Origin of the sequence: Cohnella hashimotonis (assembly GCF_030014955.1) — a bacterium.
Taxonomy (GTDB): Bacteria; Bacillota; Bacilli; order Paenibacillales; family Paenibacillaceae; genus Cohnella; species Cohnella hashimotonis.
Genome location: NZ_JAGRPV010000001.1, coordinates 7690001 through 7747671 on the forward strand (window position 1 = coordinate 7690001; position 57671 = coordinate 7747671).

At 61.2% G+C, this 57671-nt stretch carries 47 protein-coding genes, 1 rRNA gene and 1 pseudogene (2 of these 49 running past the window's edge); 10 read left to right on the forward strand and 39 right to left on the reverse strand.

The features are described from left to right. The 11 genes from KB449_RS30695 to KB449_RS30745 form a co-directional block, all read right to left on the reverse strand. A 16S ribosomal RNA gene (locus tag KB449_RS30695) occupies positions 1 to 606 on the reverse strand (it extends 947 nt beyond the left edge of the window). Between the two features lie 531 nt (positions 607 to 1137). Next, a complete protein-coding gene (gene ltrA / locus KB449_RS30700; protein WP_282907093.1) occupies positions 1138 to 2421 on the reverse strand; it encodes a group II intron reverse transcriptase/maturase in 1284 nt (427 codons plus the stop codon). 747 nt (positions 2422 to 3168) lie between these two features. After that, entirely contained in the window at positions 3169 to 4689 is a 1521-nt protein-coding gene (gene lysS, locus KB449_RS30705) for a lysine--tRNA ligase (protein ID WP_282911992.1), read from the reverse strand. Positions 4690 to 4827: 138 nt separating this feature from the next. After that, complete coding sequence (gene greA, locus KB449_RS30710; RefSeq protein ID WP_090117794.1) at positions 4828 to 5304, reverse strand: transcription elongation factor GreA; 477 nt, start codon at positions 5302 to 5304, stop codon at positions 4828 to 4830. Positions 5305 to 5543: 239 nt separating this feature from the next. After that, positions 5544 to 6563 carry a tRNA dihydrouridine synthase DusB gene (gene dusB / locus KB449_RS30715; RefSeq protein WP_282911993.1) on the reverse strand — a complete coding sequence of 340 codons (1020 nt, stop codon included), beginning with the start codon at positions 6561 to 6563 and terminating at the stop codon, positions 5544 to 5546. 12 nt (positions 6564 to 6575) lie between these two features. Continuing rightward, positions 6576 to 7079, reverse strand: coding sequence for a 2-amino-4-hydroxy-6-hydroxymethyldihydropteridine diphosphokinase (gene folK / locus KB449_RS30720; RefSeq protein WP_434082532.1), 504 nt, complete (start codon positions 7077 to 7079; stop codon positions 6576 to 6578). Between the two features lie 46 nt (positions 7080 to 7125). Continuing rightward, a complete protein-coding gene (gene folB, locus KB449_RS30725; RefSeq protein ID WP_282911994.1) occupies positions 7126 to 7485 on the reverse strand; it encodes a dihydroneopterin aldolase in 360 nt (119 codons plus the stop codon). A gap of 15 nt (positions 7486 to 7500) precedes the next feature. Further along, on the reverse strand, positions 7501 to 8364 hold the full coding sequence (gene folP / locus KB449_RS30730; RefSeq protein WP_282911995.1) for a dihydropteroate synthase: 864 nt from the start codon (positions 8362 to 8364) through the stop codon (positions 7501 to 7503). Next, entirely contained in the window at positions 8361 to 9299 is a 939-nt protein-coding gene (locus KB449_RS30735) for an aminotransferase class IV (RefSeq protein WP_282911996.1), read from the reverse strand. Before KB449_RS30735 ends, folP begins: the two co-directional genes overlap by 4 nt. After that, a complete protein-coding gene (gene pabA, locus KB449_RS30740; RefSeq protein ID WP_282911997.1) occupies positions 9296 to 9874 on the reverse strand; it encodes an aminodeoxychorismate/anthranilate synthase component II in 579 nt (192 codons plus the stop codon). The genes KB449_RS30735 and pabA overlap by 4 nt, the downstream gene beginning before the upstream one ends. Continuing rightward, complete coding sequence (locus KB449_RS30745; RefSeq protein ID WP_282911998.1) at positions 9871 to 11502, reverse strand: anthranilate synthase component I family protein; 1632 nt, start codon at positions 11500 to 11502, stop codon at positions 9871 to 9873. The genes pabA and KB449_RS30745 overlap by 4 nt, the downstream gene beginning before the upstream one ends. 197 nt (positions 11503 to 11699) lie before the next feature. On the opposite strand from KB449_RS30745, the gene KB449_RS30750 reads away from it, so the two are divergent. The 3 genes from KB449_RS30750 to KB449_RS30760 all read left to right on the forward strand — a co-directional run bounded on the left by KB449_RS30750 (position 11700) and on the right by KB449_RS30760 (position 14898). Beyond that, the gene (locus KB449_RS30750) at positions 11700 to 12860 is read left to right on the forward strand and encodes a copper amine oxidase N-terminal domain-containing protein (protein WP_282911999.1); all 1161 of its coding nucleotides are present in this window, start codon (positions 11700 to 11702) and stop codon (positions 12858 to 12860) included. 114 nt (positions 12861 to 12974) lie between these two features. After that, entirely contained in the window at positions 12975 to 14423 is a 1449-nt protein-coding gene (locus tag KB449_RS30755; protein ID WP_282912000.1) for an NAD-dependent epimerase/dehydratase family protein, read from the forward strand. 94 nt (positions 14424 to 14517) lie between these two features. Next, entirely contained in the window at positions 14518 to 14898 is a 381-nt protein-coding gene (locus KB449_RS30760; RefSeq protein WP_282912001.1) for a hypothetical protein, read from the forward strand. 265 nt (positions 14899 to 15163) lie between these two features. Here KB449_RS30760 and cysK read toward each other — a convergent pair whose 3' ends face one another. The 7 genes from cysK to nadA form a co-directional block, all read right to left on the reverse strand. Further along, entirely contained in the window at positions 15164 to 16102 is a 939-nt protein-coding gene (gene cysK / locus KB449_RS30765) for a cysteine synthase A (RefSeq protein WP_090117803.1), read from the reverse strand. 136 nt (positions 16103 to 16238) lie between these two features. After that, a complete protein-coding gene (locus tag KB449_RS30770) occupies positions 16239 to 17207 on the reverse strand; it encodes a peptidylprolyl isomerase (RefSeq protein WP_282912002.1) in 969 nt (322 codons plus the stop codon). A gap of 24 nt (positions 17208 to 17231) precedes the next feature. Continuing rightward, positions 17232 to 18110, reverse strand: a complete 879-nt coding sequence (gene hslO / locus KB449_RS30775; protein WP_282912003.1) for an Hsp33 family molecular chaperone HslO — start codon at positions 18108 to 18110, stop codon at positions 17232 to 17234. An 80-nt stretch (positions 18111 to 18190) separates the two neighbouring features. Continuing rightward, positions 18191 to 18955: a type III pantothenate kinase gene (locus KB449_RS30780; protein ID WP_282912004.1), complete on the reverse strand. Its 765-nt coding sequence runs from the start codon at positions 18953 to 18955 to the stop codon at positions 18191 to 18193. Further along, positions 18952 to 19851 carry a carboxylating nicotinate-nucleotide diphosphorylase gene (nadC, locus tag KB449_RS30785; protein WP_282912005.1) on the reverse strand — a complete coding sequence of 300 codons (900 nt, stop codon included), beginning with the start codon at positions 19849 to 19851 and terminating at the stop codon, positions 18952 to 18954. The genes KB449_RS30780 and nadC overlap by 4 nt, the downstream gene beginning before the upstream one ends. After that, the gene (gene nadB / locus KB449_RS30790; RefSeq protein ID WP_282912006.1) at positions 19844 to 21457 is read right to left on the reverse strand and encodes an L-aspartate oxidase; all 1614 of its coding nucleotides are present in this window, start codon (positions 21455 to 21457) and stop codon (positions 19844 to 19846) included. The genes nadC and nadB overlap by 8 nt, the downstream gene beginning before the upstream one ends. Before the next feature lie 43 nt (positions 21458 to 21500). Further along, positions 21501 to 22439 (reverse strand): quinolinate synthase NadA, encoded by a 939-nt coding sequence (nadA, locus tag KB449_RS30795; protein WP_090117808.1) that lies wholly within the window; start codon positions 22437 to 22439, stop codon positions 21501 to 21503. A gap of 94 nt (positions 22440 to 22533) precedes the next feature. Here nadA and KB449_RS36740 point away from each other — a divergent pair. The 5 genes and pseudogenes from KB449_RS36740 to KB449_RS30815 form a co-directional block, all read left to right on the forward strand. Beyond that, positions 22534 to 22773, forward strand: a pseudogene (locus KB449_RS36740) (hypothetical protein); the annotation flags it as partial. A gap of 42 nt (positions 22774 to 22815) precedes the next feature. Continuing rightward, the gene (locus KB449_RS30800; RefSeq protein ID WP_282912007.1) at positions 22816 to 23355 is read left to right on the forward strand and encodes a hypothetical protein; all 540 of its coding nucleotides are present in this window, start codon (positions 22816 to 22818) and stop codon (positions 23353 to 23355) included. After that, positions 23289 to 24905 carry a methyl-accepting chemotaxis protein gene (locus tag KB449_RS30805; RefSeq protein WP_282912008.1) on the forward strand — a complete coding sequence of 539 codons (1617 nt, stop codon included), beginning with the start codon at positions 23289 to 23291 and terminating at the stop codon, positions 24903 to 24905. Before KB449_RS30800 ends, KB449_RS30805 begins: the two co-directional genes overlap by 67 nt. 117 nt (positions 24906 to 25022) lie before the next feature. Further along, the gene (locus tag KB449_RS30810; protein ID WP_282912009.1) at positions 25023 to 25568 is read left to right on the forward strand and encodes an RNA polymerase sigma factor; all 546 of its coding nucleotides are present in this window, start codon (positions 25023 to 25025) and stop codon (positions 25566 to 25568) included. After that, positions 25561 to 26727 (forward strand): hypothetical protein, encoded by a 1167-nt coding sequence (locus KB449_RS30815; RefSeq protein WP_282912010.1) that lies wholly within the window; start codon positions 25561 to 25563, stop codon positions 26725 to 26727. Before KB449_RS30810 ends, KB449_RS30815 begins: the two co-directional genes overlap by 8 nt. A gap of 100 nt (positions 26728 to 26827) precedes the next feature. Here the strand turns inward: KB449_RS30815 and ftsH are convergent, their stop codons facing one another. From ftsH to KB449_RS30855, 8 genes are all read right to left on the reverse strand, one after another. Further along, on the reverse strand, positions 26828 to 28846 hold the full coding sequence (ftsH, locus tag KB449_RS30820; protein WP_282912011.1) for an ATP-dependent zinc metalloprotease FtsH: 2019 nt from the start codon (positions 28844 to 28846) through the stop codon (positions 26828 to 26830). Positions 28847 to 28950: 104 nt separating this feature from the next. Continuing rightward, positions 28951 to 29493, reverse strand: a complete 543-nt coding sequence (hpt, locus tag KB449_RS30825; protein WP_282912012.1) for a hypoxanthine phosphoribosyltransferase — start codon at positions 29491 to 29493, stop codon at positions 28951 to 28953. A 23-nt stretch (positions 29494 to 29516) separates the two neighbouring features. Continuing rightward, positions 29517 to 30959 (reverse strand): tRNA lysidine(34) synthetase TilS, encoded by a 1443-nt coding sequence (gene tilS, locus KB449_RS30830; protein WP_282912013.1) that lies wholly within the window; start codon positions 30957 to 30959, stop codon positions 29517 to 29519. Between the two features lie 23 nt (positions 30960 to 30982). Continuing rightward, positions 30983 to 31906 carry a protein kinase domain-containing protein gene (locus tag KB449_RS30835; RefSeq protein WP_282912014.1) on the reverse strand — a complete coding sequence of 308 codons (924 nt, stop codon included), beginning with the start codon at positions 31904 to 31906 and terminating at the stop codon, positions 30983 to 30985. Further along, the gene (locus KB449_RS30840) at positions 31890 to 32642 is read right to left on the reverse strand and encodes a vWA domain-containing protein (protein WP_282912015.1); all 753 of its coding nucleotides are present in this window, start codon (positions 32640 to 32642) and stop codon (positions 31890 to 31892) included. The genes KB449_RS30835 and KB449_RS30840 overlap by 17 nt, the downstream gene beginning before the upstream one ends. A 339-nt stretch (positions 32643 to 32981) precedes the next feature. Then, on the reverse strand, positions 32982 to 33716 hold the full coding sequence (locus KB449_RS30845; RefSeq protein ID WP_282912016.1) for a hypothetical protein: 735 nt from the start codon (positions 33714 to 33716) through the stop codon (positions 32982 to 32984). Between the two features lie 12 nt (positions 33717 to 33728). Further along, entirely contained in the window at positions 33729 to 36428 is a 2700-nt protein-coding gene (locus KB449_RS30850) for an Ig-like domain-containing protein (protein WP_282912017.1), read from the reverse strand. Between the two features lie 263 nt (positions 36429 to 36691). After that, the gene (locus tag KB449_RS30855) at positions 36692 to 37567 is read right to left on the reverse strand and encodes an SDR family oxidoreductase (protein WP_282912018.1); all 876 of its coding nucleotides are present in this window, start codon (positions 37565 to 37567) and stop codon (positions 36692 to 36694) included. A 119-nt stretch (positions 37568 to 37686) separates the two neighbouring features. Here KB449_RS30855 and KB449_RS30860 point away from each other — a divergent pair, with 119 nt between their 5' ends. Further along, complete coding sequence (locus KB449_RS30860) at positions 37687 to 38859, forward strand: helix-turn-helix transcriptional regulator (protein WP_282912019.1); 1173 nt, start codon at positions 37687 to 37689, stop codon at positions 38857 to 38859. Between the two features lie 203 nt (positions 38860 to 39062). On the opposite strand, the gene KB449_RS30865 is transcribed toward KB449_RS30860, so the two are convergent. Together KB449_RS30865 and spoIIE are read right to left on the reverse strand one after the other, a co-directional pair. Further along, on the reverse strand, positions 39063 to 39656 hold the full coding sequence (locus KB449_RS30865) for a hypothetical protein (protein ID WP_282912020.1): 594 nt from the start codon (positions 39654 to 39656) through the stop codon (positions 39063 to 39065). A 40-nt stretch (positions 39657 to 39696) separates the two neighbouring features. Then, on the reverse strand, positions 39697 to 42303 hold the full coding sequence (gene spoIIE, locus KB449_RS30870) for a stage II sporulation protein E (protein WP_282912021.1): 2607 nt from the start codon (positions 42301 to 42303) through the stop codon (positions 39697 to 39699). A 377-nt stretch (positions 42304 to 42680) separates the two neighbouring features. On the opposite strand from spoIIE, the gene KB449_RS30875 reads away from it, so the two are divergent. Then, positions 42681 to 43361: a peptidylprolyl isomerase gene (locus KB449_RS30875; RefSeq protein WP_282912022.1), complete on the forward strand. Its 681-nt coding sequence runs from the start codon at positions 42681 to 42683 to the stop codon at positions 43359 to 43361. Positions 43362 to 43600: 239 nt separating this feature from the next. Here the strand turns inward: KB449_RS30875 and KB449_RS30880 are convergent, their stop codons facing one another. From KB449_RS30880 to KB449_RS30930, 11 genes are all read right to left on the reverse strand, one after another. Then, entirely contained in the window at positions 43601 to 44059 is a 459-nt protein-coding gene (locus KB449_RS30880; protein ID WP_090117826.1) for a S1 domain-containing RNA-binding protein, read from the reverse strand. A gap of 143 nt (positions 44060 to 44202) precedes the next feature. Continuing rightward, on the reverse strand, positions 44203 to 44520 hold the full coding sequence (locus KB449_RS30885) for a septum formation initiator family protein (protein ID WP_282912023.1): 318 nt from the start codon (positions 44518 to 44520) through the stop codon (positions 44203 to 44205). Positions 44521 to 44639: 119 nt separating this feature from the next. Continuing rightward, positions 44640 to 45263 carry a spore cortex biosynthesis protein YabQ gene (yabQ, locus tag KB449_RS30890; protein ID WP_282912024.1) on the reverse strand — a complete coding sequence of 208 codons (624 nt, stop codon included), beginning with the start codon at positions 45261 to 45263 and terminating at the stop codon, positions 44640 to 44642. Next, positions 45260 to 45541, reverse strand: a complete 282-nt coding sequence (yabP, locus tag KB449_RS30895) for a sporulation protein YabP (RefSeq protein ID WP_282912025.1) — start codon at positions 45539 to 45541, stop codon at positions 45260 to 45262. Before yabP ends, yabQ begins: the two co-directional genes overlap by 4 nt. Positions 45542 to 45662: 121 nt before the next feature. Beyond that, positions 45663 to 45944 (reverse strand): RNA-binding S4 domain-containing protein, encoded by a 282-nt coding sequence (locus tag KB449_RS30900; protein WP_282912026.1) that lies wholly within the window; start codon positions 45942 to 45944, stop codon positions 45663 to 45665. 3 nt (positions 45945 to 45947) lie between these two features. Then, positions 45948 to 46220 carry an HU family DNA-binding protein gene (locus KB449_RS30905; RefSeq protein ID WP_090117831.1) on the reverse strand — a complete coding sequence of 91 codons (273 nt, stop codon included), beginning with the start codon at positions 46218 to 46220 and terminating at the stop codon, positions 45948 to 45950. A 190-nt stretch (positions 46221 to 46410) separates the two neighbouring features. Then, positions 46411 to 47895 carry a bifunctional methyltransferase/pyrophosphohydrolase YabN gene (yabN, locus tag KB449_RS30910; RefSeq protein ID WP_282912027.1) on the reverse strand — a complete coding sequence of 495 codons (1485 nt, stop codon included), beginning with the start codon at positions 47893 to 47895 and terminating at the stop codon, positions 46411 to 46413. A gap of 1089 nt (positions 47896 to 48984) precedes the next feature. Next, entirely contained in the window at positions 48985 to 50673 is a 1689-nt protein-coding gene (locus KB449_RS30915) for an oligosaccharide flippase family protein (protein ID WP_282912028.1), read from the reverse strand. Positions 50674 to 51077: 404 nt separating this feature from the next. Beyond that, entirely contained in the window at positions 51078 to 53198 is a 2121-nt protein-coding gene (locus KB449_RS30920) for an alpha-galactosidase (RefSeq protein ID WP_282912029.1), read from the reverse strand. A 167-nt stretch (positions 53199 to 53365) separates the two neighbouring features. Next, a complete protein-coding gene (locus KB449_RS30925) occupies positions 53366 to 55720 on the reverse strand; it encodes an MGH1-like glycoside hydrolase domain-containing protein (protein ID WP_282912030.1) in 2355 nt (784 codons plus the stop codon). A 472-nt stretch (positions 55721 to 56192) separates the two neighbouring features. Next, a protein-coding gene (locus tag KB449_RS30930) for a spermidine synthase family protein (RefSeq protein WP_282912031.1) crosses the window boundary here: on the reverse strand, positions 56193 to 57671 show its 3' portion. 945 nt of this gene lie beyond the right edge of the window; only the last 1479 of its 2424 coding nucleotides appear in the window; its start codon lies off the right edge, out of view; it ends in the stop codon at positions 56193 to 56195.

Consider the following 57671-nt stretch of genomic DNA (forward strand, 5'->3'; position numbering starts at 1 on the left):
CTTAAAAGACCGCCTGCGCGCGCTTTACGCCCAATAATTCCGGACAACGCTTGCCCCCTACGTATTACCGCGGCTGCTGGCACGTAGTTAGCCGGGGCTTTCTTCTCAGGTACCGTCATCGAATGTGCAGTTAACACATCCTTATTCTTCCCTGGCAACAGAGCTTTACGACCCGAAAGCCTTCCTCACTCACGCGGCGTTGCTCCATCAGGCTTGCGCCCATTGTGGAAGATTCCCTACTGCTGCCTCCCGTAGGAGTCTGGGCCGTGTCTCAGTCCCAGTGTGGCCGTTCACCCTCTCAGGTCGGCTACGCATCGTCGCCTTGGTGAGCCGTTACCCCACCAACTAGCTAATGCGCCGCAGGCCCATCCCAAAGCCACAGCTTGCACCGTGTTTCTCAGCCAGATCATGCGACCCGGCTGCCTATCCGGTCTTAGCATTCGTTTCCGAATGTTATCCCGGTCTTCAGGGCAGGTTGCCTACGTGTTACTCACCCGTCCGCCGCTAATCTCATCAGGAGCAAGCTCCATCAAAGATCCGCTCGACTTGCATGTATTAGGCACGCCGCCAGCGTTCGTCCTGAGCCAGGATCAAACTCTCCATAAAGGGTAGTTCAATATAGCTCATTTCATTGCTGGTATAACTTTTGCTTCCACCCCGAAAGGCTTCAGCGTCCGTTTGTTTTAACGCTCGATGTTCAGTTTTCAAGGAGCAATCTTGTCTTCGCTCTCGGCCTCTTGCTCGGCGGCCTCTCAGCGGCGACTTGAATAATATATCACAGGCGCCCAGACGAATGCAACACCTTTTTCAAAAGAATTTTAAAAACCTGAAAATCGTGTCTACATCGCTTGTAGTAGGCGGTTCGTCACTTGCAATGCATCCCTCTGATCAGGCTTTCCTCTATATAGAAGGTTCCTGCAGAATCAGGCCCCGCGACGTTCAAAACGACCATTCCCTGTCCGAAGGGGATATCGTTCAAACGGGATGCATACACACATACGCTGCATACGCTGACTCGCTCCCATACCGACGCATTATTCCCATATGCGCCACATATAATCGAGTAGGCCCATGCGCAATTGCATGGGCCTCTCACAGATCCGGACATGCGGGTCGACGCATCCGGCTCCTCCGTGCTTATCCCCGTTGGGGACGCAGTTCTTGGCTTCGCTCAAGCAAACTGCATAGTCCGATTTCGGCAAACCATTCGTTTGGCATTGCGTATTGGGCATAGGTGGAATGCGAGCTCCGCCAGGCCGTCATTCGGAGTCCGGGCATATCTTTATTGTCCCATCCCCGTCTCCTCATTTCCCGGTGGAGTTTGCGAATTTTCTTCCAACTCCTTAGTTGCACGGCCCGTATTCGTCTTCGAATCCAGGCATCCAGTCCTCGGAATCGGCTCAACACATCTCCCGTCCCAAAGTAGTTCCCCCATCCCCGCAAGTATGGGTTTAGTCGCTTCTTCACGATCTGCTCGACCTTCACCGTCTGGTTTCTTCGCGTGATCTCCTTCACCCGTTCTTTGAATCGCTTCATCGCTTTTTCCGACGGCACCATCCGTTTTCCCGGCTTGAACGCATGACCCAGGAATACGAATGTTTCCTTGTAGCTGTTTACGATTTTCGTTTTCTCCGGGTGTATGATAAGTCCCATCTCGCGTTCCAGCAGTCCCACGACCGAATTCAGTACACGCTCAGCGCCTTTTGCCGTTTTGCAACAGATGACGAAGTCGTCTGCATATCGCGTCATTCGGTGTCCGCGCGCCGTCATCGCTTCGTCCAGCGGATGCAGATAGATGTTCGCTAAAAGCGGACTAATCACCCCGCCCTGCGGCGTCCCCGTCTCGTTCAGGTGGAAGCTGCCGCCTTCCATGATCCCGGCCTTCAGGAAGCTCTCCAGCAACCGCAGTACACTGCCGTCCACGATGGTCTCTCTCACCTTTTCAATGAGCTTCTCATGCGGGATGGTGTCAAAGTATGACTTCAGGTCGGCGTCGATCACGTACCGGTAGCCTGCTTCCAGATCCTTGCGGATGTTGGCCAGCGCCATATGCGCGCTTCTTCCCGGCCGGAATCCATAGCTGCAGTCCTTGAACTGCGCTTCGAATAGGGGTTCTATGATACGCCTTGCCGCCGCTTGCACGACTCGGTCTTCCACGGTAGGAATGCCCAGCGGTCTTTGCGTCCCGTCAGCTTTCGGGATATACACGCGTTTTACCGGCTTAGACCGGTAAGTCTTGTTTCGCAGCGCCAGCTGAAGCCCCTCTAGATTAGGCTCCAGCTTCGATTCGTATGCCTTTACGGTCACGCGATCGATCCCTGCCGCTCCGCGGTTTCGCTTGACCTCCCGGAACGCTTCCTCCAGGTTTGGCTTCGCCCAAATCTTGTCGATGAGGCTGTACCATTTGCGTTTGCTTGGCACTTCAGCTCCTACGTGTGCGTGTTTGTCTTGCCTTGGTCCCTCCATGCTCGTTCTCCTTCCCTTCCCGTTCCTCGGCTCGTAGCCTTGCGGCAATCTCCGTGTCCCGGTCGGTACTCGCCCCAGACGGCTTCTCCTTTTGTTCATTCCCCGGATCTACGCACATCTTAGCTCCCCGGCTCCTGCCTGGCGCATGGTTTCCCTCATTCACGCTTCTTTCACGGTTCCGGGCTTCACACGTGTCCCCGCCTTTTGAGTCGGGGCACGCATCGGCGACCTGACGCCGATTCACCTACCTTTGCGGCCTTTCCGGCAGGCTTTCTCGCTACTATCCCTTCTTCTGACTGCCCACCGTCCGTACCTTCCTTCTTGATCCTCACGATCTTGAACTCTGATACCGCTACAAAAAAAAAAACTTTCTGCGCGGAGACGATGGGCTCTCCTTGGGTCACGTCAACCGGCTTTCCCCCGAATCCAGTCCTCTTAACTTACGGAGCCTATGGATGGTATAGGACTACCCTTCTTTTGCAGGGTTATCCGGCTCCGTCAGCCAACTTGGTGTATGCCGCCTGTTCCGGGTTTTGCCTTGGCATCCTCCGCACCGTCCCTTGCGGGCCCCGGCACTACGCCTCTGCTATGTACTTCCGCCACCTCGCGGCGTACGCGGGACTTTCACCCGTTAGTCGGTTGCGCTGCCAAGCGCACAAAAAGCCAGTCGCCTCAAGGCGACCGGCCCTCCAACTATTCCGATTACTCACCGCGCATATGCGGGAAGAGCAGCACGTCGCGGATGGACGGCGCGTCGGTCAGCAGCATGATCAAACGATCGATGCCGATGCCAAGACCGCCGGTAGGCGGCAAACCGTACTCAAGCGCGCGGATGAAGTCCTCGTCGAGATCCTGCGCCTCGTCGTTGCCCGCTTCCTTCTCCACCAGCTGCGCTTCGAAGCGTTGGCGCTGGTCGATCGGATCGTTCAGCTCGGTAAAGGCGTTGGCATGCTCGCGGGCAACGATGAACAGCTCGAAGCGATCCGTGAAGCGCGGATCTTCTGCGTTCTTCTTCGCCAGCGGGGAAATGGCCACCGGGTGCCCCGTCACGAATGTAGGCTGAATAAGCGTATGCTCGACAAACGTCTCGAAGAAGGCGTTCACGATATGGCCGAACGTCATATGAGGCTCCACCGGCACCTTGTGCTCCTTCGCCAGGCGGTGCGCTTCCTCGTCGCTCATATCGGCCGTAAAGTCGATGCCTACGGCCTTCTGGATGAGCGAGGTCATCGACTCCCTGCGCCAAGGCGCGGACAGATTGACCTCCTGCCCTTGATAGACGATCTGCGTCGTGCCCAGCACCTCTTCGGCCAGATGGACGACCAGGTCCTCCGTCAGCTTCATGATGTCCTTGTAATCCGCATATGCTTCATACAGCTCGAGCATCGTGAATTCCGGATTGTGACGCGTCGACATGCCTTCGTTGCGATAGACTCGGCCGATCTCGTATACCTTCTCCAAACCGCCGACGATGAGCCGCTTCAGGTGAAGCTCGATCGCGATCCGCATATACAGCTGCATGTCCAGGGCATTATGGTGCGTAATAAACGGCTTGGCTGCGGCGCCTCCGGCAATGGCGTGCAGCGTCGGCGTCTCGACTTCAAGGTAGCCGCGTCCGTCCAGATAACGCCGCATCGACTGGATGATGCGCGAGCGCGTGATAAACGTCTTTTGCACGTCGGGGCTGACGATGAGGTCTACGTAACGCTGGCGATAGCGCGTCTCTACGTCCTTGAGGCCATGGAACTTGTCCGGAAGCGGCAGCAGCGACTTGGTCAGCACGGTCAGCTCCGATGCCTTGATCGAAGTCTCGCCGGTACGCGTCTTGAATACGGTGCCTTTGATACCGATGACGTCGCCGATATCGAGGATGCCGAACGCCTTGTACTGGTCTTCCGGCACAGAATCCTGACGTACGTAGATCTGAATCTTGCCGGTCAGGTCCTGAATATGCGCAAAGGAAGCCTTGCCCATCGAACGCTTCTGCATGATGCGTCCCGCCAGGCTGACTTCTTCGGCGAGCTCGTCCAGCTCTTCGGTCGACTTGGCGTCGAGGCGCGCCAGGATGTCGCCCGCGGCAGCCGTACGGTCGAACTTCGTGCCGAACGGATCGATGCCCAGCTTGCGAAGCTCGTCCAGCTTGTTCCGGCGGATCTGCAGCATCTCGCTGAGTTCGGCGGCGGTGGGTTCGGCATTTGCATGTTGTTCTAAATCTTGACTCATGATGTACACCCTTTCCTAACTGAATATCCGTCAGAACGCGGGCCACCCCGCTTTCGTCAAAAAAGCTTCCGCTGCCGGAAGCTTTTTCGCGCTCACAGATGGCCTTTTGTCTTGCTTGGCACAGGGCCCCGCAGCAGATTACCTTTTGATATCTACGATCTTGTATTGAATAATGCCCGCGGGTACGCTGACTTCGACGGTCGTGCCCTTCGACTTGCCGATGATCGCGCGTCCGACAGGGCTCTCGTTGGAGATCTTGTTCTTCAGCGGGTCGGACTCGGCCGTGCCGACGATCGTATATTCAAGCGTCTCGTTAAATTCGAGGTCTTCGACGACGACGGTGGAGCCGATGCTCACGGTGTTGAGATCGATCTCGTCGTTGTTGATGATGCGAGCGTTGCGCAACATCTTCTCGAGCGTGATGATGCGGCCTTCAATGAATGCCTGTTCGTTCTTGGCATCTTCGTATTCCGAGTTTTCGCTGATGTCGCCGTAACCGATTGCAACCTTGATCCGCTCGGCCACCTCGCGGCGCTTGACGGACTTCAGGTTCTCCAGTTCCTCTTCGAGCTTCTTGAGCCCATCCGGGGTCAGAAGCACTTCTTTTTCGCTCATCTCACCGATCTCCTGTCGAAGATATGATATCCATGCCGGGCATGAAGGCTTGCTTGCGGAGGCTTCGCCGCGAACCGCGCGGCGGGACGCGCACCTTGAATACAGTTATATGGCGAATTGCCGCCGACATGACTGGGAATGTCCCGGCCAGCCGCGGCAATCTCGACCGTCTTGCGAATATTGCTTAGAATTATATTTCAACCCCTATTAAATGTCAATTAACAGGAATCGACGCGAAATCAATGCACGACGACGGGCCCGTCCTCGGTCTGCAAGGCGGCGTCGAGGTCGGCCAGCGACTCCACGTATTCGTCGAGCTTGCGCGCGACGTCGGCGCGGCGCGTCATTTCCATGATCTCGTTTTTGACGCGCGCGGCATCCGGCAGCCCCTTGAGATACCAGGCCAGATGCTTCCGCATCTCGCGTACCGCTTGCCCCTCGCCTTTGAGGTTGATCAAGCGGTCCATGTGCAGCATAGCGATGCGCATCTTCTCCGCGGGATTCGGGTCCGGGAGCTTCTCTCCCGTGGTCAGATAGTGGACCGTGCGATACAGCATCCACGGATTACCCAGCGCGCCGCGGCCGATCATGACGCCGTCGACGCCCGTATGCGCGAGCATGCGCTCCGCGTCTTCAGGCGAGAAAACGTCCCCGTTCCCGATGACCGGGATGGAAACGGCCTCTTTGACGTCCTTTATGATATCCCAGTTCGCGTGACCCGTATACAATTGTTCCCTGGTGCGTCCATGCACGCTGACGGCCGCGCCGCCGGCGCGCTCGACGGCCCGGGCGTTTTCTACCGCGTAAATATGCTCGTCATCCCAGCCGATCCGCATCTTGACCGTCACTGGCTTCTCGGCCGCGTCCACCGCATACGAAACCATCTCGTAAATCTTGGCCGGATCGAGCAGCCACCTTGCGCCTGCGTCGCACTTCGTGACTTTTGGCACGGGACAACCCATATTGATGTCGATAATGTCGGCGTTCGTATTCTTATCGACGAACTTGACCGCCTCGACGAGCGATTCGCGATCGCCGCCGAAGATCTGCAGGCTGAGCGGCTTCTCCCGCTCGTCCACGAACAGCATCTCGAGCGTTCGCCGATTGCCGTGCAGAATCGCCTTGTCGCTGACCATCTCCGCGCACACGAGGCCGCAGCCGAACTCCTTGGCGATCAGCCGAAAAGCTGGGTTGCAAACGCCCGCCATCGGCGCCAGCACCACGTTGTTATTCATCTCCACATTGCCGATCTTCAGCAAGTGATATCCCTCCTAGAGGCCGCGCGGCTCCAACCCGGAAGCCAGACGGCGAATGCCTTCCCTCTCAAGCGTATCCGGCCCGAGCTGCGCTTCCCAAGGGAAGGCCTCGCCGGGCGCCCACACGTCCCGGAGCGGCGCAAGCACGAACGCCCGCTCCCCCATGCGGGGGTGCGGGAGCGTCAGCTCGTCCGAATCGAACGTCTCATTCTCGTACGACAGCAGATCCAGATCGATGACCCGCGGTCCCCACCGAAACTCGCGGACCCGGCCCATCTCAAGTTCGAGCGCGAGCAGCGCTCGCAGCAGCTCGAGAGGCGGCAGGCTCGTGAATAGCGCCGCCGCCATATTCAAAAAATTCGGCTGGTCCGTATAGCCGACCGGATCGGTCTCGTACACGCCGGACACGCGCTCCACCCGGATGCCGGGCGTCTCGTTCAAACGACGCAGCGCCTCCGCGAGAGACCGCTCCCGGTCGCCAAGATTGGCGCCGAGCGCCACATATGCCAGCTTCATCATCGTTCAGTCCTTCTTATACCCGCGGGCGGCATGCCCGCCGCTTCGGTCATCTGGCACGCGTGAGCTCCACCGTAACGCCGTCGAACGTGATGTCGAAGGGCGGATTCGGCTTCGTCACGCCTACCGTGACTTCATGGATTATAGTATACGTACCGAGTACCGCCGTTGCAATGCTCGCCGCCAGCTTTTCGATCAGCTTTACTGGCGGGCCTTCCACGATTTTCTTGACCAGGGCATGGACCTCCGCGTAGTTCACCGTATCGGCGACGTCGTCGCTCTCGGCCGCGCGGCTCAGATCGAGCTTCATATCCAGGTCCACGTAGTACTTCTGGCCGAGCTTGTTCTCCTCGGGAAATACGCCGTGATATCCGAAAAAAACCATGCGCTTCAGCTTCATCGTATCCATTCGTTCGTCGCTCCTTTACGCTGTCGGTTCGTCTGATCTGGCTTGACGGTATACGATCGCGTCTGTCATTACCGCCACCCGCTTCATGTCGCGCACGTCGTGTACGCGCACGATCTGGCAGCCTTGCGCGATGCCGAGCGACGTCGTCGCGCCCGTACCTTCGACGACATCGTCTGCGGGAAGCTCGAGCGTACGTCGAATGAATGTTTTGCGCGAAGTTGCCAGCAGCACGGGATAGCCTAATGCGTTCAACTCGCCGAGCCGGCCCATCAGCTCCAGGTTATCATCGTAATCTTTGGCGAAGCCGATGCCGGGATCCAGCCAGATGCGATCGTCCGAAATGCCGGCCGCTTGGGCCAACGCCACGCTCTCCCGTAAATCGGCCAGCACGTCAGGCACGAATTCGCGGTAATCCCGCTGTTTGCGGTTATGCATTAAGATGATCGGCGCGTTGGCGTTCGCCGCCACTTGTGCCATTCGAGGGTCGTGCTTCAGGCCCCAGATATCGTTTAAAAGGTGGGCGCCGGCCCGAAGCGCGAGCTCGGCCGTGTCGGCTCTGTACGTGTCGACGCTAATCGGCAGCGGGACTGCCCTGCGGACCGCCTCGATGACCGGCAGAATCCGCCGTTGCTCTTCTTCCGCCGTCACGGGATCGTGTCCGGGACGCGTGGACTCTCCGCCGATATCGATCAAGTCCGCGCCTTCTTCGGCCATCTCGACCGCGCGGCGAACCGCCGTCTCGACCGAATCGAACCGGCCGCCGTCGGAGAACGAGTCGGGCGTCACGTTCAGAATGCCCATGATCAACGTCCGTTCGCCGAGCGAGAGCTCGAGACCGTCGTCAAACCGGTAGTGTCTATGATAAAAGACAGGATTCATGCTTCATCGCCTTTCTCCGCTGCCGCCCGGTAGGCGGTCATCAGCCTCCGGGTCCACGGGCCCGGGGCGCCCGCCGCATCAATGGCATCTGCATCGGCGCGATTCGACGCGAAACCGTCGCTGCCGCCCGGTCCGCGTGCCGGCTGCCCGTCCGGTTCCTGCACCGCGACGACTGGCACGATCTCCTGGATCGAGTTGGTCACGAAGCATTCGTCCGCCCGCAGCAGATCGTTCCATGCGTACTTGCCTTCATGGCAAATAAGACCCGCTTGACTGGCCTGCTCTAACACGTAAGCCCGAGTCACGCCCGCGAGCGGCCCCGTTTCGAGAGACGGCGTATAAAGCGCCCCGTCCCTCACCCAGAATACATTGCTCACCAGACCTTCTACGACCTCGTCCCGCTCGTTCAGGAACAATCCTTCGGTGCTCGCCGAGGCGCCGCCGGCCCGAAGCTCCCGCTTCGCCGCGATATTGTTCATATAGTGGAACGACTTGAGCCGGAGCTCCCCGTTCTCGGGACGCGTCCGCCGAAGGCGCAGAAGCCGCAGCGTCTTGCCGGGCCTTGTTGAGGGATCGTCCGCGGCGAGCGGTTTGGCGTAGACGATCTCACGCGGCGCTTCGTATTCGCCCGCGGGAAGGCCGACTTCGCCGCTGCCGGCGGACACCGACCAGCGGATATAAGCGTCGGCGAGGCCGTTCGCCTCGAGCAACAGCGCAACGCCTGCCGCCATTGCATCGGGGTCCGGCCCATACGAGATACCCATCGCTGCGCAAGCTTCGGCAAGCCGCTCCGCATGCCTGCGAAGCAGCCATGGCCGGCCGCCGTAGGTGCGGAACGTCTCGAACAGGCCCATCCCATACAGGAAGCCGTGATCGTAGACTGAGATCACGGCTTCCCGGCTATCCGTCAATTGTCCGTCCAGCAGCAGCTTCATTGCCGCAAGCCCGACTTGTAGTTCAAGAAATTTTGCAGCAGCGTGCGTCCATGGTCCGTCATGATCGACTCGGGGTGGAACTGCACGCCCTCGACGACGTATTCCCTGTGGCGCAGCCCCATGATCTCGCCGTCCGTCTCAGCACTGATCTCCAGGCAGTCGGGCAGCGTATCGCGCTTCACGATGAGCGAGTGGTAGCGCGTCGCCGTGAACGGCGAAGGCACGCCTTCGAAAATCGTGCGACCGTCGTGGGACATCTCGCTTGTCTTGCCGTGCATGAGCTGCGGCGCGCGTACGACGTCGCCGCCGAAGGCCTGTCCGATCGCCTGATGCCCGAGGCAGACGCCGAAGATCGGAATCTCTCCTTTGAAGCGATCGATCAGGGACAGGCTGATGCCCGCCTCGTTCGGCGTGCAAGGTCCCGGCGAGATCAGGATGTGATCGGGCTTAAGCGCCGCGATGCCGTCCAGGTCGATCTCGTCGTTGCGCTTGACGACGATGTCTTGTCCCAGCTCGCCCAGATACTGCACCAGGTTATAAGTAAACGAATCGTAATTGTCGATGACCAGAATCATGTCCAGTCCCCCTTCGCGTCGGCTCCCGTCCCGTCCGGGCTGAGCCGTTCCCCATATTGTACAGCCTTCCAGAGCGCCTTGGCCTTGTTCAGGCATTCGTAGAACTCCCGCTCGGGATCGGAATCGATGACGATGCCGGCGCCGGCCTGGATATGGATGAGGCCGTCCTTCGCCACCATCGTACGGATAATTATATTAAATTCCATATTCCCCGCGTAGTCAATCCATCCGATCGAGCCTGTATAAGCGCCTCTGCGCACGGGTTCAAGCTCCTCGATGATTTCCATCGTGCGGATCTTGGGCGCGCCCGTGATCGTGCCTCCGGGAAACGAGGCAGCCAGCACGTCGAGGCTGTCCTTGCCGGGCGCGATCCGTCCTTCGACCTGCGACACGAGATGCATCACGTGCGAATAGCGCTCGATCGTAAGCAGCTCCGGCACGTGTACCGAGCCGTAGGCGGAGATGCGCCCGAGATCGTTGCGCGCCAGATCGACGAGCATGATATGCTCCGCGCGCTCCTTCACGCTCGAGAGCAGCTCGTCCGCCATTGCGGCGTCCTCCTCCGGCGTGCGACCGCGCCTGCGCGTGCCCGCGATGGGCCGCATGCTGACGCGCTCTCCCTGTCGCTTGACCAGCAGCTCCGGCGACGCCGACACGAGGCTGAAGCCGGGCAGCCGCAGCAAGCCCATGTAAGGCGATGGATTAATGAGGCGCAGCCATTCATAGAGCGCTTCGGGGCTCGCCGTCACCGGCATCGTCTGCCGGAGGGACAGGTTCACCTGGAAGACGTCGCCTTGACCGATGTACTGCTGGATGCGGCGAACCGCCTGCTCGAACGCTTCTTTGGAAAAGGAGGTGCGCAGCCCCTTCGCGAACGTCTCAACGTCGAGCGCCAGGCCCTCCTCCGCGAGCATTCCGCGCGCCGACACCAGCGCCGACGCGGCCTCGGGTGCTGCGGATGCCGCAACGAACCCGTCCCAGTCCGCCTTCATCCGCGCCGCATGCGCGCGTGCGCGGGCATACGCGGCCGCAACCGCCGGTTCGCTCTTGGCATCGCCCGGATCCGCATGAACGGCGAGGTATAGCTCGCCCGCCTCGTGATCGACGATCCATAGCTCGTCGATCAGCAAAAACGCGTAATCCGGCAGGCCCAGCTCGTCCGCCGCCGTCTGCGGAAGCCGCTCCAGCGCGCGTGCGACGTCATAGCTCCAATAGCCGACGGTGCCGCCCGTGAACATCGGCAGCCCCGTGTCCGACGGCGTGCGATATCGGCCCATGACCTCGCGCACGACCGAGATCGGGTCTCCGCTCAGCCGCTCTGCCTCCTCTCTTGCGCCCTCGCCGCCGCGACGCCTAAGCTCGGCTTGGTCGCCCCGTCCGACCAGCACCGCGCTAGGCCGGATGCCGAGAAACGTATACCGGCCGCCTTTGCCGCTTTCCAGCACGAAGGCTTCCTCGCCCGCCGCCTCCCAGGCGCCGCGCCAGAGCGGTACGCGATCTTCGCCTGCTGCCAACGCATGCTTCTCTATGTAAGGCAGACGATTATACCCGCGGCCGGCCGCCGCATCGGCATCCGTCAACTCTTCAATCCACGACCGCCATTTTTCCAACGATATTCGCGCTTCCAACTCCGCATATCCCCCTCGGAAGCTTTTTCGCCGACAATCTAACCGCGCCGCTCCCTATTCTTCACTAAAGTATACAAACAATCGCATGCCGAGGATAGAGCGTTCGCCCTTCCGCGCGAGAAACTTTATTAACCTCCGAATCGTCTCTAAATATGGGTATTGAAGGATGCAACGCTAAAAAAGGAGATGATCATGACATGCATAAGAGAAATAAAGTCCGGATGTTCGGGCTCGCCCTGCTGCTGGCAGCCGGAACCGCGGCGACGTCCGGCGGATCCGCGGCCCAAGCCGCAACCCCTAAGCCCATTAAACTCGTTGTCAACGGCAACGAGATCTCGGCCGGAACGGCGGCGCCTTATCTCGACGCCAGCGGCAGCGTCTTCGTTCCGCTTCGTATGGTCTCGCAGCTGCTCAAGTCTTATGTGGACTGGGACGGCGCCAAGAAGCTCGTGTCCGTTTACGCGCCCAACCGTACGGTAAAGCTGACGCTCGGCAGCAAGACTGCGCAGCTTAACGACAAATCCATCGCGCTGAACGCGCCGGCTCTCATGAAGAACAATACGGTATACGTGCCCGTCCGCTTCGTCGCGCAGTCGCTGGGCGCCACCGTGAAGTGGCAGAGCGCGCAGCGCGCGGTAACGATCGATGACGGCGATCCGTACGCCGTCGGATACGCGATTACGATGACGCCGTCGATGTTCTGGCTCGACAGGAAGACCGGCGACCTATATCAGTCCGATCCGTCCAACAGCCCGGCCGTGAAGACCGGCAGGCTCGATTTTGAACAGCAAGAGTATTTGAGCCTGTCCGTCGACAAGCTCGGTACCGGCGGATTCGTCGTCACGGTGTCCGATAATTATGGCGAACCGCATATCAACGTCAACTACACGACAGCCTACGTCAAAAACAAGAAGCTAGCCGACCAAGCCTCGGTCCATTACTGGCAGCGCATGACGCCGAACGTGACCAGCAAGGGCAACCAGCCGGTGCTGACCGACGGCAAAACGTTGCGGATTCTTAAAGCGGACGGGAGCACGGACAAGACCTACGACCTGACGAAGCTCGGCGGGCTGGACGAAGTTTACGGCGTGGAGGGCATCGGCGCAAACTACCTGCTCATCCGGCCGAACACGACAGGCTTGCTCACGCTGGTCGACCCGGAGACGGGCAAAAAGAAAGAGCTGTACGAGCTGCTCGACCCGGCGGATCAGGAATATGCCAAGCTGAACGACGTCCCCTACCACGGCGACACGTTCACGGTAGAAGGCGAGCATGACGGCGTTATCGATCTCGACTACACCAGCGTCAAGAACGGCCAACATCAGAAGCTTTCGGTTAAAATCACAGACTGGCTGTAAAAAACGTAAGTAGGTTGCCTGCTACGCCAAAATGCCCCGCCCCGGCGGGGTTTGTTACTTTGCGGACGATAACGGGTATGTGTCGGCAGACGGATACGAAGGAGCGCAGTCACCATGAGCAAACGGGAAGACGGCTTGGAAAAAAGACCCGTCGTGGCCTTGACCGGCGCGAGCGGCTATATCGGCCGCAACCTGCTCGAACGCTTGACGTCGTTCGCCGATGTCATCGCGTTATCCAGAGGCGGCGGGGAAGAGCGGGAAGCCGAGCCACATACGAGCTGGCGCTCGTGCGACCTGTTTTCCCTGATCGACGCGGAACGGGGATTGGCGGGAGCGGACTATGCGATTTACCTGGTCCACTCCATGCTCCCGTCGGCCAAGCTGACGCAAGCCCGATTCGAGGATATGGACGTGCTGCTCGCGGACCACTTTGCCAGAGCCGCCAGCAAAAATGGCGTGCGCCAGATCGTTTACCTGAGCGGCATTATCCCGGCGAACGTCCCTCCCGAAGCGTTGTCCCGCCATTTGCGGAGTCGGCTGGAGGTAGAAAAGGTGCTCGCTTCGTACGGCGTGCCGGTGACGACGCTGCGGGCCGGCCTGATCGTCGGGCCCGAAGGTTCTTCTTTTCCGATTCTGCTGAAGCTGGTTCGCCGCCTGCCCGTCATGATCCTCCCCAAGTGGACGCGCACGCATACGCACGCGATCGCCCTCCCCGAGGTGCTGGACGCCTTAACGGCGACGATCGGACGGACCGGCCTGTACCGGCGCGCGATCGACATCGGCGGACCCGACGTCATGACCTACAAGGAGATGCTCGGCCAAACGGCGGAAACACTGGGGAAGAAACGTTTATTCATTCCCTTTCCCGCCTTTTCCGTTTACTTGTCCCGCCTATGGCTTGCGCTCATTACCGGAACGCCCAAAGAGATGGCTTACCCTTTGATCGAGAGTCTGGTTCATACTATGGTTGCAAGAGACGAAGGGCGGGCGAGCGGGATTGGAGAAGGCGTTATCACGTTTCGCGAGGCGGCGAATGACGCAATACGGGAAGAGGAGCAAAGAAAGCTTGACCGCGAACGCGCCGCTGGAGGGAAGGAGCGGAAGCCGGGAAAGGCGGCAAGCGCCGCCAAGTCGGACGTCCGTTCCGTGCAGCGCGTCAGACTGCCCGAGGGGATGGATGCCGACGCTGCTTCGAAGTCGTACCTTAGCTGGCTGAATCGGGCGGCCGGACCGCTGATCCGGGTGGTGCACGATAAGAAGGATATTTATCGGATTCACATCGCCGGCCGCAAAGCGCCTCTGCTTGAGCTTACGTACTCCGAAGAGCGCAGTTCGCCGACCCGGGCGTTGTATTATATTACAGGCGGTTCCTTTTCAAGCCGAAAAGAGACGCACCGCGGACGACTGGAGTTTCTGCAGGTGCCGGACTCCGACGAATGCATCATCGCCATCCACGATTACTTGCCGGCGCTGCCATGGTTCCTCTACAAGTACACGCAGGCCAAGATTCATTTGTGGGTCATGTATGCGTTCAGGCGTTATTTGAGGAAACGAATTCGGTAGGCGCTCGCCCGACCGCATAGCCGCCCTCGTTCGCGCCTATACTACGGTGGATCAACGCCGGTGTAGACGTTGCCGGCCAAAGGGGGACGACGCGATGGCAGAACGGGCGGTGCTCGCCTACTTCAACACCCCGGACCAAGCCAGACAGGCGCTGGAGGGGCTGAAGTCCTTGCGCCTGATCGAGCATGCAATCGACCGGTTTGACGGGTATCCGGGCGCCGGCATGGAGCATCTCGATCAGCTGGGCAACACGATCGCCGGGACGTTCCGCGGACTCGGATTCATCACGCTTGGCGGAGACTTTGACAATCCCGATGCCGCCGTGCTGGCCGCAGCCAGCGTCAGCGCCAGCGGGATGAGCTCGGGCGGGCCCGACAACCGGGTTACGGGACGCGATATTCTGCTGACGGCCATCGTCGAAGAAGAGGACTACGACCGGGCGGTCGCCATTTGCCAGGAAGCGGGCGCTCTATAAGCGGAAACGGGGGGCTACGAGCCCTCCGTTTTTACTTGAGCCAGCTAATAACGATGCCACGCATCGCTAACCATCGCACTCCCGCAGCATCGGGCAAATAACGATGTCCGAGATCGCTATCCCGACGCATTCTCGCATCTCCAGCCAAATAACGATGTCGCACGTCGCTATGCCGCCAACATTCATATCCCGTTCCTGCCGCCGACCGGAAAACGCCAAAATCCGGCCGCCCCAAAAAGGACGGCCGGATCGTCGGCCAACTCTATTAGTTGTCGAAGTTGAACAACGGCGTGCTCAGGTAGCGTTCGCCGTTGGACGGAACGACTGCGACGACGCGCTTGCCGGCACCGAGTTCCTTCGCGACTTGCAGCGCTGCGAAAATCGCCGCGCCGGAGGAAATGCCGCACAGGATGCCTTCCTTCTTGGCAGCGGTGCGTGCCCATTCGAAGGCGTCTTCGTTCTCGACGGCGATGATCTGGTCGTAGATCTCGCGGTCCAGAATCTCAGGCACGAAGTTGGCGCCGATGCCCTGGATCTTGTGCGGACCCGCCTTGCCGCTCGACAGCAGCGGAGATGCCGCCGGTTCGACAGCGACGATCTTGACGCCCGGGAAGTTGTCCTTCAGCACCTTGCCGGCGCCGGAGATCGTGCCGCCCGTGCCGATGCCCGCCACGAACGCGTCCAGCTTGCCGTCGAGCGAGTTGATCGCTTCGACAATCTCGGGACCCGTCGTCTCGAGGTGAATCTTGAGGTTCGCTTTGTTCTTGAACTGATCGGCGAGGAAATAGTCCGGGTTCTCCTTAAGGAGCTCTTCGGCCTTCTTGACGGCGCCGTTCATGCCTTCGGAACCCGGGGTCAGCACCAGCTCGGCGCCATAGGCGCGAAGCAGATTGCGACGCTCAAGGCTCATCGTCTCAGGCATGACGATAACCGCGCGGTAGCCCTTCGCAGCAGCGACGAGCGCGAGACCGATACCAGTGTTGCCGCTGGTCGCTTCGACGATCGTGCCGCCCGGCTTCAGCTTGCCTTCTTTTTCGGCTTCCTCAACGATGCTGATGGCGATCCGATCCTTGACGCTAGCGCCCGGATTCTGATATTCGACCTTGACGTAAACCTCCGCGCTGCCTTCAGGTACGATGCGGTTCAGACGGACAAGCGGCGTATCCCCGATCAGGTCCGTGATATTCTGCACGATTTTTGCCATGGCGAATGATTCCTCCTCGAATAATGGCGGACGGCGTCGTCCATTTTTCTATTTCCGACAATTTCAGTAGGTTTTTATCTTTTCTCATCTTATCAACGTTGCACAAGATTGTCAATAGAAGGATAATGCCCTTCAGTTAATATTGGAGCGCCCCGTCAAGCACTTTGGCGTCATACTTGTCCAGCAGCGTCTGCTCGACCTCGGACAGCGGCGGCGACACCGACAGCGCGTATTCGCGCTTCGCCGCTTCCCGATTCGCCTGCCCATCCTGCTCGCCCGAGCCTCGCCGGCCCTCGACGAGCACGACCTCGTAGCCTGCGTCCGTGCGAATCGGCCCTGCCGCTTCCCCGATCTCGAGCTTCGCAGCCGCGGCCAACAGCTCGGGCGCCACAAACGGATCGTCGGTCTCGACCCAACCGAGACTGCCTCCGTCGGCAGCGGTATCCGCATCCTGCGAGTTCGCGGCCGCCAGCTCCGCGAAGTCCTCTCCTTGCGCGAGCAAGTCGACCAGATGCGCTGCGTCCTTCTGCCGCTCCACGACGATGTGGGAGAGCTTCAGCTCCTCCTTCGGCGCGAATTCCTCCGGATGGTCGCTCATGTACTGATCCACTTCCGCATCCGTCACCTCGACGCCGCGAATCGCGAGTGCTTCAAGTTGCAATTTATAAAGAAGATCCTCGCGCACGTCGTCGGGCGTCATGCCAAGCTGCTGCCGCCGGGCATCATAGAAGTCTTCCAGGCTCTGGTAGCCCTCGCTTGCCTTGCGAAGTTCCCGGTCCAGCGATGCCTCCGTGATCGAGATGCCCGCGGACTGCGCCTCCTTCTGGACGGCCAGGCGGAGCATCATCATCCGCAATGTCTGCTCCCCATACGAACCTAATAACGCGTTGAGCAGCTGCTGGCGGGTGATGCGCGTTTCTCCTACGATTGCCACGGTGTCGCCCGCTCCTCCCGGAGCGCCCGACATCGAACCGGATGGGATCGGCTCGGTGCCGGACGGCTCCGCCGTAAGCGCCGGCTTGGCCGTACATCCGGCCTCGGCAGCAAGCGCCCACGTCAGGGCAAGCAGAACGATCGGCTTCCCCAGCCGCTTCGTCTGCCACATGGCCGTATCCCTCCCTTTGCTATATTAAGAAGTCGCGCGTTCCAGAATCCCGCGGAGCTGCTCGCCGTCGAACGAATAGGATTCATTGCAAAAATGACACTCGACCTGCGCCTGGCCGTCCTCGTCGATCAGCTTGCGCAAGTCGGTCTCGCCCATGCTGATGAGCGTGCGCTCAACGCGCTCGCGCGAACAGTTGCAAACGAACTTGGGCTCGATCGTATCGTGAATCGTCAGATCGTCGCCGACGAGGAACTTCAAGATTCCCTCGGCGGTCTCGCCTTGATCGAGCAGCGCGGTGACATGTGGCATCGCCGAGACGGCCTGCTCGAGGCGCGACAACTGCTCGTCGGTAATATTAGGAAGCACCTGAATGACGAAGCCGCCCGCATGGAGCACGGTGTTGTCGGTATCGACGAGAACGCCCAGCCCGACGGCGGACGGCGTCTGCTCCGATGCCGCGAAGTAATACGTGAAGTCCTCGGCCAGCTCGCCCGAGATGAGCGGCACGCTGCCGCGGTACGGCTCCTTCAGGCCAAGATCCTTGGTCACGTTAAGAAAACCCGTCTTGCCTACCGCGCCCGATACGTCCAGTTTGCCCAGACTGTTGCTGGGCAGATGCGTATGCGGATAGTCGACATAGCCTTTAACTTCGCCGACGGCGTTGGCGTCGGCCACGATCTGACCGATCGGTCCGTCGCCCTTCACTTGTACGGTGAGCTTCTCGTCTCCCTTGAGCATGAAGCCCATCATAGCCGCCGCAGTCGCGGTCCTTCCGAGCGCGGCCGAAGCCGTCGGAAATGTATCGTGCCTGCGTTGGAGCTCGCGCACGAGCTCGGTCGTTTTCGCGCCAAAGACACGAACGGCGCCGCCCCATGCGGTGCCTCTGATCAGTTCGTCCGTCACTTCATCCGCTCCTTTGCCTAAGTTGTTCGATGCCGGCTCGTCCGTCCGCCGGAGCGGGCGGAACCGGCCGGCCGGGATTTCTATAGATTGCGTTCGTAAATGATTCTTAATCCTTCCAGCGTCAGCATTGAATCGACCGATTCGATCGTCTCCGACTCGCTGGCGATCAGCTCCGCGAGACCGCCCGTCGCAATGACGCGCGGCGTGCAGCGCTGCTCGGCGCAGATCCGCTTCACGATGCCGTCCACCTGGCCGGCGTAGCCGTAGATCGCGCCGGACTGGATGGCCGCGACCGTGTTGCGGCCGACGACCGCCTTCGGCTTGGCCAGCTCGACGCGCGGCAGTCTGGCTGCACGCTGGTACAGCGCCTCGGCCGAGATGCCGATGCCCGGCACGATGACTCCGCCGAGATAAGCGCCCGACGGGTCGATATAATCGAAGGTCGTCGCCGTGCCGAAATCTACGACGACCAGCGGCGCTCCATAGTGCTCGATGCCCGCGACCGCGTTGACGATCCGGTCGGCGCCGACCTCCTTCGGATTTTCGTACCGGATGTTGAGGCCCGTCTTGATGCCCGGTCCGACGACCAGCGCCTCGCGGCCCACATACTTGGGGAACAGCCGCTCGAGCGTAGGCATGAGCGGCGGTACGACGCACGAGACGATCACGCCGTCGATCTCGGCCGCCAGGATGCCCGCGATGCTGAACAGGTTGGTCAGCATGATCCCGTACTCGTCGACCGTCGCCGAGCGGTTCGTGCTGAGCCGCCAATGATGGAGAAGCTCCGAGCCCTCGTACAGGCCGAGCACGATGTTGGTGTTCCCGACGTCGACGACCAGAATCAAGAGACTTCCCCCTTCTTGACTTCGTTCAGATCCAGGCTGATGTCCAGCGCGTTGAACGAGTGCGTCAGCGCGCCTACGCTGATCACGTCAACGCCGGACGCAGCCACTTCGCGCACCCGCTCCGGACGAATGCCGCCGGACGCTTCCAGTACGATATGGGGCGCGATGCCCCGCAGCTCGGCGGCGGCCGCCTTCATTTGCTCGGGCGACATATTGTCGAACATAACGACGTTCGCGCCTGCGCGCGCGGCTTCGACCGCCTGCTCCAGCGACTCGGCTTCGACCTCGATCATCATCGTGTGCGGGATGCGCGACTTCGCCGACGCGACGGCCGCAGAGATGCCGCCTGCCGCTTTAATATGATTATCCTTGATCATGACCGCATCGTACAAGCCGAAGCGGTGATTGTTTGCGCCGCCGATGCGCACGGCATATTTCTCCAGCGTGCGGTGGCCCGGCGTCGTCTTGCGCGTGTCGGCGATCCGCGCCGGATAGCCCTGGGCCGCGTCCACGTAGACGCGGGTCTTGGTGGCGATGCCGGACAGACGCTGCAGCAGGTTCAGCGCGAGACGCTCGCCGGTCAGGATGCTGTGCGTAGCGCCCTCGACGACCGCGAGCACGGTGCCGCGCTCGACGCGGTCTCCGTCATGCGCCCGCGATTCGACCGCGAGCGAAGGGTCGATCACGCCGAAGACGAGGCGCATGAGCGGCATGCCCGCAAGCACGCCCGCTTCCTTGGCGTGAATAATTCCCTTCGACCGGTGGCCCGCCGGCACCGTCGACATCGTGCTCACGTCCCCGCTGCCGATATCCTCGGCCAGCCAAGCCCTAAGCTGCGCCTTCACGGCATCGACCGCGGGTCCCGCGATCTCCCAGTCCTTTTCCGATTCAAACATCGCCTATGAACTCCTCTCCGATGCCCCGTTCCCTGTGCATCAGCGTATGCTTGCGCCAGAACAGATCGTCCTTGTCCGGGAAGTCCTCCCGGTAATGCGCGCCGCGGCTCTCTTCGCGCATAAGGGCCGCCTCCATCATCAATGTCGCGCAGGTGAGCAGGTTCGCGTATTCGAACTCCTCGCGCGCCGACATCTCTGTCTGGTACAGCGGCGCCTGACGGCGCAGCTCTTCGAGCCCCTTGGCCAAGCCGTGGGCCTCCCGCCTGAGACCGGCGAAGCGCACCATCAGCTTCTGAAGCTTAAGGCGGCGCTCTGCCATCTTGCCCGCCGGCGTGCCGATCCGCTCAGACGCATATCCGGTACGCGCTTCGACCGTAAGCGGCGGCAGCGAGCCGATCCGATCGACGATACGGCGGCCGAACACGATCGCTTCGGACAACGAGTTGCTCGCCAGCCGGTTCGCGCCGTGCACGCCCGTCGACGATACTTCGCCGCAGGCGAACAGCCTGGGGATGCTCGATTCGCCGTTCATATCCGTACGGACGCCGCCCATCATATAATGGGCAGCAGGCGCCACCGGAATCCAGTCCGTCGTCATGTCGAGGCCGTAATTCAGGCAAAACTCGTAAATATTCGGAAACCGGTGCTTGATCAGATCCGGCGTCTCGTGGGTAATATCGATGTAAACGTAAGTCGACTTGGTCAGTTCCATCTCGCTCACGATGGCCCGCGCCACGATATCGCGCGGTGCCAGCTCGAGCTGCGGATGGTACTTGTCCATGAAGCGCTCGCCCCGGATATTGCGGAGAACGGCGCCTTCGCCGCGTACCGCTTCCGAGATCAGGAAGCGCGGCGCGCCCGGATAGCACAGCGATGTCGGGTGAAATTGGTTGAACTCCATGTCGCGGATGACCGCGCCGGCGCGATAAGCCATCGCGATACCGTCGCCCGTCGCGACCTCGGGATTCGTTGTGTAGCGGTACAGCTGCCCGGTGCCTCCCGAACAGAGGACGGTCGCCGCGCCGCGCACGATCACGCGCGAGCCGTCCGGCTTCTGCACGAGCGCGCCGACGCACTCGCCCTCCTCGGTCAGCAGATCGAGCACGAAGTGGTCGTCCCACACTTCGATATTGGGCACGCTTTGCACCTTGTCCGCCAGCGCGCGCACGATCTCGTAGCCCGTAGCGTCGCCGTTGGCGTGCAGAATGCGGCGCTGGCTATGCGCGCCTTCCTTGGTCAGGGCGAGGTGTCCGTCCTCCTCGTCGAAGTGCGTGCCGTATTGGATCAGCGCCTGGACGCAATCCGGTCCCTCGTGCACGAGTACGTCTACCGCCTCGGGATCGCATAGCCCGGCGCCCGCGATCAACGTGTCCTGGCGGTGAAATTCCGGCGAATCGTCCTCCGAGATGACGGCCGCGATGCCGCCCTGGGCGTAGCGGGTGTTGCTGTCGAACAGCGACTTTTTCGTGATCATGAGGACGCGGCGGTCCTTGGCAGCCTGAAGAGCGGTGAAGAGGCCCGCGATCCCGGCTCCGATAATGATCATATCCGTCTGTACGGTCTCAAGCTCCGCCGGATCGAAATCGACGATATATCGTGGTATCATGGCCCTCTGCGACTCCCTGCCTGAAGTTATTGGTCTCTCTCGATTACTTGACGAGCAGCATGCGCTCGAGCGACAGGCGCGCCTTGTCGGCGACGTCTTGCGGCACATGGATCTGCGGCTGCATCGTTTCAAGCGCCTTGACGACCTTCTTCAGGTTGTTGACCTTCATATTCGGGCAGACGAGGAACTTGCTCGCAAAATGGAACGTCTTGTCCGGGCTGTCCACCCGCAGCTGGTACCCCGTGCCGTCCTCGGTGCCGACGATGAACTCCTTGTGGCTCGATTCGCGGCAATACTTCAGGATACCGGTCGTGCTGCCGACGAAGTCGGCCAGCTCGACGACCTCGGGGCGGCATTCCGGATGAACGACGAACTGCGCGTTCGGATACTTCGCCCGCATCTCGTACACATCTTTGACGGTCAGCATGTCGTGCGTGTTGCAATAGCCTTCCCAGATAATCATCTTCTTGTCCGTATGCTGCTGCACATAGTGGCCCAGGTTCTTGTCCGGGCACCAGATGACCTCGTCGCCTTCGACCGAATTGACGACCTTGACCGCGTTGGCGGACGTGCAGCAGATGTCGGTCTCGGCCTTTACGTCCGCGGACGAGTTGATATAGGTCACGACCTTGGCATTTGGATGCTTGGCCTTCAGCTCCCGCAGGCCGATCGGATTGACCATGTCCGCCATCGGGCAGCCCGCGCGCTCGTCGGGGACGAGCACGGTCTTGTGCGGCGCGAGGATCTTGGCGCTCTCGCCCATGAAGTGCACGCCGCAAAACACGATGACGTCCGCGTCCGTCTGCGCGGCCTTCTGGGCGAGCAGGAACGAGTCTCCGCGGAAGTCGGCCACCTCTTGAATCTCGTCGCGCTGGTAATAGTGAGCCAGAATGATGGCATTGCGTTCCTTCTTCAGCTGCGCCAGGCGCTCGCGCAGCTCGCGGTTCTGCTCCGCTTTGCGTTCAAGGGCTAAAGCTTCCATGGTGAGTCTCCTCCTGCGGCGTTGACGCCTGGTATCATTAATTGTGAAAATAAGCACAAATTAGGCCGCTTAACAAAAACGGGTTGCCAAAAACGCAACCGACGTCGGTGAGTCAACAATAAATTTACACTTGCCAGGGGGTACTGTCAATGAATGTTCACAGATTTCCGCAAGAAGTTTTCCGTGTATTTATCGGGTCTCCCGAGGCTCGGAAACAATCGGGAACACGCGTTCCTCCGCGCATTCCAGACGGCCGACCGCAATAAATTCCAGCGCATCGCAAATTAGTCGTCATGAAACCGCATTCATCGATCGGCGCCGTCTATTAGAATGAGGAGTGGCTTCAAACATTTCCCAATAAGGCAGGCGTTCGACATTGACCTCCTCTCCCGCATCCCCCGCTCCACTGCACCGGAAGGACCGCCGCAGACGTTCGCTGCGCACGAAATGGATGCTCCTCATTTCCATTGCCGTATTTATCTCGCTGACCGCCTGCACGCTGATGCTGTTCGCTACGGTGAGGAGCTCGCTGCAACGTTCCTTTGCCGATGCCAATGCGGTACAGGTCGAGAGCGCGACGCGCGAAATGCGGATGCTGACCGAGCAATACGAAAAATCGCTTGAACAGCTCTCCATGTCGATCGGGACGTTGGCCGCGAGCGCGGGTCGTCCCGACGAACCTATTGGGCAGCTGCTGCGGGAGACGCAGGCCAAGGATCCGGCTCTGCAAAGTGTCTTCTTCATCCGCGCCTCCGACGGGCATACGCTGAGTTCTTCGAGCGCGAGTCCCCCGGCTGACGATCGGCAATCTTCGATATACCGGCTCGCTGCGCAAGAGAAATCCACCGCATGGACGAGCGTCCACCTGGACCAGCCGCCGGCAAGATGGCTGTCACCGTCGTCACGCCTGTCATGAAGGATTCGGAGCTGTACGGCGCCGCGGGCTACGATATCGATCTTGCGGGACTCGGCGCGCTGCGGGAGTCGAACGAGACGTTCGGCAAAAACAAGCTGATCCTTTTCGATGACCGCGGCCTCGTCGTCACCTCCTTCATGAAGGGGATGGAAGGAAAAAATATCGATCCGAACGCGAGCGGACGGACGGAAGGCGCGGACGACGCGCTCGAGGATATAAGCGATATGAAAAAAACGTTCGCATGGGTCGAGGATGTAGCGGCCGGCAAACGGGAGGATATCGCGTTCAAATGGAAGGGCGTACGGTATACCGGCACGGTCTCTTACGTTTATTCGATGAACTGGAGCGTCGTCTCGTTCATCGAACGAAGCGCGCTTGACCGGAGTTTGCAAGGATTTATACGGATTAGCGCGGTCGCCCTTGTCATCGGGCTCGCCATCGGCGCCCTGGCCGCCCTCTATATTGCGATTCGGCTGCTGCGCACGATTCATACCCTTCGCAAAACGATCGCCAAGACGGCGGACGGGGATCTGATCGCGCAGTTCGATTATGCGGCAAACGACGAGCTCGGCGACTTGGCGTCGAACTACAACGAAATGCTGCATCGCGTCCGATCGCTAATCGGGAAGGTGAATGTCGGCGTGACCTCCGTCGAAGAGACGGCGCACGGCGTTATGGTCATTTCGGGGGAAAACGGCAGAACCAGCCGGGAAGCCGCCCGGTCGACCGAGGAGATCGCGGCAGGCGCGGCGGGCACGACGCTGGAGCTGGAGAAAAGCTCCGAAGCCGTACGTCTGCTAACTCGGGAAATCGGCACGCTGACGGTTCAATCCGCCGATATCGAACGCGAGCTCGCGACCTCCGAGGTTCAGGTCCGGGAGGGGGACGCTAGCGCCGCGCATTTGGAAGCTTCGTTCGAGGAGCTCGAGCAAGCGTTTGGCCGGGTGGCCGGCATGGTCGACGATCTGTGCGCGCAATCGCAATCGATCTCGTCCGTCACCCGGGCGATCTCCGATATTGCAGAGCAGACGAATGTCCTGGCCGTGAACGCCGCGATCGAAGCCGCGAGAGCGGGCCCGCATGGCCGAGGCTTCGCGGTCATCGCGGACGAGGTCAGAAGGCTGGCGCTGCAAGCCCGTCAGTCCGCGAAGCAGATCGAGCGGACGATCGCCGGCGTTCTGGAGCAGACTGGTAGCCTCGCGGAGGTCGTGAACCGCACCAACGAAGTTAACGGCATTCAGAAGGACGCGGTGTCGCACGTTAGCCGCGCGATGAAGCAAATCCAAGCTTCTATCGCCCGGATGCTCGCGCACGTTGCCCATGAGCGCTCCACGATTACCGCAATCGATTCGCAAAAAGGTGTCGTCGTCTCTTCTATCGGTACGATCCTGTCCGTCTCCGAGCAGACGGCAGCCTCCTCGCAGGAGATCGCCTCCTCGGTTCAAGCGCAAGCGGCTGCTGCGGCAGAGGTGTCCGAGCACGCAGCACGCCTCGTCGAGCTGGTCTCCGTGCTGAAGGAGGATGTATCGAGGTTTAAGACGGAATTGTAGTAAGCGCGATAGATGGAATCGGGATCGGGATGCACAAGAGCGCCCCGGTTCCTTTTTTTGTCTAAAACGGAACCTCCTGCGCGTTTGCGGTGTCTAATCGGTGGAGGTGTTGCGAGCTTGGAAGAAACCCACTGGTCCTACGCTGAAAATATAGATGCCGATGGGCTTCGCGAGTTGATGCTGCAATACGGATCCGAGGTGTGGAACCTGGCCTTTGTCCTCACCAAACGCAGGGATCTCGCGGACGACGTATCCCAGGACGTATTCCTTGCCGCCTACCGGAAGATCGATACGTTCCGCGGCGCTTCCTCCGTTCGAACGTGGCTGCTGTCGATCGCGCGAAATACGGCGATCAATCGTTTGCGTTCGGCCTTTCTGCGCCGCGTCACGCTAATGGATCGCATAGACGACCGAGCGCATGATGCCGGTCCATCCGCCGAATCCGAAGTGCTGCGCCGTTCATTATCCAACGAGATATGGGCAGACGTCATGCGGCTTCCTCTTAAACTGCGCGAAACGCTCGTGCTGCAGGCGCGATACGAACTTACGGTTAGGGAGATCGCGCTGCTCCTCGACCTGTCGGAGGGCACCGTCAAGTCCAGGCTGTCGCGCGCGAGGGAACGCATGATCAGGCTTAGAGAGGAGGCATCTGATCGTGAATGAGGATCGCCGGCCGTCGTGGTACGAGCAATTAAAGGTGGACGCATCTCGCACGGAAGGTTTTACGGAAACTCATATGTCCGCAATCGAACAGATGGCACTTAGCGGAAAGATGGACAAAAAGCATGGCCGGTCGCACCTAAACCGCCGTCGCCTTTACGCTGCAACAATAGTCGGCGTATCTGTAGCGATGGTCGTTGGAGCAGTTCTACTAAGCCATAGGGGAGACGATCTCGTTCGAACGCTGAGTCCGGTAACCTTTACTTCAACTTTGACGGCTGTTGCCCCCGTGCCGAATGTGGCTCCACGGCCAATCCGGATTCAACGCTTGTCGGGATTGCTAAGCGCACAGCTGCCGTTTAAGCTGCAAGATGTGGTCGGTATTCGTTTGGAAGACAACCAGCACCGGCTGCAGCCCTTCGAGGTGCCGAAAGATCGGCTGAACGTTATTTTGCAAAATCTGAACACGCTGGACATTGCCGCTGCATCGATCAGTCCGGAGCCGGAGATATCCTGGGTAAGCAATGCCTATACAATGACAATCGATACAGCTGAAGGCGCCTTTGTCATGGCTTACGATCCAAGCAGCAACACGTACGGGACCCCGGATACGCTGTTGTTGGCAGACGATCAGGTGTGGATGCTCATGCAAAGGTATATCAATCCAGGCGGCGAATGGGCAGCGTACGACAGGCTTAGCGCACAAGCAAGTACTGAGCAAGCCATAGTGCAAGAGGATCGGATCACGGACCGGATATACGAGCGAAGCCGTTTTAACATCGACGGTCTCGACTATCTCGGCTGGGCGCAAAAGTTCCTTGCACTCTCCTCCGGCACGCTTTTCTATGACGGGGCTCTTGGAACGAAAGGATTCATACAATCTTTGTCACCGCAGTCTTTAACACTTACCGGCTATCAGTACGCCTATCCGAGTATAATAAAGCTATCCGCTTCGATTGTGTTTACAACGGACGATCAAGCTTATGCGACGCCGGATGAAATTAAAGTCGGCCTCACGCAAAACGAAGTCATCGCCAAGCTTGGCCTTCCCAATGCCCGTACGGAAACAGCCTGGCGTTATCGCGTTGACGATGGCCTTGGCTTCCAACTGCTGTTCGAAGACGGTAAGGTGCGTTTCATCTCGCTGATCAAGCCTGACTAGCGGCCTTTAGGGTCAACGCAGGCGCCCGCCCGACGCACAAGCAAAAACCCGCGATCCAGCTGCACCGAGCAGCGGAATCGCGGGTTTGTTTGTATAAAAGTTACTTCGGCTCGTTGTCCTCGTCGTTCCGTTGATCCGGATTCGGAGGGGTCTGATTGGCGTTCGTCTCTTCGTCGCGCGGGGTGATGCGGACGCGGACGTTGCCGCCAAGCGTGTCGATCGTCGGTTCAACGCCGGTCGGCTCGCTGCCCGAATCGCCGCCGTCGCCTTCGGATGCGGCGTTGATGTCGCCCTTTTCGATGAGCGCTTTGATCTGCTCCAATTCGAGCGTCTCTTGCGAGAGCAGCGTATTGGCAAGCAGGTGCACTTCGGCGCTCTTCTCGGTGAGCAGCTTCTTGGCGCGATCGTAGCAGGTCTGGATGATCATCTGCATCTCTTGGTCGATCTCGTACGCGATCGCATCCGAGTAGTTCTGCTCGTGACCGATATCGCGGCCCAGGAACACTTGGCCCTGCGTCGCGCCGAACTGCATCGGCCCGAGCTTGTCGCTCATGCCGTACTCCATGATCATGCTGCGCACGATGCCCGTCGCTTGCTTGAAGTCGCTGTAGGCGCCTGTGCCGATCTCGCCGATGAACAGCTCTTCGGCGACGCGGCCCGCGAGCAGGCCCGTGACCTTATCCAGCAGCTCTTGCTTCGTGACCAGCATGCGATCTTCCTTCGGCAGCATGATGACATAGCCGCCCGCGCGCCCGCGCGGAATGATCGTCACCTTGTGCACCATGTCGGCATGCTCCAGGAAGAAGCCGACGATCGTGTGCCCGGACTCGTGATAAGCGACGATCCGCTTCTCGCGATCGCTGATGACGCGGCTCTTCTTCTCCGTACCGACGATAACGCGATCGATCGCTTCGTCGACTTCTTGCATCGCGATGTCCTTCTTGTTCTTGCGCGCGGCAAGAAGCGCCGCTTCGTTCAGCAGGTTCTCCAGGTCGGCGCCGGTGAAGCCGGTCGTCCGCTTGGCGATCGTGCCCAGCCTGACGTCCTTGTTCAGCGGCTTGTTGCGCGCATGAACCTTGAGTACCGCCTCGCGGCCCTTGACGTCCGGACGGTCGACCGTAATCTGACGGTCGAAGCGGCCCGGGCGCAGCAGCGCAGGGTCGAGAATGTCGGGACGGTTGGTCGCGGCAACGATGATGATGCCTTCGTTCGCACCGAAACCGTCCATTTCCACGAGCAACTGGTTAAGGGTCTGCTCGCGCTCGTCGTGTCCGCCGCCGAGGCCTGCGCCCCGCTGACGGCCGACCGCGTCGATCTCATCGATGAAGATGATACAAGGCGCGTTCTTCTTCGCATTTTCGAACAGGTCGCGGACGCGGGATGCGCCGACGCCGACGAACATTTCGACGAAGTCAGAGCCCGAGATGCTGAAGAACGGCACGCCGGCTTCGCCCGCTACGGCGCGAGCCAGCAGCGTCTTACCGGTACCCGGAGGGCCGACGAGCAGAACGCCCTTCGGAATGCGGGCGCCGAGCGCCGCGAACTTGCGGGGATCCTTCAGGAATTCGACGACCTCGACGAGCTCCTGCTTCTCTTCGTCCGCACCCGCTACGTCCTCGAACGTCACGCGCTTTTTCTCTTCATTATAGAGACGGGCCTTGCTCTTGCCGAAATTCATCACCTTGCCGCCGCCGCCCTGCGCCTGATTGATCAGGAAGAAGAACAGGATGAACATAATGACGAACGGTATGATGGAGGTGAGGAACGTCAGCCAGAAGCTCTCGCCCTGCATCGCCTTGTTCTTAAGTTCGAATCCCTGCGCCACCGCGGCGTCGTTGATCGCGTTGGCGTCGCGCTCGGTCTGAATCCGAGTCGAGAATGCATCGCTTTTGTGTCCTTCAGGCGCCATGTCCTTCTTGAAATGGCCGGTCAGCAGATAGGTGCCGCGGTTGACCTGCATCTCGATGTCCTGAATGGTCTTCGACTGGATCGCAGTCATGAGCTGGTTGTAGGTGAGCGGCTCGGTCGTCGTATTCTTGCCGATAAAGAACTGAACGATGCCGACGGTCACCAAAAATATAAGCAAATAAAATCCCGTATTCCGGATAAACCGATTCATCCCTGACCTCCTCCCGACACGCTTTCATCATTTTACCATAGCCTGTCTTGGTATCTCAATAAAACGCGCGGCTGCGCGGAAAAACCACCGGAAGGCTGCAGTACTCAGCGGTTCGAGTAAATTTCTTCTTTTAAAATGCCTACGTATGGAAGATTACGGTAATGCTCGGCATAGTCGAGACCGTAACCGACGACAAAAGCATCGGGAATGCTGAACCCGGTATAATCGGCGTTCAGGTCGACGGTGCGGCGCCCCGGCTTGTCGAATAGCGCGACGACCCGAACGGACTTCGCATTGCGGCGCTCAAGCACGTCGATGAGATAGCTGAGCGTGAGGCCGCTGTCTATAATGTCCTCAACGATCAGGATATCGCGTCCCTCGACCGAGTTGTCCAGATCCTTGACGATGCGGACTTCGCCGCTGGAGCGGGTCGAGTTGCCGTAGCTCGATACGGCCATGAAGTCCAGCTCGATCGGAATCGTGATGTTCTTGGACAGATCGGCCATAAAAATAAAGGCGCCCTTCAACACGCAGATTACCAGCGGGTTGCGCCCCTCGTAATCGCGGCTGACGGCGGCTCCCAGTTCACGTACCTTCAGTTGGATCTGCTCTTCCGAGTAAAGTACTTCTTGAATGTCATTCTGCAACGATGGGACCTCCCGGGCCGATATTAAACGGTATGATGGCTTGACTCCGAACATGTCACGCGGATGGCCGCTCCTGCTCCCGAGTTCGGTACGGCGTGCCGCGAGCGCCTGAGGCCCGGTATCCAGAGAATGCGACCGGCGCCGTCGACGAGCAGCGGCTTCAGGTGACGCAGGCTGCGGGGAACCTTGGCGTCGACGAGTATATCTTGCACCTTCTTGGAGCCGTTTAGTCCCAAGGGCTCCATCCGATCTCCCGGCCTCCGGCTGCGCACCGCAAGCGGCATCGCAAGCTCCGCCTCGTCAAAAAAGGCCTCCCAGCGGGAGCCCGGCGAAGGGTCGCAGATTCCGGCCTCCCGGCTTATCCGGAAAACAAGGCCACACTCCGGCACCGCCACCTCGAGCCGTTCGGAACGCGCAGGGAGTTCCGCGAGGGTATAGGCATAGCCGGCTTGCGCGTCCGGCACGGGTCCTATGTACGCATAGCCATACTCCCGAAGCAGCACAAGTCCGCCCCCGATGTCGAAGCGGGCGACGTCCGGCCGTTCGGCCGTCAGTATAGCCACGATTTCTTCCACCTGCTCGAATCGAGCCTGGGCATGCGGTCCTGCAAGACCATTTAATATTAGTTTAATCATTCTGCGTTGTAAAGCAAGGTGAAGCCCCCGAACGAGTCTCACGTCGAGCCGCCATCCCCCGCCCGATTGGCCGGCCCCCGCAGCCAGCGCGCGACGGGCTTCGGCTTCCATATATTCGTCGTCCGCCGATGCAAGCTCGGCAAGTCGGGCCAACCCGGCGCGCAGGTCCGGATTGTACCGTTCGAGATAGGGAAGCGCTTCGAGCCGAACCGCGTTCCGGACATAATGCGTCTTGGCATTGCTGCTGTCCGTCGCAAATGGCACGCCGTTCCGCTCGTTGTATGCAAGCAGCTCGCTTTTGGTTATACGCAGCAGAGGGCGTATGAGTTCCAACTCTTGCTCGGGACGTCGAATGGGAATTCCTGACAGCCCGGTCACGCCGCTCCCCCGCAGTATCCGCATGAGTACTGTCTCCGCCTGATCGTCCGCATGATGGGCGACCGCGATCGTCCTGGCGCCATGCCGGCGCGCGGCCTCGCGCAGGAACGCGTACCGCCGCACCCGTGAGGCGGCCTGCGAATTCATGCCCGTCGCTTCGATATAAGCGGGCATATCGATCTCGGCGAGCTCGAACGGGATTCCCCAGGCGGCAGCGGTCTCGCGCACGAGAGCGGCTTCGGCGTCGGACTCGGTCCCGCGAAACCCATGATTGACATGCGCCGCGATGACGAGCCACCCGTCCCGGACAGCCGAAGCTTGCAGCAAATGGAGCATCGCCATCGAGTCCGGTCCGCCGGAGACGCCCGCCAGGACGCGGGCGCCGGGACCGATGCCGAACGTCTCACTCAGCAATTGCGCGATCCGTACGGCCAACTCGTCTTGCGCCTCCACTCGTACTTCCCCCAATTCCCGTTCTATTGAAGCAGCCAGAATGCGGCCGCGGATACGCAAAGGAGCAAAGAGGCTGCAAACAAGCCCGCCATCCATCCAGGCACCTTGCCGCGGCTGCTGCGGACGGCTTCTTCCGCCGCAGCGCGCATGCGATTGCGCCAATGTTCGGACGCCTCACGGGCATCCTTGAACTTGCCGTGCAGCGCCAGTTCCATCCAGCTCTCCATCTTCTTGAGCTCGGCATGGCTGCGGACCAGCGCCATCAGCTCGCGCGGATGCCGGTTCTGCGGCAGCAGCATCTTGGTCATATGCAGCAGGCGCTTGCCGTCGAGCGCGTGTATCCATAGCACGGCAACGGAGAATACGTCATAGGACGGATCCGCCGTCCGGCTGCCTGCCGACCAGTAGCCGCGGTCGTACACTTCCGTGAACTGGCGTACCGAACGTCCCATCGCAGTCATGCCGCCATAATCGACGAGCGACACCCGTCCGTAATCGGTGACGAGAATATTATCGCTTTTGACGTCACCGAACACCCAGCCCGCAACGTGCAGCTCCGCGAGTCGATTCAGCAGACGGTACCCGACGACGCCGTACCAGGCGCCGCCATGCTCGGCCAGGTAGGTCTTAACGGGCACCCCCGGCACGTACTGCATGACATAAAACGGCAGCAGCCTTCCCTGCCACTCCGCATCGTCCACGTCCAGCAGAAAAGGCGGACGCTTCCGCTCCCGCTGGTCCAGCGAGGCGAGCACGTTCGCTTCTGCCTGAAGGTCTTCGAGCTGCATGCCGATCTTCAGCGCGTAAGTCCGCAGTCCGCTGACTGCCATATAGACTTGACCGTTCGCCCCGATCCCGAGCATGCGCTCCAGCCGGTATGAACGTCCGTTCCACTTGCCGCGCAGTACCGTTCCGGCCGGCACGCGCGCGTCAGACGACGTAATCACTCCGCATCCCGTCCGTATCGTCGCGCCTCGCAGGCGCGGTGTGCTGCGGTTCTGTTTCCAGTTTACCACAAGTTTCCCGGAAAAACTCCACCACGCGCAAAAGCGCCGGCCCCGTCGGCGTCGTTCCCTTCATGCTGATGCGTCCGAAAATCTGGCCGATTCGGTCGGCGCGGTCCGTCCAGTCCAGGTCCAGGAGGCAAGCCTCATGCGAGCGCTCCCCGGGAAAATGGAAAACCGCGACCGCGCTCTCGCCGCGTCTGGCCTGGAGGCTCAGCGCCAAGTCCCGCACGGCCTCCTCGACGGCCCGCATTTTCGGCTTCATGCTCGCGCTAGCGTCGATCAGGAGCGCCACGCGCAGCTCCGCCGTTTCGCCCAGGTCCTCCATGACGCGCACGATCTCCGCCCGCTTGTCCGGCGGCAGCTCCGCCGCGGATTCGACGCCGAAAATCTGACGCAGCTCCCGGTTGACCTCGCCGCGAATCGTGCCCTGAACCGTCTGCCGCGTCATCATCTGCACCGTGCGGGACAGCAGCGCCGGCGATACGATCCGGCTCATGCCGCCGCCCGCCCGCGCGATCTCCGCGATCTCGAGCGCCCCCTGCTCGCCGATGCCTCCTTCGTCCACGATGCCGACGACATTGACGGAGATGCCCTCCGCCTGCGCGACCGACGCCGCGATGGCCGGGCTGTCCCCGACATTCGAGCAGCCGTCCGTGATCAGCAGAATTTGTCTCATGCGCCTCACTCCTTCTATCGCTATCATTCTTCTATTCGCAGTGTCGCCAAATAACGCGAGATTTAACCCGTGCCGGCACATACACCTCTGCTTGCTCCCATACGATGCCGGTGACGCTTGGGTACGCTAGGCCATAAGGTACCTTTGTGCCGCGATTGCTGCGTTGGATGGGGCTTCGCGGGTCCATAAGGAACCTTCGTGCTGTTGTCTGCCTGGAACCCGCGCGATCTGCCGCATTCTTATTGGCTGACCGGATTGTGCCCGGCAAAAGCGCGAAACAAAAAAGAGAGACCCCCGATAGGATCTCTCTTCGTACACACTGTGCCTGGCCTTATGAAACTATCGCCTGCCGATCCGGTCAATCTGGCGCACGTCGGCGAGCAGCGGCTCGATGCGCTTCGCGGCGGTCTCCGAACGCGCGCGCAGGTCCTGCACCTTGGTCATCAGGTCGAGCTGGATGAACTGGACCCGCTTCTTGGCGGCGCCGATGAACACCTGATCGGCCGGGATCGTCGGAGCCATGGCATTCAGTTTGTCCAGAATGACCTGCGCCTGCTGCCGCGTCTCCTGTTCCATCGCCCGGCCCTGCGCGGCGGCGTTGGAAAGACCCGAGAGCGCCAGCTCCGCCGCCTTTTGATAGGTGTCCAGAATATCGTCATAGGCCGCGGCGGCCTTGGGATCGCGCGCAATCTCCAGGATGACCACCGGATTGCGGATGCCTGAGAGTGGATCGGCCGGGAATTGCGCGACTGCATCGAGCAGCTGTCCGGCATCTCTCAGATAGGCATCGACGTTCATGCGCACGTTTTCGATTTCTTGTTCGATGGGCTCCATCTTGCCCACTGCGTACAGGATCTGAGCGAGATATTGCGCGTGCACTTTGTGATAGTCGAAAAAATGATTGGCGTTCGGACTCTCGGCGATCAGATTGACCAGTTGCTTGAGCAGAAAGTTGCCGCCCTCGCGCGCCGCGAACAGCTTATATTCGTCATAGACGGCTTTCGCCGAACGCAGGAGCGACTTTTCCTCCAGCACCTTTTCCTCGTTGCGCTTGATCTTGAGTGCGTCTCCCATCGCGGGCCCGCCTTATCTGGAGCCCGCTGTCACGAGCGACGAGCTGCCCGTGCCGGCGTCTTCCTTGTCGTCCTGGACGACCGGGGCCGGATTGAGCAGGGCATAGATCTGCGCCGCCGCCTCATCCTTGTCGGTGAGGATCTGGACCGCAAGCCGCTTCATCTCGACCTCGGCTTCGAGCAGCGAGTTGCGCAGCTCCTTCTCGCGGACCGACTCGGTCTGCAGGTTGCGGGAGTAGCTGTCGAGCGCCTCGCCTTGACCGAGCAGCGCTTCGACGACGATGCCGTCCGTCCGCAGCACGTGGCGGCCCGCGGCCAGGATGATGCCCGGTACCGAGATCGAAGTTCCCGTCGAGTCGTCGAGGTAAACCGAAGTATAGTCCTTTTTAACGCGGAGGTAGTTCGACGACGGGATGACGTTGCCGTCCTCGTCCTTGAACGGCTGCTCCTCCACGAACCGATGGTGCTTATCCTGGTAGTCGAAAATATTGGCAAGCTGATAAATGATGGCGTTGCGTACTTCCGTGCGTTTGTCCGGCACGATCACCTCTTCGAGCAGCGCGTCGAGCTGCGGCAGCGTGACTTCGCGGTACACCTTCTCCTCCTTGCCGTTGACCATGTCGATCGTGAAGTAGCCGATGCGCACGTCCACGAGATGGAGCAGCGTGATGAACTCCTGGTTCATCTGGCGGAAAACGAAGTTGAGCGTGCGGCTGACGTTGATATTCTCGATCTCGCGGACGATCGTCGACTCCTCGCTCGTCGTGCTTTTATCCTCGTAAGTCGTGTTGATCTGAACGTCACGGCGTGCCGATGCCTTGGCCACGTGCTTCTGCGTGTTGTTGGAGACGTTCTTCGCGAACTGCTCCCGCGCCGCGTTGGATCCCCCGCTCATGCTGGCGCTCACCTTGGCGCTGCCCCAGCCCCAGCTGGCTCCCGCTTCGGCCGCTACCTTATATTCGTTGCTCTCTTCGTAGTTTTTCTGATCCGCCTGCTCCTTCGCGATCGACTGCTCGAACTCCTCGGAGATGTCGTCCGTCACGGAGTCGAGAATCGTCGCCGCGCTCTTCATCGTCGTCTCGCTCTGGGCGTAGGAGCGAATGCTGATCTTGCTCTTCTCGCCCGGCAGCAGGGAAAACGTCTTGATCGTACGGCCCGCGCCGTAGTTGGCCAAGTAGGAAGACAGCCGGTACGATTCGACGAGGATGATGCGCTTGAGCCGCGAGTTGACCTCCGGCGTGATCGTGACGTTCACGGCGATCGTCGTCTCGACAAGGTTGCCCGCATTGTCGTAGGCACGAGCGGTGATCGTATGCTTGCCGCCTTCGTTCAACGTGAGCGTGCCCTTCCAGGTCGACCAGTCTCCCGGCGACTTTTCCGCGGCGCGCACGCCGACCGGGCTCAGGTCCAGCGCCAGCTCGACGTAGGCGATCCCTCCGGCGTCCGCCGCCGAGCCCGTCACCTGGATGACGGCCCCTTGCGAATACGGACCCGACACCTGCGCGTTGTTGGCCGGCGTGGCGATGCTCACGGTCGGCGGCGAGGCGTCGACCAGCAGCGTGATGCTGTGCGTGCCCGTGTTGCCCGCCGCATCGAAGGCTTTGGCGACGATCGTATGGCTGCCGCCGGTGAGCGTAATTGTCTTCTTCCAGTTCGCGTAGCCGTTCGCGCTCTCGGCCAGCTGCGCGGCCGTGCCGTCGACGGACAGCTCGACGCGGGCGACGCCCCGGTTGTCCCCGGCCGTGCCTTCCACCGTGACGTTCACCGCGGCTCCGCCCTTGCTGCTAAGCAGCGCGCCGGCGGACGGCGTGACGATCTTCACGGTCGGCACGACCGTGTCCGGTTCGGCAGCCAGCTGGACCGTGACGTTGATCTTGCTCGACGTCGTGAGCAGCGAGGCCGAATGCTTCGCCTTGGCCGTGATCGCCACCGGCCCAGCCGTCTTCAGCACGGTCGTAAAGGACCATTCGCTGCCCGACAGCGTCGCCGCCTGGAACGCGCCGGTGCCGATCTGCACCTGCACGTACGAGATGACGCCGGCGCCGCTTATGACCGATGCCGTGCCGCGAATCACTACCTCTGCGCCCGTATACGGGCCGGTGACCGTCGCGTTCGCGGCCGGCGACGAGATGCTCACCGACAGCTCGACCGGATCCGTCTCAGGATACGGATCCGGATCCCCCGGCAGCGGCTCGCGCGGCAGCATCGAAGGCGCATATCCGTCAGTCTCCGCAGCGACGCCGCCTTCGGTCGATTTCAGCAGGCTCGCACGGGCGGACGGCGCCGCGTCCAACGCCGGCTCAGTCACTGGCGCAGCCTGCGTGAATACGTAAGAAAGAGCGCCGGTCATCGTCTTGGTGACGTTAAACTTGCGGCCCTCCGCCTCCTGACGCTCGATCTCCTCGGGCGTGAGATTGGCGAAGCGGGTCGTCATCCGCTCCCCCGAATTCTGCTTCGCGAGGAGCAGCTCGGCGGAAGAAAGCTCGGGCGCCGCGGCTGAAGCCAGGGTCGCCGTCCGAAGCCCTTCCCTCTGCAAGCCGTTATGCGCCGCCGTCGGCAGAAAGTAGCCGTCGTGCAGTTGCAGGTCGATGAAGTTGCGCCCGCTGTACGCCGTCGGTTCCGGAACGTTGTAGCTCAGCACCGGCGCGACCCCGTTCGGTTGAAGCTTGATCATCGGTTCCTGGCCGGCTTTCGAGGGATTTTCGTTTGCCATTCCATTATTCATCTCCGTTTCGCTAATTAAGGTAAAACGGCCGGGGTACCGTCCGTATTCCATCCTAATTTTGCCAATACGTTCCGTAACAAGCTAGTGTCGCCAGTCATGTGACCGTCATGAGACAAGAGTCTCGTCCGCGTCCCGGAAGTCCCCTCGGGACCTGTCGAAGGGAAGCCGCGTTTGTCGGGAAAACGGAAAACCCCCGCGTTCCGGCCAACGATCGCTCGTCGTACCGATTCGCAAGGGTCTTGTCTCCTAAATTAAAAGCCCTGTTCCGCCGCATAGTTGCCCCAATGCGGGCGGCGTCCGTCCACATCGACGATGCCATATTCGTCGGACAAGCCCCAGGACGTGAAGATGCCGCCGGTCTTGGCGAAGAGCTCCGGGTCGGCGGCGAGCGCTGCAATGCCTTTCGCCGCGTAATAAGGCGTCTCGGACTGCAGGAAATGCGGATCTTGCGCCGCGCCGTCGCGCCAGTTGGCCTCCGTGACGCCGAAGTGATCGAGCATTTCCTCCGAACGAAGGAAGCCGGGCGTGACCGCAAGCGCCGTGACGCCATGCGGCTTGAGATCGACGGCCATCCCTTGCGCCAGATGGATGGCCGAGATCTTGGTCAAACTGTAATAAAGGCTGCCGCGGTACCTGTAGTCCCAGCCGTCGGTAATCTCCATCATGAGTCCCCGCTTCCCGGCGACCAGCAGCGGGGCGGCGTACCGCGCGGTGATCAGATGCGACCAGACCGCTCTTTTTTGCATGGCCAGTCCCTTCTCCAGATCGTGCTCCCAAAAAGGAACGCCCCACTGCGTGAGCGATTCCCCGCCCCAGATGTCGTTGATCGCGATGTCGAGCCTGCCGCTCTGCTCGTCCGCAATCCGCTCGAAGAGCGCGCGAACCTGCGCCTCATCCGTATGATCGGTCCGAACCGCGATGCCGCGTCCGCCGGCACGACCGACCATTTCCGCCGTCTCGTCGACGGTCTCCTTCCGCCCGATGTCGGACAAGCTGCCGCGCACGCTCCGGCCCGTGCAATATACTGTCGCTCCCTCGGCGCCAAGCGTCACGGCGATGGCTCTCCCCAATCCCCGCGTCGCCCCCGCAACGACCGCTATCTGTCCTTCCAGCCTTTTCTCGCTCATCCGGATCAACCTCCTATTTGCTCGCGTTCGTTCACATTGTAGCGGGGAATTCAAGACATCCTTTGTCATATATAACTGTTAAAATGACAAAGAACCCTCACGCGAAGGAGAAGATGAGGATGAGAGCCGACAGGCTGCTTTATATTTTGCAATGCCTTCAGACGCAGCGGCTTGTGAGCGCGCGCGAGCTGGCGGCGAAGCTGGAGATATCCGAGCGTACCGTCCATCGGGATATGGAGGCGCTCGCCCAGGCGGGATTTCCCGTTTATGCGGAGCGAGGGCCGCGCGGAGGCTGGATGCTGCCGGAAGGCTATCGGACGCGGCTGACGGGCCTGACTTCAGACGAGATCGCAGGACTGGCGGTGCTTCAATCGTCAAGCGCGGTGAGCGACCTGAACCTGTCCGTGCCGACGGATAATGCGATCGCGAAACTGGCCGCGGCTTTGGCCGGGCCGGCACGCGACGAAGCGGCCTATGTACGCAAGCATCTGCACGTGGACGGCGCGGGCTGGCATGACGCCAGAGAACCCGCGCCTTATCTGGGACTCGTGCAGCAGGCGGTATGGGAGAGACGCAAAATGCGCATTCGTTATCCGTCCGGGGAACAGGCGGACGGCGCCGTAAGCGTGGTGATGCCGTGGGGGCTTGTCGCCAAGCGGCATACCTGGTACTTCGCGGCGGTCAAAGATCATCGTGAGCCGGAGGAGAGACCGGCTGCGGGGAGCGATGCTGCTGGGGACGATGCTGTTAGAGCCGATGCCGCTAAAAGAGCGTTCGCGGCAACGGAAGGTTCCGAGGCCGATTCGACGGGAAAGAACGCAGCGAACGACGTCATGAACCGCGACTCTGACGGTCGCGCATCGCCGGAGATAGCCGAACCCCGCACCTACCGCGTCTCCAGGCTCGCTGCAGTCGAGCTGCTGGAGGAGCGGTTCGAGGTGCCGGACGGCTTCGATCTGGCGCTGTGGTGGGAGCGGTCGATGGCGCAGTTCCGCCGCGAGCTGCCTGTCTATCCGGTGCGTCTACTCGTGCGCGAGGAGGCCTGGGCCCGATTCTCGCGGGAAATCTATGTGCGCGTCAAAACTTGCGCCGATGCCGCGGACGGGTGGAAAACGGCCGATGCCGATTTTCACACGCTCGACTCCGCCCTCGGCATTCTCCTCGGGTACGGCGCTTCGATCCGGGTACTGTCGCCCCGGGCGCTCGCCCGCTCGGTTTTCTCCGAAGCAAAAGCCCTCCTGGCGCTGTACGAGGGGCCGGATTCGGCTCCCCAGGACCAGGGCCATATATAAGTCATCTGACGCGGCGCGAGGCCGCTGCTGTTCATCATCACCGATTGCTTGTTATCGTAGAGCCAGAAAACTTGACTCACCTCCGTGCGCGATCGCCGGCATGGCATGCGCTGATTCGTATATCTATAGGAACCCCTGTCGGGGAACAAGGTAAACGCTTAGGCGGGCGATGAGCGTCGTGCTGCCCGCGAATGATTGCGACGTCAGCATGTCGGATTGAGTGCCGCCTCATCGATTCCTGCCTCTGGCGGTCCGGTCGTGCTCACTTCCGCTTGCTGCCGATCCACGTCCCGGCGCCGGCGGTTCGGGAGCAGTCGTCCCTGCACGGACGCCCCTGCCCGCAATCGCGCGAGCTGGCGGATATCGGACATTTTGCGATTGCGGAGCTCCTTCATGCGGTGAGCGTCCATCGGATAGGAGAGATCTCGACGCGCCTTCCTGGGCGCTATTTTCGCCTGAATGCCATCCTTGACGTCCTCCGCTTCGGCCCCCCGGTTCGCCGTCCCCTCAGTCGCCGCCCGGATCGGCAGGACCAGACGCAGGTCGGCCCTTGGCTGCCGGTCTGCCAGACTGCGCTTGGGCTGCATCGGCAGCGCCTGCCCTGCGATCGAGGACGAAAGCCCTGGCGACGGGCGCACCGCTGCGGCCTCCAGCCGCCGTACGGCCAGGTAGACTTGCTCCGCGATCGCTTCGATCCGCTCGTCGGTCAGCGTGCGGGTATCTCTGCCGAGCATCGTCCGGTCTCCGAGCCTCACCTTATTACCCCCGCCAAGCTTGCTCTGAATCCGCAGCACCATTCGAATCGCTCCCTCTTTTAATTTTGAAAATAACATCGCCTTAGCTCACCGTCCTTGGCCGCTCGACCCTGGATGCGCCCGTCCACCTGAAGGACGCCCACTCGGGCTGATGCTTGCTGATGCGGGTGACGACGACCGTCATATCGTCCTTGACGCCGCCGCCCGGATGCTGCCGGAGGGCGATGTCGAGCAGCTCGTCAGCGAGCTCCTGCGGATCCTCGGTCTCGATCTCCTGCAGCACCCGCTTCATCCATAGCTCCTTGTTCATCGCATGCACGGCGTGCCCCGGCGAATCGAGGATGCCGTCCGTCATCATGACCAGCGTATCGCCCGGCTGCAGCTGGACCCGCAGTACGTCGATCTCGATCTCCTGCAGAATTCCGATCGGCAAATTGCCCGCGGCGAGGGGAATGACCTCACGGCCGCGCTTGATAAAGCTTGGCGTAGAGCCGATCTTGAGCATCGTCGCGCCGGCGCTGTACAGATCGATGAGCGCCAGGTCCACGGTCGCGAACGACTCCTCGGGCGAGCGCAGCATAAGCACCGAGTTGACGGACTTGATCGCAAGCCGCTCGTCGATCCCCGACTGGAGCAGCTGCTCGAGCATCGACAGCGCCGCGCTGCTCTCCATGCGGGCCCGCGCGCCGTTGCCCATGCCGTCGCTGAGCGCGACGGCATACTTGCCGCTGCCGAGCTCGATCGCGCTGAAGCTGTCGCCCGAGAGCACATCGCCGTCCTTGGCCGCGCCTGCCATGGCGGTCTCCACCTCGAATGCCTTGGCCGAGGCGAAGGACACCGTCGTGAGCCGGTCCGGGCGGTCGGAGGTGCGCTCGGTACGGACGGACACGGTCTCTCCGAGAATGTCCGACAGGAGCGGCGCGATCACCTTCCGGCTCTCGTCGAAGCCGGGCTTGAACGCATGGACGATCTCGATCTCGATCTGCCCCTCCTCGAGGCTCACGATATCGATGTGCTGAATGGCGAGGCCCAGCTTGTCGAGTTCCTCGCGGATCTGCTCCTCCTGGTGGCTCTGCTCCCGCGCCTCTCGCCGGATTTCCCTCACCAGGTCGTCCATCACCTGGGAGACGCCCGACAGCTGCTCGGCGACGAGCATTCTGCTGTCCTGCAGCTGCGTCCGCCAATGCAGATCGTGACGGTACAGCTCATATTGGCGCTTGAGCACGTCGAGGACTTGCGGAACTCTGACGCACTGCTTGTGCAGCGGCTTAGGAATGTCGGCCGGCGAGAGATTCGGTCGTTCCTCTACGGCGGACATCAGATCGGTCATCAGCTTGTAGGTCTGGAAAAACTGCTCGTCCCAGCATGCGCCGCGCTTGTGGCAGGTCGCGCAGTTGTGCTCGTGGACGGCGTTGATGAAGTGTTCGAAGTCCTGGTTCTGCCTGGCCGTCTCTCCCGCCTGCGTCATCTGCGTGAAGCTGCGGGACAGCTGGCGGAACACCTCGGAGAAGCGCTCGACCCGCGCAGCCGTCAGATCGCGAACTTTTTGCGCGTATTCTTGCTGGTTGCGTGCATAATTGGAGGTGCCCGGCACATATTGTGCTATAGAGTCCGTCCAATACTTGGGCGTGAAGGCGATCAGGACGGAAGCGGCGAGCGAAGCCCAGATCGACGCCATTGTCTCGGCCGAGCTGCCCGTGTACAGCGCGAGCACTGTCGTGCCGAGCAGGAGGCCGAACACGGCGGCCGCCTTGCCGCCTTCGCGAAGCAGGCCTGCCAGCAAGCCGCCGAAGGCGAGCAGGCTGATCTGCGGCACGGATCCGAGATCCGACAGGCTGAGGATGATCCCCGCGACGACGCCTGCGGACGTCCCTAGCGCCGGTCCCGCCGAGAGCGCGAACAGCAGGACGATATATCGCGTGAACACGGCGACCAAGGCGACGCCGTAGATCGTCCAGCCCGTAAGCCCCGTCATGACTGAGGCGAGCAGGATCATGAGGCCGATCCACTCTTCATGCCGCAGCCTGGCTGCCTTCGAAGTCTTGGCCAGCAGCGGCATCGCATGCACGAAGAGCAGCGTGAGCACCAGGGACAGTCCGGCCTCGACGCCGGTCAGAAGATAAGGCAGCCAGCCTCCGTCGTCCTGCATGACGGTGCCGAACAGTCCGACCAGCAGACAGGATGCGAGAACGACGATCGGCGCGTGGGACAGGTCGGCGCGTTCATACGCCTCCAAGCCGCGATACAATAGATAGATGACGCCGATCTGCGCAGCGATCGCAGCCGGCTCCGGGACCTGCGCCCAGAAGCTCCCCGCGATCAGCCCAATCGCCGCCCACCAGGCATGCTCCCTGCGCATATAAAGCGTGACGCCGTAGTAAGCCGCCGCAAAAGGCGCAATCCCTTCCAGCATGGAGGCGCGGCCGAGCAGGAATCCGAGAAGCGCGACCGCCAGCAGCCACAAACCCTTTTTCCTTTCCAGCGACGTCCCCCATATACTTCGCTCCTTCACGGCGCCCGAGTGGCCGACCGCGGCCAAAGCGCCTCCTCCCGTCATTGCCGGCCCGTCCTTTCTGCCGAACCACTGCTTTCCTTTGCTTTTCCCACTTGCTTTGCGCTTGTTCGATGCTGCCGCGCCCGCGTCTTGCCCGGACCGGGGAACGAACGGAATGACGGATGGCTTGTCCATGTCTGGCACCTGCTTTCCTATGTTCGATCGCGTGAATGTTTTTAATTATAGAAGGGCGCAATCAGGAAGTTTGTCAGACCGCGTTGGCGAACGAAAAGTTTTTTCCGACAGATCCCACGTCTGAAAAAGGCGCTTGGCGCGGTTCCGATTTATGGCGGCACGATGCGGTTTATCTTGTCTTCGTCCGCTTTGCGTCTTCTGCAAAACGTTTAAAACCGCCGCTATCCGACGGCATATCGGAGCCGCTATGCTGACGGCATTCGAGGACGGTTTGACGTACGGACGCGAATCGCGGACGACCTGCGGCGACATGGAATTACTTTCTGGCGATATGCTATGATACGGGGGTGAAAACAGGACAAGGGGGCTTACGAATAATGAATACGAAAAGAACGCGAACCGTCGGCATACTGCTGCTCATCGCTGCCGTGCTGATGCTCATCGCGGGCTGCGGCAATCGCAACAATCAAACGGGGGGCGCATCCGCACCCGCATCCGAGTCGGCGGCGCCTTCATTTGATCCTTCCTCGGATAACGACCCGGTCGTCACGATCGAAATGGACAGCGGAGACAAGATCGTCATCGAGCTGTATCCCAAAGTCGCGCCGAATACCGTCAACAACTTTATCTCTTTGGTTAAAAAAGGCTTCTACGACGGCACGGTCTTCCATCGTGTCATCCCCGGCTTCATGATTCAGGGGGGCGATCCGGAAGGTACGGGCTCGGGCGGACCCGGCTATACGATTAAAGGCGAGTTCACGGCAAACAACGTGGACAACCAGCTGCTCCATACCCGCGGCGTTCTCTCCATGGCGCGGAGAGGCGACAGCAATGACAGCGCCGGCTCGCAGTTCTTCATTATGGCAGCGGATTATCCGTCTCTGAACGGTCAGTACGCTTCCTTCGGCAAGGTCGTGACCGGCTTGGAGACGGTGGACAAGATCGTCGCATTGCCGACCGGGGAGCAAGACCGTCCCGTCGAACCGCCCGTCATGAAGAAGGTCACCGTCGACACGAAAGGCGTGGATTATCCGGAGCCGGAAAAGATGGCCGAATAACGGCACTCCGTCCAGACGTAACAGAAAACCGCCGGGAGGTTTCCCCGGCGGTTTTCTGTTTGCCGCAGCGCTTTGGCTTGTTTCATTTGACGCTATTTGAGATCTCTTGCGAATAGGTTGGACTTTTTTTCGTACCGACCACGCCCATATCTGGCCGTAAAAAAACAAAAAGCCGGACTCTTAAGTCCGGCTGCATATCTATATCGCGCAACACGATCCAATTCCGGGAGGGGCTCCGATCAAGAACGGCGGCCGCCTCGTCCGCCACGCTTGGATTCTGTGCTCTTCTTCAGGTTGGAGATGCGTTCTTCGCTATCCTTCAGGAAGCGGGATACTTTGTCCTCGAAAGTGGCGCGGACCGGTCCTCCGGGTCTGAAGTTCCTGCCTCCGCGATCGCCTCCGCCGCCGCGAGGTCCGCGCGGGGGGTATTGCTGCTGTTGTTGTTGCTGCTGTTCGGGCGGTTTGTCTACCGCTTGCCGGATCGACAGCCCGATCTTCCCGTCTTTGTCCACGTTGATGACTTTGACGGTGACGGCGTCGCCGACCTTCAGATGGTCCTTGACGTCCTTGACGTAGCTGTCTGCAATCTCGGAGATGTGCACGAGGCCCGTAACGCCGCCGGACAAGTCCACAAACGCTCCGAAATGCGTGATGCCGGTAACTTTACCCTCTAATTTGGAGCCCACTTCGATGGCCATAAAAACCGAATTTCCTCCCTGAAGAAAGTGTGCCGAGATCCTAGCGGCTTCAAACGATAAGTCCGGCTGTGCTGATTATAACCGATCTAGAAAAGTAAGGTCAACCGACGTCCGCCCTTGCGGGGCTTGGCCTCGCAGATTTCTCAAGGGGTCTTCGGCTTGACGATGATGGATTGCTGGCCTGGACGGGTCATTCCCTGCTGTATGGCGATCTGCCCGATATACTCATCGTCGTGCAATCGGACGATCTCTTTCTTGAGCGTCTCGTTCTTCTGCTGGACCTCGGACAGCCTGGTCTTCACGTCGTGCAGCTGCGAAGATCGCTCGGACGTGTGCTGCTGCTGTACGACCAAGGTGTAGACCGCCCAGCTCATGAACAGAAGGACGAAAAGAAGCAAAAGTTTGAGACGTCTCTTGAGTCCGACCGAAGCCGGGGTGTTCGCTGTAGTGCCAGTTGGCATTCGGTCGCTCCTCCTAGCAGTCCCTTGCGCACGCTATAAAATGGTGTACTAATTATAGCATAATCCCGAGAAACCGAAATATCCTTCTATCGTCATGCTTTACGGACGGATTGTGTCGATTATTCGTCGGGATCCGGCTTATCCGAAGGATCGTCCGGTCCTTTCAAAACGCGCCATACTTCCTTTACCCGTATCCCAATCCGCTGAAACAGCTGCCTTACGCGGTGAAACTGCTTGCGAACCGGCAGCAGCCTGTCCCATAGCCATCGGCCCGGAGGTCCAAGCGGTCGGAGCAGCAGCTTGGCCAACCACAAAAGCAGAGCCGCCGTCACGACGAAAACCGCGTCAAGCAGGCTCGCAAGCGCGCGCACGATCCACATCAGAGGGACGACAAGCAATATCCGCACGATGCGCCAGAGGAGCAGCCCCAGCTTGCGCAGCGCCTCGAATATCCAGCCCGCCGCCCGCAGCACATACGAGCTGAACAAGCCGAAGTAAGCGCACACGCCGATGCCGATGCCCAGGAACACGTAGAGGCGCACTTCGCCGTAGTTCACGCCAAGCAGGATGCGGAACACAATCAGCGTAGCGGCGACCCAGTACAAAAGATCGAACAGCGGGAGCAGCCAACGGCGAAAACGAAGACGAGCGGCGGCGGCCCGATAAATATCGAAGACGGTACCCATGCCGAGCCCGCACAGAATCATCGCGCCGATCGTCGACCAGTGGACGGCCGCGTTCACCGGAAGAGCTTTCCGAGCAGGCCCTTCGACTTGGCGGCGGCTTTGCCGTCCAGGTAGACGAACGCGTCGATCGTGCCCTCGATGGTCACGAGCCCCTGCTCCAAACTTAAATTTTTCATATGAAGGCTATGCCCGCGTACCGCGAGCGGCCCGCAGGACGTGTCCAGCAGAAACTCCTCGCTGTCGAAGCTCTCGACCTGGCTCACGCCCGTGATATCCATCAATTTGCGGTTCTGCAGACGAACATCCTGCACCTTGCCGCTCTTCCCCTGGTCCATGGCGCGTCCCTCCTTTAGATGAGACTAGCATATGGGCCTGTTCGAGGAATTAGAACGGACATGCCGGATAATGCGCGCGCATAAAAAAATCCCTTATCCCCGGGCTGGAGATAAAGGATTTTTAGAGGAAAAAGTCGTCGCTCTCGCGCTTGCGCACTTCTTCCTTAACGATCGAGTAGAGGCCTTCGGCATCTTCCTTTTTGGTCGATTCGAGGAGCTTCTCAACGCGGATTGTCAGGATGCGCTGGCCGTACTGGATCTCAAGCTCGTCGCCAATCTTCACGTCGGCGCTCGGCTTGGCTTCGCGCCCATTGAGAAGGACGCGTCCCTGATCGGACACGTCCTTCGCGACGGTGCGCCGCTTGATCAGCCGCGACACCTTCAGAAATTTATCGAGGCGCATCGATTACTTGACTGCGTCCTTCAGCTTGTTGCCGGCTTTGAAGGCAGGAACCTTGGAAGCGGCGATCTCGATCGTTTTGCCAGTCTGCGGGTTGCGGCCTACACGGCCGGAACGGCTGCGGGTCTCGAACGTGCCGAAGCCGATCAGTTGAACCTTGTCGCCGGACGCCAGCGCGTCGGATACTTCGCCCAGGAAGCTGTTCAGAACGTTTTCTACGTCTTTCTTCGTCAGGCCGCTTTTTTCGGAAATGTTGTTGATCAGGTCGGTCTTGTTCATGGTTAAAATTCCTCCCGTAATTGGAAATCGTAAATTGGGTTGGCGCCGTCCGCCATAGAATCTTGTTGTTGACGCAAAAGCACGAAGGTTACTATTCTTCGCCAGCCGATAAAATCCTGCAAATTCCGCGAAAAATAATTCGAAAAAAAGCGGAAAAGCGCGGTCTTGAGCGAAAAATAGCGCCTTAGAACTAGTCGACGGCGTGCTTGGCTTCTTGCCACCAACCTTCCATCTCTAGTAAATCAGTTTCGTCAAACTTGCGGCCGCTTATACTTAGCCGTTCTTCGATATAGCGGAAACGGGCGGCAAACTTGCGGTTCGTGCCCGCAAGCGCCTCCTCCGGATCCGCATGGATGAATCGGGATGCGTTCACGACCGCGAACAGCAGATCTCCGAACTCCTCTTGCTGGCGCTCTTGCGATTCGTCCCGCACCGCCGCCTTGAGCTCGTCCAGCTCCTCGGCGATTTTGTCCCACACGCCTTCGAGATCCGGCCAGTCGAAGCCGACGCCGGACGCCTTCTTCTGAATTTTGTGCGCGCGCGGCAGCGCCGGCAGGTCTTTTGGAATGCCGTCTAGCAGCGACACGCGCTCCGGGCGTCCCTTGAGCCGCTTTTCCTCGGCCTTCATGGCCTCCCAGTTCCGCAGCGCTTCCTCGGCATCGCCCGCGTTCTCCGTGCCGAATACGTGCGGATGGCGGAAGATCAGCTTGTCGTTCAGCTCGGCGAGCACGTCAAAGACGTCGAACGCGCCGGTCTCCTCTTCCATCTGGCTGTGCAGCAGAATCTGCAGCAGCACGTCGCCGAACTCTTCCTTCATGCCGTCCGGATCGTCGAGATCGAGCGCTTCGATCGCCTCGTACGTCTCTTCGATGAAATTGCGACGGATCGACTGATGCGTCTGCTCGCGATCCCAGGGGCAGCCCTCGGGACTGCGCAGTATCGAAACGATCTCGTGCAGCCGCTCGAACGAACGCCGCCGGAGCCCGGCATCTTCGCTGGCGGGAACGTAGACCAACGTCAGGTTGCCGTAGCTCTCCTGGCGGTCCAGATCGTGGAGCGGAATGCGCGCGATGCGCTCCTCGCCCGCGATGCCGAGCGCCTGCCCGAGCACGATCTCGTGATCGTCCGGATAGACGCCCATCAGCGTGAGCTTGACGTCCGAAGCGGTATACGCGTCGTAAACCTGGCCTACGACGGTATGCAGCGTCGGACGCAGATGCTCGCGCTTCAGGCTTGATGCGTCCAGCAATTGAAAACCCTCGATCGGATCGAAGCCCAGCCTTACGAATGCCTGGTCGAGGAAGCTCTCTCCGCCCAAGATGTCAAGCGAGATGCCGCGCGCTTCGGATCGCTCGCGCAGCAGCTGGACGGTTCGCTCCGCGACCATCGGATGGCCGGGCACGGCGTAAGCGACCGGCTGTTCCGGATTCAAGGCCGCCTGGCTCAGCAACGTCTCCGCGATATCTTCGTATACCTGTTCAAAACTGTCGCTGCGCTCGTACAAGGCGTCGAACGGCTCCATCGCGATGCCGCGCTTCGCGAGATCCGCGACAGCAGGGTGGTCCGCGGTGCGGCAATAGCGGATGCCGGCTGTCTCCAGCGATTTCAGAATGCCGAGCGTCAATTGGTCCTCTCCGCCGGAGCCAAGCCCGACGACGATGATGGCTGGGGGCATGCGGTACTCATCCTTTCCGGTGCTCGAAGGTCGATAAGCCAGTATAGGTTTAAAATGGAGGCGAAGTCAAAATGCGGGCTGCCAAGAGACGAGGAAAAGTGCGATAGTAGCGGAAACGTGGGGCATGGAGCGAGAAGGTTCCGCTAGTGAATTTGGCTGAAAATTTTGGGGAGATGTGGGGGCGCGGAGTTGACGGTTCCTATGTCTGATCCGTTTTAACAATATCCCTTTGGAACAGGAACGTCGGGAAACAGGTCGGCGGGTTCCATCGCCTGCTATAGAGAAGGCGTTTGTCCGTTTCGCAGGTCGGCGGGTTCCATCGCCTGCTATAGAGAAGGCGTTTGTCCGTTTCGCCGGTCGGCGGGTTCCATCGCCTGCTATGGGGAAGGCGTTTGTCCGTTTCGCCGGTCGGCGGGTTCCATCGCCTGCTATAGGGAAGGCGTTTGTCCGTTTCGCGGGTCGGCGGGTTCCATCGCCTGCTCTAGGGAAGGCGTTTGTCCGTTTCGCCGGTCGGTGGGTTCCATCGCCTGCTATACGGAAGGCAATTGTCCGTTTCGCGGGTCGGCGGGTTCCATCGCCTGCTATAGGGAAGGCGTTTGTCCGTTTCGCGGGTCGGCGGGTTCCATCGCCTGCTATGGGGAAGACGTTTGTCCGTTTCGCGGGTCGGTGGGCCCCATCGCCTGCTATAGAGAAGGCGTTTGTCCGTTTCGCCGGTCGGCGGGTTCCATCGCCTGCTATAGAGAAGGCGTTTGTCCGTTTCGCCGGTCGGCGGGTTCCATCGCCTGCTATGGGGAAGGCGTTTGTCCGTTTCGCGGGTCGGCGGGTTCCATCGCCTGCTATGGGGAAGGCGATGGCCAGGTTCGCGGGTCGGTGGGCCCCATCGCCTGCTATACGGAAGGCAATTGTCCGCCAATGATGGCCGGAGCGTTGCCTGAATGAAGGGGATACCGTTAAAACGCCGCGCAGAGCATTCGTTGCGGAGCATGACTTTTAAAACGTGAGAAGCTCGGGACGTGTGGGTGTATATTCAGCCGTGTCAGAGCACGTGTATCGATCGCGCTGGTGCGGTCAGCGGGCCATGCTCCAGCGCTACGACGCGGGTGGCGGGCTGCCGGATTTGGCTGGAGTCTCGGGCGACCGGCGCGAAGCGGGCTGCAGGCGGTGCAGCCACCGCTCGGCGCGCGAGCCTGCGACGCCGGGAAGCGCGCGCCATTCGCGCGGGCCGAGCGCGCCGGTAGCAGCTAGCGCCGCAGCGAAGGCAAAGGCGCCAAGCGCAATGCACGGCAGCGCCGTGAGCAGCGCAGCGCTACGCGGGCCGAGACCGCGCGTGAGTGCGGACAGCGCGAGCGAACCGCCGGCGGCGGACGCGGCCAGCACCGCCAGCGCAAGCGCGGAGCGGCCTGCTGCGGCGAAGCGCGGGACTGGCAGCGCGCCCAGGCGGTGCAGCGCGCGCAGGTTGAGGGCCGCCGCGGCGGCATAAGCGCAGGCGGCGGCTGCAGCAGCGCCCGTGATGCCAAAAGCAGGCACGAGCGCTGCGTTAAGCGCCGCCTTGACGAGGGCGGCAAAGGCCAAATGGAAGGCCGGCGAACGAAGGTCGCCGAGCCCCTGAAGCACGGCGGCGCTGACGGCTTGCAGCGCTGCGCCGAGGGCAGCAGCGCCCAGCACGGTCATTGCGGCGGTACCGCGCGCGTCTGCGAACAACGCGATGTTAATCGGCCGCGCAAGGATGGCCAAGCCGATGGCGGCAGCGCCGCCGAACCACCAAGCGAGACGCATTGCGAACGCCGCCTGCGCGCTGCTCTCGGCATCGATGCCGGGGCCGGAACGTGCCATCGTCAAGCTCGGCACAAGAGCGGCGGCTGCGCCGCCGGCGGCCATGGACACCAGCTGCAGCAGCGCGACGCCGCGGTTGTATTCGCCGAAAGCGGACATGGCAGCGGCAGCTGTATCGCCTGCGCTCTGCAGGAACCGCGGCAGGGTAAATGCGTCGATCAGCCCGAACAGCGGCGCGACGACGGATCCCGCGGCGACAGGCAGCGCCACCCGGACGATCCGGCGGAGCAGGATGCGGCCAGATTCTTTTGGCGCGAGCGTAGCCGCAGCTGCAGCTGATGCTTGGCGCTCGGCGCGATCGTAGACATGGCTGCGCCGGCCGGCGATCAGCATCACGGCCAAGCCGGCCGCAGCGCCGGCCGCCAGACCGCCATGCACGGCGGCGGCCGTCGACGCCGCCGACCAGTCCCGCTGGAGCGCCCAACCGAGGGCGCACAGCATGAACGCGACGCGGGCGCACTGCTCCGCGAGCTGCGACAGGGCCGGGCGGCCCATCTCGAGCCGCCCCTGGGAATAGCCGCGCAGCGCGGCCGTAAGCGGCGCCGCGAGCAGCGCGAGCGAGGAGGCGCGGATCGCGTCCGCCGCCTCGGGCGCGCCCATCCAGGCGGACAGCGTATACGCCGCAGACCAGAGCAGGGCGAACGCGGCCAGGCCGCTCGCCGAGAGCAGGGCGGCGGCATAGCGAAGCAGCCGCCGCGCCCCGCGCTCGTCGCCGGCGGCGATTCGCTCGGCGACAAGCGCGGATACCGCGACGGGGATGCCTGCCGCCGCCAGCGTCATCCACATAACCGCCAGCGCGTAGACAGCGCTATAAAGGCCGAAGACGCGGTCTCCCGCCAGATTCTGCAAAGGAATCTTCTGCAGCGTGCCGATGAGCTTGGACAGCAGCGCGGCGCCTCCGAGCAGGGCGGCGCCGCGCATGAGTTGCGATGGTTGGCTTTTCAAGACGCTTGGCCGGCCGCGGCATGCCGCGATCGGCGCTCCTCCGTTCATGCGCATTAAGTGAGACCATTATAGCACAGTGAATTGGAGCTCGAATTGCATGGACAAACCGGTTGGCGGCACACTCTCCGTGCCTTCGGCACTCGAGTTGCACGTCAATTCGACTTAAAAGCACTCGCTCCGTGCCTTCTGCACCAGACTTACGCGACATAACCAACTAACGGCGCACGCTTCTAACCATCAGACCCGAGTTGCACGGCAAAATTGTTTAAACGGCAACTCTCCCGGCTCGCGTTACGGCTCACGCAACAGCACAAAAAGCGCCGCACCGCCGGCTCGCTGGCAGCGCGACACTCCGATGTCGGACGGCTGCACGCACGTATTGACGTCAGCCGCTCGTATGACCTCTATGCTCCGCCTTCCACTTTTCGCAGAATAAATAATCCCGACTGCTCCTCCGCATAATCCGCGAACAGCAGCCCGGCGTCCATCAGCTCCGCGCCGGTCAACCGCCTGGGGGGGCCGCCGTCCAGGTCCTCCAGCTCGTATGTCGCATTCGCGTCCAGCGCCCGCAGCACGATGTGCCGTCGCGTCTCGTTGCCGTCCAGGCGGAACACGAACAGCAAGTGCTCATCGCCGCCCTCCAGCGCATACTGGAATGCGGCCCACCGCGGGCCTCTGCCCTCGCGCAGCGGCTGCCCGGTCAGCCGATACAGATCGCCGTCTTGCACGAAGCGTCGGATGGTCGTCCGGTACTGCTCCGCATGACTTGCAAGCCGGTCGCTCAAGGCCTTGGGCAGGTCGGGCAGACGCTGGGAAACGCCGAATGCGCCGAGCATGCCGATCCGCGTGTAGTAATCGAACTGCGCGATCGTGAGTGCGGGGCTATGCGGGTCGAAGCGCTGGCGCGGATGCTCGCAGATCCAGTCGGAGTAGCTCCAGTGCAGCGCCCGGTCGGCCGCGAGAAACGTAGATACGCCCCAGAAAATCTGCAGGCTGTGCTCCGGCCAGTCGGGATCGCTGAGAAAGGATGCGTGCGTATGCCGCGCCATGCCCAGATCGAGCCGCAAGCCGCCGGAGGAACAGTTCTCGAGCAGCACGTCAGGATGCGCCTCGCGCAGCCGGTCCAGCACGCCGTACAAGCCTAGAATATGCTCGTACAGACCGTCTCCTGCGCCGTGTCCGTGATCGCATCGGTCGCAGCCGGCCTTGGGATCGACATTGAAGTCCAGCTTGATCCAGTCGCAACGATAGGTCCGGATCAGCCGGTCCAGCTCCGCATAAGCCCATTCGCGCGCCTCCGGATTGCCCAGGCATACGTAACCGAGCGGCTCGCCTTCTCGGAGCGCTGGAAAAGAAGGGCGGCGCTGGGCGAGCGACGCTTGCGGACCCAACCCTTCGATCTCGCACCAAAAACCGAAGCGCATGCCGAGACCGCGCACGTATTCCGATATCTCTCCTATGCCGTTCGGGAAGCGAGCGGCATTCACCTTATCCCAGTCGCCCCGAATGTCGTGCCAATGCAGGCTCCCTTCGGCATCGCCGAACCAGCCTGCGTCCAAAGTGCAAGCCTCGAAACCAAGCTTTGCCGCCTCGGCGGCGTTGGCCTTGAACGTATCCGCGTCGATCAGTTGGTCTTCGTAGCTGAACCAGTGGTTCCACTCGACCGGCAGCTCGTCGGACACTGCGCTGCGGGGATACCAGTTCCGCCTGCCGATGCGCGCAAGCGGGATCGACACCGTATTCAGGTCCCCGCCGCTGCCCAGCGCGACTGCGACGCGGGGGCTTTCCATCGTTTCGCCCGGCGCCAACGCCTTGAAAAACGCCCAGTCATTCAGCCCGGCCGCGACCGATACGCCGCCATCCTCCCGGCGCTCGAAGCGAACCTTCCAGTTGCCGGACCACATCGGGCTGACATGGAGCAGCGCCCCGTCATCCCTTGCGAGCACGACCCAAGGATGCATGCCTTTGGAGGAGCGGCCCCATCGGGTTTCGGCGACAAAGGATTCGCCAAGCGGCGTCTCCTCCGGCTCGAACTCGGCCCCCCAGTCGCTGCGATAGGACAGCACCCGCCACTCTCCCTCGGATAGCTCGAGCTGGAGGGGATCGATCCGTTCCACGTGGAACGGTGCCTCGCCCGCATTGCGGACCGTCACCCATCGCTCGAAAACCGGCTCGTCTTCATAGATTACGGTGTGACTGTCAACTTCAAAGAAAAGCCTGTCGCAGCGCAGCCGGACGGTGTGATGCCGGACGCCGGGCGCCGGCGAGTAGACTTCCGCGCCCATACGCCTGAGGCTGGCGGAACGGCCTCCGAACCGCGCGCCTCCAAGCTGCAAGACGAAATCGCCGCCTTCTCTAATACCGTGGCTCAGCACCGGCTGGCCTGGAAGGCCGAGGCGGCTCAGTCCCGCACTCATGCCGTTCGCATGCGCATAACGCAGGCTGGCAGTCGACCAATCCGAATCGCCTGCGGCATGTTGCTTTCCATGCGCTTCTAGGCCTTCGTTTCCTCGCTTCCCCGTCATCGTCTCCCCTCCTCCCGCACGCCATCTGCTTCCCGATGCAGCTGACTCTCTTTAAACTTTGGGCGGCTCTTCGCCTGTTTGGCCATCTCCGTCATCCACATGTTCTATGTTTAAATCGCTGACCCATGAGACACAACTGGACTCGACTGCCCTCTTACCTGCGGCAGTTACCGCTCCACGCGTACCTCGAACGTACCGCACCCTGAAATTGGGATGATCGCCTCTCCATCCGGTCCGTCCTCAAGGCTCTCGACCAGATTGCCGTTCACGTAGATGCGCGCACCGGCAGCCTGCGGCAGATCCATGCGAATCGTCCAGCCTTCTCCGTCCAGCTTTACTTTGTATAAGTCCGCACCTTCGCCAAGCGCGACCTCAAGGTCGAGAGAAGCCGCGCATGCGCCTTCGCCAAGCGAGACACGCCGAATCGCCGCTTCGCGCCATGCGGACGGCAGCCGCGGCCGCAGCGCGAGTTCCTTGCGATGAGCCTTCGGTGCAATGCCGAACATGAACCGCACGATCGGCCAATGAATGCCGTAGTTCGTCCAGGCTTGAACGAAGCAGCCGTAATCCGGCGAAATCTCGCTGATCGAGCCGGGCAGACGCCGTCCGAAGGTGGACGCAATCAGCTTCACCAGGCGGAGCGACTCGTCCATCCGATCGTAACGCGCCTCGGCCACCGCCTGCACGCCGGTCGAGATCGTCATCATCTGCGTGCGGTACATGCCGGACAAATACGTGCCCGCATCGCCCGTGAATTCGTCCGTACCCATGCGCGCGAGCGCCCGCACCGCCTTGTCGCGGGGCGCCAGTCCCGTTTCCATCGGCGTGTTGATGACCCAATTCTTGAACAGCCAAGGACGCTCCTCGTCCGGCGGCAGGTCCGCGATCTCCGCTTGCATCGACCGCATCTCCCGCACCGCGCGATCCGCGCCCATTCCCTCGGCCCGCGCGATATAGACAGGCATCCGCTCGCGGACGGCCTCGACGCGCGCCATGGCGTCCGCGTACAAGCCCTCTTTTTCCAGCCACAGATCCGTGTTGATCTTGTCCGCCAGCCGTCCCGCCGTCTCGCGCCAGTCGTGCGCGGCTTCCGCGTCCCCGAGCAGCTCCGCCATCTCCGCCCCTGCAAGAAGTGCCGACCATGTATAGACGGCGGTGTCGATGAGCTCGACGTTCAGCCCTTCAATCTCCGTGATGCCGTAGCCTTCTGGGAGCAGGTCGCCGTCCGGATCCATCTCGCCGAGCAACCATTCGAGTCCTTTGCGAACGGTCGGATAGGCCCGCTTCAGGTATTTCAAATCGCCCGTCCAGTCGAAAATCTCGCGCACGCTCTGAATATAGTGCGGCGTCTCCTGCGTATTGCCCGGATTGGCGACAAGCCCCCAGGTCGTGAGTTCATGAATGATGCGGCCGTTGCCGTTGGTACGCTCGGACGCCTCGCGGATAAGGTCGGACGTCTCCACGGCAAGCGCCTGCCGGCCGACGGCGAGCAGCCCGACCAAAGCGTAGCTGTTGTCGCAGCCGAACCACCACGGGTACTCGGGAATGCCGGCCGTCAAGCCTCTGCCGACGCCGGGCACGTCAAGTACGAGCCACTCGCTGTGGATTTTTGCCCAATCGAAAACGCTGGCGAGCGCCTCGTCCGGTATATCCAGCTCCGACAGGGAGAGCAGCGATTCATAGCGCAGACGCTTGGCTCTGCGCATGTCGGCGTGGCCGTCGCGGATGCGGGCGTACGCTTCCGCTGCCTCGGCTTCCGATTGCGCGGAGCCTGCGATGAAAAATCTCAGCTCGGCCGTACCGTTGGCCGGCAACGCGATCTGCATGCGCAGGCTTCCCGTCGCGCCCTTGCCCGCCGTTCGCGTGCGGGAAGGCAGCGTCGACTCGATGTCGACGTGCGGCTCGCACCCCGGCGCGTCGCTGCCGAAAACGACGAACCAGGAATGGTCCCGGTCTTTCGCGACGATTGCGCCCAGTTCTTCGTCCGCTCGCGCTTCGTCCGGCGCATCCTCAATGCCGGCTTCCTCCGAGAACCATACCGGGCGAAGCTCCGTCCGGCCCTGGAAAACGACCGTCAGCTCGCGATCGCGGCCGCTCGTATCGCGTAGGCGATATTCGACGACGAATCCCGGATGCTCGTCCGGACAGAACTGGCTGCGAGCGGCTTCCAGGCCGAGATCCGGCATTGCGTAGTCGTGCTCATTGAAGTAAGCGTAGTTGCGAAACGCGTCCGCCTTCTCTAGCCATGCGCCGCCGGCAGGATCCGCAGTCTCGGCCAGATGAAGCCAAAAGCCGTCCATGAGCTTGATCGGATGCGACCACAAACCGCCCATTTCATCCGGAATGTGGTGGCCAAAGTCCGGAAATCCGCCGTCCTGGCCTCCGATCATCGTGCTGCGGTGTCCCGCGCAGACAAACAGATCCATATCGTCCGTCTCTTTGGTCTCCCGCCCCGCCGTCATGCCGGCAAGGCGAAGGGCAGCCTCTAATTGCGGCGGGTTGTCCCCCCATTGTTGGGCCATCGGCAATTCGCTCCTTCCGAGCTGCGTTAAGTTTGTATGTGGCCGCGTACTGTCTTATACCTATTGCAGATGTATGAGCCTAGCGGCCAGCGGGCCAGCGTGTCGGCTGCAGCCCTACTGCTTGAACTCACCGGGAGTACGCGGGAGAAGTAGCTGCATATGGGCAACTAATTTTGACTGCCCCTACTATTAGGGGTGATTAGTGTTATAAGGCAGCTATTCCAGAACAATCAGCGGAAAAGACCTATAACCGGCGAAATAACAGCCTATCGGCATCTATTTTTTAGTGAACGTGCATTTTGGGGGAAATAACTGCTTACGGGACGTTATTTTCATCGTCATCCCGCTGCCGTGAGGTGACCGACCATCCAGTATTGAAGAGAGTGCGAAGCGACGCGGTCAAGCGAGCGGGTTTTCCAATGCCGTCGGCGCGTCCTATGCGCGCCCCATCTCGCTTCGCCGGCGCAGCGTTCTATGCACTGCCCGTCGATTTTGCGTCTGCGGCACTGCCACTTCCCGGCCGAAGCGCCGACAGCGCCACTACCAGCGCATAGCAAACGATCGCCGCCCCGAGCGCCCAGCGCAGCCCCGCAGCCAGCGCGAGAGCTGCGCCGAGCCAGGAGCCCCATACGCCCGCGATGCCGTTCACCGCGAACAGCAAGGGCGAGCTGCCCCGCTGCCCGCGCTCCGCGGCTTCCATGCGGAGCGGCAGCGGGACGCCCATGAGCAGCCCCAGCGCAGCGGCGGCAATACCCAGCACGGCCAGCCGCGCGCCCAGGGCCAGGCCGTACAGGCCGCCGCCCCACAGCGCTTCGGCCGCGGCCAGCAGCGCGATCAGCAGCGCGGCGCCGCCGGCGCCCGCCGTCTCGGACAGCCGCCGGCGTCCCGCGAGCCGGCTGCCGAAGCTGCCGCCGATCAGCATGGCCAGCAGCACGACGGCGGTCGCGGCGGCCGGACTGCCCGCGTATTTCATCGCCTTCTGGATGAAAGCCGCCTGCAGGCACATATAGCCCACGCCTACGAGCAGGCTGACGAGCAAGGCCTTGCCGCCCGGACCGGTGCGGACGCGGTGCAGCCCTGAAGCCTGCTTCGGCGGCGCGACTTCGCGCCACCACACCCAGACCGCGAACAGCGCCGTCAGGCCGGCGATGACGCCTAGCCAAGTCTTCAGCGAGCCCGGCATGCCCGGCGTGAGCTTGTAGAAAAACGGCTTGTCGTCGGACGTCGGATACACGCTGAAATCGCTGTCCCGGACGAACGCGTCGAACGACTGCTTGCCTTCGATCAAAGGCTGCAGGAACTGCTCGTTGGTCTCCGGCAGGAACAGCGTCTGCAGGGCGAGCGCATTCGCGCCAGCACGCAGCGTATCGAGCTGGGAAGAAGCGAGCGGGGTGCGCTGGATCACAGTTAAGGTGAGACCTGGTCCCGCCGATTGGTCGGAGGCCATGAGCAGGGCGGCATGCTTCACCGCCGTCGCCGGCTTCGCTCCCGTCACGTCCATCAGCGCCCCGAGCCCGGTGTAGAAGGCGCGCACGCCCTCAATCCCCTGATGCGAGATCACGATGAGGCGCCCGCCTTCGTTCAACCGTTCCAGATACGCGCGAAACGCCTCCTGGGTAAACGCATAGTTCTCCGTCAGCGCATGCCCGTTAACGCCGCCGACCTGCGAATAGACAAGGTCGAGCGCGATCAGATCGTAGCGCTCGCCGCTCCGCTCGAGCACCGTGCGGCCGTCGCCGACGACGGCCTTCACGCCGGAGCGGTCAAGCAGCCCGCCGTTATAGGCGGCGTCCTCGCGCATGGCGCGCACGATGCCGTCGCTAAGTTCGACGGCGGTTACATTCTTAGCGCCCGCGAGCAGCGCGTACAAAATATCCCGGCCGCCGCCGGCGCCGACGATCGCCGTCTTGTCGGCCGGACCCGCCGCGAACGGCAAAAATTCGATGTCTTT

What these genes read in the sequence shown, in the direction of transcription:
- lysS (WP_282911992.1), bottom strand. Translation starts at nt 4,689, where the DNA reads ATGAGTCAAGATTTAGAACAACATGCAAATGCCGAACCCACCGCCGCC.
- greA (WP_090117794.1), bottom strand. Translation starts at nt 5,304, where the DNA reads ATGAGCGAAAAAGAAGTGCTTCTGACCCCGGATGGGCTCAAGAAGCTC.
- folK (WP_434082532.1), bottom strand. Translation starts at nt 7,079, where the DNA reads ATGATGAAGCTGGCATATGTGGCGCTCGGCGCCAATCTTGGCGACCGG.
- folB (WP_282911994.1), bottom strand. Translation starts at nt 7,485, where the DNA reads ATGGATACGATGAAGCTGAAGCGCATGGTTTTTTTCGGATATCACGGC.
- folP (WP_282911995.1), bottom strand. Translation starts at nt 8,364, where the DNA reads ATGAATCCTGTCTTTTATCATAGACACTACCGGTTTGACGACGGTCTC.
- KB449_RS30735 (WP_282911996.1), bottom strand. Translation starts at nt 9,299, where the DNA reads ATGAAGCTGCTGCTGGACGGACAATTGACGGATAGCCGGGAAGCCGTG.
- pabA (WP_282911997.1), bottom strand. Translation starts at nt 9,874, where the DNA reads ATGATTCTGGTCATCGACAATTACGATTCGTTTACTTATAACCTGGTG.
- KB449_RS30750 (WP_282911999.1), top strand. Translation starts at nt 11,700, where the DNA reads ATGCATAAGAGAAATAAAGTCCGGATGTTCGGGCTCGCCCTGCTGCTG.
- KB449_RS30755 (WP_282912000.1), top strand. Translation starts at nt 12,975, where the DNA reads ATGAGCAAACGGGAAGACGGCTTGGAAAAAAGACCCGTCGTGGCCTTG.
- KB449_RS30760 (WP_282912001.1), top strand. Translation starts at nt 14,518, where the DNA reads ATGGCAGAACGGGCGGTGCTCGCCTACTTCAACACCCCGGACCAAGCC.
- cysK (WP_090117803.1), bottom strand. Translation starts at nt 16,102, where the DNA reads ATGGCAAAAATCGTGCAGAATATCACGGACCTGATCGGGGATACGCCG.
- KB449_RS30770 (WP_282912002.1), bottom strand. Translation starts at nt 17,207, where the DNA reads ATGTGGCAGACGAAGCGGCTGGGGAAGCCGATCGTTCTGCTTGCCCTG.
- nadC (WP_282912005.1), bottom strand. Translation starts at nt 19,851, where the DNA reads ATGTTTGAATCGGAAAAGGACTGGGAGATCGCGGGACCCGCGGTCGAT.
- nadB (WP_282912006.1), bottom strand. Translation starts at nt 21,457, where the DNA reads ATGATACCACGATATATCGTCGATTTCGATCCGGCGGAGCTTGAGACC.
- nadA (WP_090117808.1), bottom strand. Translation starts at nt 22,439, where the DNA reads ATGGAAGCTTTAGCCCTTGAACGCAAAGCGGAGCAGAACCGCGAGCTG.
- KB449_RS30805 (WP_282912008.1), top strand. Translation starts at nt 23,289, where the DNA reads ATGGACGAGCGTCCACCTGGACCAGCCGCCGGCAAGATGGCTGTCACC.
- ftsH (WP_282912011.1), bottom strand. Translation starts at nt 28,846, where the DNA reads ATGAATCGGTTTATCCGGAATACGGGATTTTATTTGCTTATATTTTTG.
- KB449_RS30840 (WP_282912015.1), bottom strand. Translation starts at nt 32,642, where the DNA reads ATGAGACAAATTCTGCTGATCACGGACGGCTGCTCGAATGTCGGGGAC.
- KB449_RS30845 (WP_282912016.1), bottom strand. Translation starts at nt 33,716, where the DNA reads ATGGGAGACGCACTCAAGATCAAGCGCAACGAGGAAAAGGTGCTGGAG.
- KB449_RS30850 (WP_282912017.1), bottom strand. Translation starts at nt 36,428, where the DNA reads ATGGCAAACGAAAATCCCTCGAAAGCCGGCCAGGAACCGATGATCAAG.
- KB449_RS30855 (WP_282912018.1), bottom strand. Translation starts at nt 37,567, where the DNA reads ATGAGCGAGAAAAGGCTGGAAGGACAGATAGCGGTCGTTGCGGGGGCG.
- KB449_RS30860 (WP_282912019.1), top strand. Translation starts at nt 37,687, where the DNA reads ATGAGAGCCGACAGGCTGCTTTATATTTTGCAATGCCTTCAGACGCAG.
- KB449_RS30865 (WP_282912020.1), bottom strand. Translation starts at nt 39,656, where the DNA reads ATGGTGCTGCGGATTCAGAGCAAGCTTGGCGGGGGTAATAAGGTGAGG.
- spoIIE (WP_282912021.1), bottom strand. Translation starts at nt 42,303, where the DNA reads ATGGACAAGCCATCCGTCATTCCGTTCGTTCCCCGGTCCGGGCAAGAC.
- KB449_RS30875 (WP_282912022.1), top strand. Translation starts at nt 42,681, where the DNA reads ATGAATACGAAAAGAACGCGAACCGTCGGCATACTGCTGCTCATCGCT.
- KB449_RS30880 (WP_090117826.1), bottom strand. Translation starts at nt 44,059, where the DNA reads ATGGCCATCGAAGTGGGCTCCAAATTAGAGGGTAAAGTTACCGGCATC.
- KB449_RS30885 (WP_282912023.1), bottom strand. Translation starts at nt 44,520, where the DNA reads ATGCCAACTGGCACTACAGCGAACACCCCGGCTTCGGTCGGACTCAAG.
- yabP (WP_282912025.1), bottom strand. Translation starts at nt 45,541, where the DNA reads ATGGACCAGGGGAAGAGCGGCAAGGTGCAGGATGTTCGTCTGCAGAAC.
- KB449_RS30900 (WP_282912026.1), bottom strand. Translation starts at nt 45,944, where the DNA reads ATGCGCCTCGATAAATTTCTGAAGGTGTCGCGGCTGATCAAGCGGCGC.
- KB449_RS30905 (WP_090117831.1), bottom strand. Translation starts at nt 46,220, where the DNA reads ATGAACAAGACCGACCTGATCAACAACATTTCCGAAAAAAGCGGCCTG.
- yabN (WP_282912027.1), bottom strand. Translation starts at nt 47,895, where the DNA reads ATGCCCCCAGCCATCATCGTCGTCGGGCTTGGCTCCGGCGGAGAGGAC.
- KB449_RS30920 (WP_282912029.1), bottom strand. Translation starts at nt 53,198, where the DNA reads ATGACGGGGAAGCGAGGAAACGAAGGCCTAGAAGCGCATGGAAAGCAA.
- KB449_RS30925 (WP_282912030.1), bottom strand. Translation starts at nt 55,720, where the DNA reads ATGGCCCAACAATGGGGGGACAACCCGCCGCAATTAGAGGCTGCCCTT.